The organism is Neisseria sp. HMSC066H01 (genome assembly GCF_001837375.1).
Taxonomy (GTDB): domain Bacteria; phylum Pseudomonadota; class Gammaproteobacteria; order Burkholderiales; family Neisseriaceae; genus Neisseria.
In genome coordinates this window covers 160,201-216,296 of sequence record NZ_KV832193.1, presented here as the reverse complement: position 1 = coordinate 216,296, position 56,096 = coordinate 160,201, and the positions used below count along the sequence as shown (strand labels likewise).

At 50.4% G+C, this 56,096-nt stretch carries 54 protein-coding genes (1 of these 54 running past the window's edge); 12 read left to right on the top strand and 42 right to left on the bottom strand.

The features are described 5' to 3' along the window. The 7 genes from HMPREF2551_RS03450 to HMPREF2551_RS03420 form a co-directional block, all read right to left on the bottom strand. On the bottom strand, window positions 1–134 hold the 5' end (the start) of the coding sequence (locus HMPREF2551_RS03450; protein ID WP_049332949.1) for a FecCD family ABC transporter permease. 913 nt of this gene lie to the left of the window's left edge; 134 of the gene's 1,047 nt are visible here — the first part of the coding sequence; the start codon lies at window positions 132–134; its stop codon lies beyond the left edge, outside the window. 117 nt (window positions 135–251) lie between these two features. Then, window positions 252–1,367, bottom strand: a complete 1,116-nt coding sequence (locus HMPREF2551_RS03445; RefSeq protein ID WP_070837165.1) for an ABC transporter substrate-binding protein — start codon at window positions 1,365–1,367, stop codon at window positions 252–254. Between the two features lie 508 nt (window positions 1,368–1,875). Continuing rightward, on the bottom strand, window positions 1,876–3,639 hold the full coding sequence (ptsP, locus tag HMPREF2551_RS03440; RefSeq protein ID WP_070837163.1) for a phosphoenolpyruvate--protein phosphotransferase: 1,764 nt from the start codon (window positions 3,637–3,639) through the stop codon (window positions 1,876–1,878). Beyond that, a complete protein-coding gene (locus HMPREF2551_RS03435; RefSeq protein WP_070747536.1) occupies window positions 3,639–3,908 on the bottom strand; it encodes an HPr family phosphocarrier protein in 270 nt (89 codons plus the stop codon). Before HMPREF2551_RS03435 ends, ptsP begins: the two co-directional genes overlap by 1 nt. A 49-nt stretch (window positions 3,909–3,957) precedes the next feature. Then, on the bottom strand, window positions 3,958–4,386 hold the full coding sequence (locus HMPREF2551_RS03430; RefSeq protein ID WP_070632247.1) for a PTS sugar transporter subunit IIA: 429 nt from the start codon (window positions 4,384–4,386) through the stop codon (window positions 3,958–3,960). A gap of 58 nt (window positions 4,387–4,444) precedes the next feature. Next, window positions 4,445–5,008 carry a hypoxanthine-guanine phosphoribosyltransferase gene (locus HMPREF2551_RS03425; protein WP_070837161.1) on the bottom strand — a complete coding sequence of 188 codons (564 nt, stop codon included), beginning with the start codon at window positions 5,006–5,008 and terminating at the stop codon, window positions 4,445–4,447. Between the two features lie 108 nt (window positions 5,009–5,116). Further along, entirely contained in the window at window positions 5,117–6,646 is a 1,530-nt protein-coding gene (locus HMPREF2551_RS03420) for an ABC transporter permease (protein WP_070837158.1), read from the bottom strand. A gap of 232 nt (window positions 6,647–6,878) precedes the next feature. Here HMPREF2551_RS03420 and HMPREF2551_RS03415 point away from each other — a divergent pair, with 232 nt between their 5' ends. Continuing rightward, a complete protein-coding gene (locus HMPREF2551_RS03415; RefSeq protein ID WP_083323103.1) occupies window positions 6,879–7,409 on the top strand; it encodes a cytochrome b in 531 nt (176 codons plus the stop codon). Between the two features lie 158 nt (window positions 7,410–7,567). Beyond that, the gene (gene pdxA / locus HMPREF2551_RS03410) at window positions 7,568–8,572 is read left to right on the top strand and encodes a 4-hydroxythreonine-4-phosphate dehydrogenase PdxA (protein ID WP_070837157.1); all 1,005 of its coding nucleotides are present in this window, start codon (window positions 7,568–7,570) and stop codon (window positions 8,570–8,572) included. A 190-nt stretch (window positions 8,573–8,762) separates the two neighbouring features. Here the strand turns inward: pdxA and HMPREF2551_RS03405 are convergent, their stop codons facing one another. From HMPREF2551_RS03405 to HMPREF2551_RS03345, 13 genes are all read right to left on the bottom strand, one after another. After that, window positions 8,763–9,758, bottom strand: a complete 996-nt coding sequence (locus tag HMPREF2551_RS03405; RefSeq protein ID WP_070837155.1) for a S49 family peptidase — start codon at window positions 9,756–9,758, stop codon at window positions 8,763–8,765. Between the two features lie 54 nt (window positions 9,759–9,812). Continuing rightward, a complete protein-coding gene (locus HMPREF2551_RS03400; RefSeq protein WP_049349307.1) occupies window positions 9,813–10,835 on the bottom strand; it encodes a lysozyme inhibitor LprI family protein in 1,023 nt (340 codons plus the stop codon). A gap of 105 nt (window positions 10,836–10,940) precedes the next feature. Further along, window positions 10,941–12,155 carry a sodium/glutamate symporter gene (gene gltS / locus HMPREF2551_RS03395; RefSeq protein WP_070837153.1) on the bottom strand — a complete coding sequence of 405 codons (1,215 nt, stop codon included), beginning with the start codon at window positions 12,153–12,155 and terminating at the stop codon, window positions 10,941–10,943. Between the two features lie 217 nt (window positions 12,156–12,372). Beyond that, window positions 12,373–13,779 carry an SEL1-like repeat protein gene (locus HMPREF2551_RS03390; RefSeq protein ID WP_070837331.1) on the bottom strand — a complete coding sequence of 469 codons (1,407 nt, stop codon included), beginning with the start codon at window positions 13,777–13,779 and terminating at the stop codon, window positions 12,373–12,375. A gap of 360 nt (window positions 13,780–14,139) precedes the next feature. Then, a complete protein-coding gene (locus HMPREF2551_RS03385) occupies window positions 14,140–15,399 on the bottom strand; it encodes a capsule biosynthesis protein (RefSeq protein WP_070837150.1) in 1,260 nt (419 codons plus the stop codon). Window positions 15,400–15,535: 136 nt separating this feature from the next. Beyond that, window positions 15,536–17,650, bottom strand: a complete 2,115-nt coding sequence (locus tag HMPREF2551_RS03380; protein WP_070837148.1) for a capsular polysaccharide biosynthesis protein — start codon at window positions 17,648–17,650, stop codon at window positions 15,536–15,538. Window positions 17,651–17,675: 25 nt separating this feature from the next. Then, window positions 17,676–18,215, bottom strand: a complete 540-nt coding sequence (rfbC, locus tag HMPREF2551_RS03375) for a dTDP-4-dehydrorhamnose 3,5-epimerase (RefSeq protein WP_070837329.1) — start codon at window positions 18,213–18,215, stop codon at window positions 17,676–17,678. Between the two features lie 53 nt (window positions 18,216–18,268). Continuing rightward, entirely contained in the window at window positions 18,269–19,135 is an 867-nt protein-coding gene (rfbA, locus tag HMPREF2551_RS03370; RefSeq protein ID WP_070837146.1) for a glucose-1-phosphate thymidylyltransferase RfbA, read from the bottom strand. Window positions 19,136–19,208: 73 nt separating this feature from the next. Further along, entirely contained in the window at window positions 19,209–20,276 is a 1,068-nt protein-coding gene (gene rffG / locus HMPREF2551_RS03365) for a dTDP-glucose 4,6-dehydratase (protein ID WP_070837144.1), read from the bottom strand. A gap of 115 nt (window positions 20,277–20,391) precedes the next feature. Continuing rightward, on the bottom strand, window positions 20,392–21,408 hold the full coding sequence (gene galE / locus HMPREF2551_RS03360; protein WP_070837142.1) for a UDP-glucose 4-epimerase GalE: 1,017 nt from the start codon (window positions 21,406–21,408) through the stop codon (window positions 20,392–20,394). 285 nt (window positions 21,409–21,693) lie between these two features. Next, window positions 21,694–24,012 (bottom strand): capsular polysaccharide synthesis protein, encoded by a 2,319-nt coding sequence (locus HMPREF2551_RS10220; protein WP_143128511.1) that lies wholly within the window; start codon window positions 24,010–24,012, stop codon window positions 21,694–21,696. 27 nt (window positions 24,013–24,039) lie between these two features. Next, window positions 24,040–27,738, bottom strand: a complete 3,699-nt coding sequence (locus tag HMPREF2551_RS03350) for a CDP-glycerol glycerophosphotransferase family protein (RefSeq protein ID WP_070837140.1) — start codon at window positions 27,736–27,738, stop codon at window positions 24,040–24,042. Between the two features lie 18 nt (window positions 27,739–27,756). Further along, window positions 27,757–28,860, bottom strand: coding sequence for a stealth family protein (locus HMPREF2551_RS03345; RefSeq protein WP_070837138.1), 1,104 nt, complete (start codon window positions 28,858–28,860; stop codon window positions 27,757–27,759). A gap of 118 nt (window positions 28,861–28,978) precedes the next feature. Between HMPREF2551_RS03345 and HMPREF2551_RS03340 the strand changes: the two genes are divergently transcribed. From HMPREF2551_RS03340 to HMPREF2551_RS03315, 6 genes are all read left to right on the top strand, one after another. Then, window positions 28,979–30,157 (top strand): polysaccharide biosynthesis/export family protein, encoded by a 1,179-nt coding sequence (locus HMPREF2551_RS03340; RefSeq protein WP_070837136.1) that lies wholly within the window; start codon window positions 28,979–28,981, stop codon window positions 30,155–30,157. Between the two features lie 11 nt (window positions 30,158–30,168). Further along, window positions 30,169–31,338, top strand: a complete 1,170-nt coding sequence (locus HMPREF2551_RS03335; protein ID WP_070837134.1) for a capsule biosynthesis protein — start codon at window positions 30,169–30,171, stop codon at window positions 31,336–31,338. Beyond that, the gene (locus HMPREF2551_RS03330; protein WP_070837132.1) at window positions 31,338–32,135 is read left to right on the top strand and encodes an ABC transporter permease; all 798 of its coding nucleotides are present in this window, start codon (window positions 31,338–31,340) and stop codon (window positions 32,133–32,135) included. The genes HMPREF2551_RS03335 and HMPREF2551_RS03330 overlap by 1 nt, the downstream gene beginning before the upstream one ends. Beyond that, window positions 32,132–32,782 carry an ABC transporter ATP-binding protein gene (locus HMPREF2551_RS03325; RefSeq protein WP_003747991.1) on the top strand — a complete coding sequence of 217 codons (651 nt, stop codon included), beginning with the start codon at window positions 32,132–32,134 and terminating at the stop codon, window positions 32,780–32,782. The genes HMPREF2551_RS03330 and HMPREF2551_RS03325 overlap by 4 nt, the downstream gene beginning before the upstream one ends. A 64-nt stretch (window positions 32,783–32,846) precedes the next feature. Then, window positions 32,847–35,120 (top strand): Tex family protein, encoded by a 2,274-nt coding sequence (locus HMPREF2551_RS03320; RefSeq protein ID WP_070837130.1) that lies wholly within the window; start codon window positions 32,847–32,849, stop codon window positions 35,118–35,120. 200 nt (window positions 35,121–35,320) lie between these two features. Then, complete coding sequence (locus tag HMPREF2551_RS03315; protein ID WP_049329464.1) at window positions 35,321–35,662, top strand: hypothetical protein; 342 nt, start codon at window positions 35,321–35,323, stop codon at window positions 35,660–35,662. 57 nt (window positions 35,663–35,719) lie between these two features. On the opposite strand, the gene HMPREF2551_RS03310 is transcribed toward HMPREF2551_RS03315, so the two are convergent. Then, a complete protein-coding gene (locus HMPREF2551_RS03310; RefSeq protein ID WP_070837128.1) occupies window positions 35,720–36,610 on the bottom strand; it encodes a LysR family transcriptional regulator in 891 nt (296 codons plus the stop codon). A gap of 129 nt (window positions 36,611–36,739) precedes the next feature. Here HMPREF2551_RS03310 and HMPREF2551_RS03305 point away from each other — a divergent pair, with 129 nt between their 5' ends. Together HMPREF2551_RS03305 and HMPREF2551_RS03300 are read left to right on the top strand one after the other, a co-directional pair. Next, on the top strand, window positions 36,740–37,135 hold the full coding sequence (locus HMPREF2551_RS03305; protein WP_036492177.1) for a DoxX family protein: 396 nt from the start codon (window positions 36,740–36,742) through the stop codon (window positions 37,133–37,135). A gap of 15 nt (window positions 37,136–37,150) precedes the next feature. After that, complete coding sequence (locus HMPREF2551_RS03300; RefSeq protein WP_070837125.1) at window positions 37,151–37,756, top strand: nitroreductase family protein; 606 nt, start codon at window positions 37,151–37,153, stop codon at window positions 37,754–37,756. Window positions 37,757–37,868: 112 nt separating this feature from the next. On the opposite strand, the gene cysS is transcribed toward HMPREF2551_RS03300, so the two are convergent. The 15 genes from cysS to HMPREF2551_RS03225 form a co-directional block, all read right to left on the bottom strand. Further along, window positions 37,869–39,290 (bottom strand): cysteine--tRNA ligase, encoded by a 1,422-nt coding sequence (gene cysS, locus HMPREF2551_RS03295; protein ID WP_070837123.1) that lies wholly within the window; start codon window positions 39,288–39,290, stop codon window positions 37,869–37,871. Between the two features lie 143 nt (window positions 39,291–39,433). Continuing rightward, window positions 39,434–40,702, bottom strand: a complete 1,269-nt coding sequence (locus tag HMPREF2551_RS03290; RefSeq protein ID WP_070837121.1) for a Tle-like phospholipase domain-containing protein — start codon at window positions 40,700–40,702, stop codon at window positions 39,434–39,436. A gap of 2 nt (window positions 40,703–40,704) precedes the next feature. Continuing rightward, entirely contained in the window at window positions 40,705–41,379 is a 675-nt protein-coding gene (locus HMPREF2551_RS03285) for a hypothetical protein (protein WP_052014861.1), read from the bottom strand. A gap of 80 nt (window positions 41,380–41,459) precedes the next feature. Continuing rightward, window positions 41,460–42,614 carry a GTPase ObgE gene (gene obgE / locus HMPREF2551_RS03280; RefSeq protein ID WP_070837119.1) on the bottom strand — a complete coding sequence of 385 codons (1,155 nt, stop codon included), beginning with the start codon at window positions 42,612–42,614 and terminating at the stop codon, window positions 41,460–41,462. 143 nt (window positions 42,615–42,757) lie between these two features. Beyond that, window positions 42,758–43,246: a peroxiredoxin family protein gene (locus HMPREF2551_RS03275; RefSeq protein WP_004519060.1), complete on the bottom strand. Its 489-nt coding sequence runs from the start codon at window positions 43,244–43,246 to the stop codon at window positions 42,758–42,760. Further along, the gene (locus tag HMPREF2551_RS03270) at window positions 43,243–43,626 is read right to left on the bottom strand and encodes an acyl-CoA thioesterase (RefSeq protein ID WP_070837117.1); all 384 of its coding nucleotides are present in this window, start codon (window positions 43,624–43,626) and stop codon (window positions 43,243–43,245) included. Before HMPREF2551_RS03270 ends, HMPREF2551_RS03275 begins: the two co-directional genes overlap by 4 nt. Then, entirely contained in the window at window positions 43,626–43,988 is a 363-nt protein-coding gene (locus HMPREF2551_RS03265) for a hypothetical protein (protein ID WP_003681812.1), read from the bottom strand. Before HMPREF2551_RS03265 ends, HMPREF2551_RS03270 begins: the two co-directional genes overlap by 1 nt. A gap of 114 nt (window positions 43,989–44,102) precedes the next feature. Next, complete coding sequence (locus HMPREF2551_RS03260) at window positions 44,103–44,927, bottom strand: MlaA family lipoprotein (protein WP_070837115.1); 825 nt, start codon at window positions 44,925–44,927, stop codon at window positions 44,103–44,105. Further along, window positions 44,924–45,202 carry an STAS domain-containing protein gene (locus tag HMPREF2551_RS03255; protein WP_036493932.1) on the bottom strand — a complete coding sequence of 93 codons (279 nt, stop codon included), beginning with the start codon at window positions 45,200–45,202 and terminating at the stop codon, window positions 44,924–44,926. The genes HMPREF2551_RS03260 and HMPREF2551_RS03255 overlap by 4 nt, the downstream gene beginning before the upstream one ends. A gap of 63 nt (window positions 45,203–45,265) precedes the next feature. Beyond that, window positions 45,266–45,856: an MlaC/ttg2D family ABC transporter substrate-binding protein gene (locus HMPREF2551_RS03250; protein ID WP_036492158.1), complete on the bottom strand. Its 591-nt coding sequence runs from the start codon at window positions 45,854–45,856 to the stop codon at window positions 45,266–45,268. Between the two features lie 32 nt (window positions 45,857–45,888). After that, window positions 45,889–46,383, bottom strand: a complete 495-nt coding sequence (gene mlaD, locus HMPREF2551_RS03245; protein ID WP_070837113.1) for an outer membrane lipid asymmetry maintenance protein MlaD — start codon at window positions 46,381–46,383, stop codon at window positions 45,889–45,891. A 49-nt stretch (window positions 46,384–46,432) separates the two neighbouring features. Then, complete coding sequence (mlaE, locus tag HMPREF2551_RS03240; protein WP_070606268.1) at window positions 46,433–47,209, bottom strand: lipid asymmetry maintenance ABC transporter permease subunit MlaE; 777 nt, start codon at window positions 47,207–47,209, stop codon at window positions 46,433–46,435. A gap of 65 nt (window positions 47,210–47,274) precedes the next feature. After that, the gene (locus HMPREF2551_RS03235) at window positions 47,275–48,075 is read right to left on the bottom strand and encodes an ABC transporter ATP-binding protein (protein ID WP_070837111.1); all 801 of its coding nucleotides are present in this window, start codon (window positions 48,073–48,075) and stop codon (window positions 47,275–47,277) included. Window positions 48,076–48,305: 230 nt separating this feature from the next. Continuing rightward, a complete protein-coding gene (locus HMPREF2551_RS03230; protein ID WP_283122405.1) occupies window positions 48,306–49,184 on the bottom strand; it encodes a hypothetical protein in 879 nt (292 codons plus the stop codon). Between the two features lie 138 nt (window positions 49,185–49,322). Then, a complete protein-coding gene (locus HMPREF2551_RS03225; RefSeq protein ID WP_070837107.1) occupies window positions 49,323–50,981 on the bottom strand; it encodes an ArnT family glycosyltransferase in 1,659 nt (552 codons plus the stop codon). On the opposite strand from HMPREF2551_RS03225, the gene HMPREF2551_RS03220 reads away from it, so the two are divergent. Then, window positions 50,980–51,216, top strand: a complete 237-nt coding sequence (locus HMPREF2551_RS03220; RefSeq protein ID WP_070837105.1) for a hypothetical protein — start codon at window positions 50,980–50,982, stop codon at window positions 51,214–51,216. The two genes, HMPREF2551_RS03225 and HMPREF2551_RS03220, sit on opposite strands and share 2 nt — an antisense overlap. On the opposite strand, the gene rpmE is transcribed toward HMPREF2551_RS03220, so the two are convergent. Further along, window positions 51,206–51,421, bottom strand: a complete 216-nt coding sequence (gene rpmE / locus HMPREF2551_RS03215; RefSeq protein WP_003681847.1) for a 50S ribosomal protein L31 — start codon at window positions 51,419–51,421, stop codon at window positions 51,206–51,208. The genes HMPREF2551_RS03220 and rpmE overlap by 11 nt on opposite strands. 281 nt (window positions 51,422–51,702) lie before the next feature. Here rpmE and HMPREF2551_RS03210 point away from each other — a divergent pair, with 281 nt between their 5' ends. Continuing rightward, the gene (locus HMPREF2551_RS03210) at window positions 51,703–52,236 is read left to right on the top strand and encodes an acyltransferase (protein ID WP_036492142.1); all 534 of its coding nucleotides are present in this window, start codon (window positions 51,703–51,705) and stop codon (window positions 52,234–52,236) included. A gap of 64 nt (window positions 52,237–52,300) precedes the next feature. On the opposite strand, the gene HMPREF2551_RS03205 is transcribed toward HMPREF2551_RS03210, so the two are convergent. The 5 genes from HMPREF2551_RS03205 to HMPREF2551_RS03185 form a co-directional block, all read right to left on the bottom strand. Then, window positions 52,301–52,756 (bottom strand): four-helix bundle copper-binding protein, encoded by a 456-nt coding sequence (locus HMPREF2551_RS03205; RefSeq protein WP_070837103.1) that lies wholly within the window; start codon window positions 52,754–52,756, stop codon window positions 52,301–52,303. 217 nt (window positions 52,757–52,973) lie between these two features. Continuing rightward, the gene (locus HMPREF2551_RS03200) at window positions 52,974–53,828 is read right to left on the bottom strand and encodes an amino acid ABC transporter substrate-binding protein (RefSeq protein WP_070837101.1); all 855 of its coding nucleotides are present in this window, start codon (window positions 53,826–53,828) and stop codon (window positions 52,974–52,976) included. 75 nt (window positions 53,829–53,903) lie between these two features. Next, the gene (locus tag HMPREF2551_RS03195; protein ID WP_070606252.1) at window positions 53,904–54,635 is read right to left on the bottom strand and encodes an amino acid ABC transporter ATP-binding protein; all 732 of its coding nucleotides are present in this window, start codon (window positions 54,633–54,635) and stop codon (window positions 53,904–53,906) included. Window position 54,636: 1 nt separating this feature from the next. After that, window positions 54,637–55,305, bottom strand: coding sequence for an amino acid ABC transporter permease (locus HMPREF2551_RS03190; protein ID WP_070837099.1), 669 nt, complete (start codon window positions 55,303–55,305; stop codon window positions 54,637–54,639). Beyond that, window positions 55,295–55,954: an amino acid ABC transporter permease gene (locus HMPREF2551_RS03185; RefSeq protein ID WP_049323587.1), complete on the bottom strand. Its 660-nt coding sequence runs from the start codon at window positions 55,952–55,954 to the stop codon at window positions 55,295–55,297. Before HMPREF2551_RS03185 ends, HMPREF2551_RS03190 begins: the two co-directional genes overlap by 11 nt. Between the last annotated feature and the right edge of the window lie 142 nt (window positions 55,955–56,096).

Sequence of the window (56,096 nt, the reverse complement as noted above, 5' to 3'; positions counted from 1 at the left end):
ATCGCAGGGCCGGTGGCGATGTCGAATAGGAAACTGACCGCCGCGATGACTAAAAACATCAACACAATCAACCAACGCTTGCCTTCCAACTTGCGCTGGTTTTTCACAATCTCGGCGACAACCGAATCATTCATGTTTCAAACCTTTAAAAAAGAGTGTTGTGAAAGGGGAGAAACAGGTTTGCCTTTTTCTTCCGCAAAAATTTCAGACGGCCTTCCGATTTTAAAGGCCGTCTGAAAATCTAAATTACCTTATTGTCCTTTCGGATAGAGGTAGAACGTACCATTTGGTACGACGGGCAGGTTTTGACGGTAGAAGTCCATATAGGTCTTCTCAGGGTTGAAATCCTTAAACAACTGCGGATAAATCGCTTTGGCCATAAACTGAATCGATGCGCTGTCGGACAGCGTGCGCGAGTTAGCGTGGTAGGCGGCGTAGAGGCGGTTGTTTTTAATCGCAGGCAGGTTGGCCCAGCCAGCGCGTTTGGCAAAGCCTGCCAAGCGTTTTTCCGCTTCGGCTTTTGGAATGCCCCAGCCCATCACCATGGCGGCAGGGTTTTTCTTCAATTCGGTTTCGCGGCCGGTAATCACGATCACGTCGGGTTTGGCGGCGAGGACTTTTTCAGGATTGATCGGGCCGTAGAATTCGACCGAAGAAGCGGCGATATTGTTGCCGCCGACCAGTGTCGCCATCGAACCCCACATGCTCTTGCCGAAGGTAACGCTGTGTTCGGCAGGGCCTTTGTTGCCGAACTCGATATAGACTTTAGGCTTGGGCAGGTTGGCTTTTTTCACGCGCGCTTGGATGGTGTCGGCAACGCGTTTGTAGTCTGCCGCCAGTTTGTCGGCTTTTTGCTGCTGGCCGGTCAATGTACCGATGAGCTTGGTCGATTGAACGTGTTTGGCCACTGTTTGCGCGTTGTAGTCCAACACGACGATGGGGATGCCGGCTTTGTTGATGCGGTCGAGATCGGAACCCAAAGCTTTGTATTGCCATTCGGCCAAAACCAGCAAATCGGGTTTCAGCGCCAATACTTTCTCAATCGAGAAAGTGCCGACTTCCACTTCGCCCACGTCGGTCAGTTGATTCAGTTTAGGTACGGCTTTGCTGAATGCCGCCCAGCTTGGCGGCGCCCAGTCGGCCCAAACTGCTTTGGAGAAACCGACAACGTTGTCCAGCGCGGTTTTACCGCCGATGGCCATGTAGTCTTGGTAATAGAAGCCCAAAACCACGCGTTTGGCAGGCAGGTCGACGGTTACCTTACGGCCGATGGTATCGGTCAGCTGAACCGGTTTGGCAAAAGCGGATACGGAGCCGACTGATAAAGCTGCAGCGGCAATCAAAGCAGAAAGTTGCGTAAATCTCATGAACTATCCCTTTAAAATATGATGATAACTATTATCTTTTATAAATTTACAAGGTATTGAATCTTTTTTCAAGTGAAACATGAGAATAGACATATTTTAGAGTAAAAAGTTGCATCATTAAAACAAAGGGATAATGTTTGGGTATACTGAAGACCTAGTGAAAAGGAATGATATGGGTGCCTAAAGCCATAGTGGGCAGTAGCTGGAAGGGATAGGCAAAGGGTCATTTATTGCAAAGAAAATAAAAGATATACGGTTGAATACAGCAGGCCGTCTGAAACCTTGTAATCGGGGTTCAGACGGCCTTTGGTGTAGGCATAAAAGCGTTTATTTCACTTGCGCCATCTATTTTTCAGACGGCCTGTAAGCAGTATTGGGGAAAAGTGAAAAAGATTGGGTTTTGAAATAGCGAAATAGGGAAGAAGGGGGCTTGAGGGAGAATCGGGTGTAAACCCAAAATGCGGACGAATAAAAAGGGCGTGTATCGAAACACGTCCTTGCCGGAGGTTCAGACGGCCTGTGATTCCGCCTGTTCGCTTTGGTTGAGGATTTTAATCAGTTTTTCGGCTTTTTCCGGGTCTTCGCAGCGCAGGATTTTGGCGGCATCGTTTTCGAGATGGCCGGTGTGGCTGTGCAGGATGATGTTTTTAACCGAAAGCAGGTTGTTGGGGTTCATGGAGAAGCGGCGCAAGCCCATGCCGAGCAACAGTCGGGTGAAGACGGTGTCGCTGGCCATTTCGCCGCAGATGGATACGCCTTTTTCCATGCGGTTTGCGGTGCGGATGATGTGTTGCAGCGTTTTGAGGACGGCAGGGTGGCCGGGTTGGTAGAGATGGCTGACACTGTCGTCGCCGCGGTCGACCGATAGGAGGTATTGAATCAGGTCGTTGGTGCCGATGGAAACGAAGTCGACGAGCTTGAGGATGCTGCCGACGGTCATGGCGGCGGACGGGATTTCAATCATGCAGCCGATGCTGACCGGGCCGAAGGTTTCGCCGCGTTCGGTCAGCTGGCGTTGGGCCGTGTCCAGATGGATAAGGCATTGGCGCACTTCGGAAATGGATGTAATCATCGGCCACATCATGCGTACGGGGCCGTGGGCGGCGGCGCGGAGGATGGCGCGCATTTGGGTGCGGAACATGACCGGCTCGGCGAGGCACAGGCGGATGCCGGTCAGGCCGAGTGCGGGGTTGAGGCTGCCGTTGGGCGTGCTGTTTTGGCCGAACCAGCGCGGATTTTTATCGACGCCCAAATCGACGGTGCGGATGGTGATGTTTTTGCCTTTGAGTTTTTTGACGATGCCGGCATAGACTTCGTATTGTTCGTCTTCGGTCGGCATGTTGTCGCGGTTGAGGTAGAGGAATTCGCTGCGGAACAGGCCGACGCCGTCTGCGCCGAAGTTGTGCAGGGCTTTGATGTCTTCGGCGGATTCGATGTTGGCGAGCAACTCAATGTTGATGCCGTCGGCCGTGGTGGCGGCGGTTTTTTTGATTTTGTTGAGTTCGCGCTTGTGGCTGCGGTATTCGCGGGCGAGGCGGCGGTATTCGTTGAGGACGACTTCGTCGGGATCGATGATGAGGACGCCGTTGATGCCGTCGACGATGACGATTTCGTTTTCGGTAATGAGTTTGCGGGCGTTGTGCAGGCCGATGACGGACGGGATGTCGAGGCTGCGGCCTAAGATGGCGGTGTGGCTGGTCGGGCCGCCGGCATCGGTTACGAAGGCGGTAATGTGCTGCTCTTTGAACAATACGGTATCGGCAGGCGAGAGGTCGTGCGCGATGAGGACGGTGTCGTCAAACAGGTTGCCGGCGAGGTTGATCTCGTTGCTTTGACCGACAAGGTTGTTGTGGATACGGCGGACGACTTGAAGCATGTCCTGTTTGCGTTCGCGCAGGTAGTCGTCGTCGATGCTGTCGAACTGGGCGGCAAGCTTGTCGCTTTGCAGTTTCAATGCCCATTCGGCGTTGATTTTCTGCTCGCGCAAAATGTCGATGGGTTCGCGCGAGAGGGTAACGTCGGTCAGCAGCATCAGGTGCAGGGAGATGAACGCGCCCAATTCGGTCGGGGCGTTTTCGGGAATCGCGCCGCGCAGTTGTTCCAGTTCTTTGCGCGTGGCTTTGATGGCGTTGTCGAAACGGGCAACTTCGGCATCAAGTTTGTCGGGATCGATGTCGTATTGGGGGACTTCCGTTGTGCCGCGCGTAATGAGGTGGGCGTGGCCGATGGCAATGCCTTTTCCCGCGGCTACACCGTGTAGGACGATGCTCATTATTCGCCCTCGCCGAAGTAGTCGTTGATGAGGTCGGTCAACGCCTGCATGGCGGCGGCTTCGTCTGTGCCTTCTGTTTCCAGCTCAATCACGGTGCCTTTGGCGGCGGCCAGCATCATCAGGCCCATGATGCTTTTGCCGTTGACGCGGTTGCCGTTTTTGGTGACCCAGACTTCGCTTTGGAATTGGGAGGCGGTTTGGGTGAATTTGCTGGAAGCGCGCGCGTGCAGGCCGAGTTTGTTGATGATTTCGATTTCTTGTTTGAGCATGGATGTCCCCTAAATGTAATGTTCGTAAAGTGAATGTTTTCAGACGGCCTTAGCCGTGTTCTTTGCACACCAGGTCTTCAGGTGCGGATGTAATGGCGAAAATACCCCGGATGGCGGCTTCTTTGACGGTTTCGGTGAAGTCGGAGAGGTTTTCGGCTTGTGATGAGTATTGGATGGCTTTAATCATCATCGGGGCATTGAGGCCGGTCAGAATGGCGGATTTGTTTTCGCGCACCAGCCGGCGTGCTGCGTTGCACGGGGTGGCGCCGAAGATGTCGGTCATGATCAGCACGCCGCGGTTGTCGGGAAATTCCTGCAATGCGGCGATGGCGTTGTTGATGATGTCGTTTTGATCTTCGTTAGGCTGTACGCCGAGGATGTGGAGATTTTCGGGGAAGCCGTTGGGAAAGAAATGGTCGGCCAAACCGCGATAGGCTTCACCTATGGTTTCATGTGTAATGATTAACAAACCTATCATGATGTGTTCCTAACATGGGAGTTGAGGTCGTCTGAAGATTTTTCAGACGGCCTTTGTTTTATTTATTGTTTAAGGCGTAGATTTCGCCGAGGTTGCGCCAACAGCCGGCGGCGTCCATACCGTAACCGAAGACGTAGCGGTTGGGTACGTCCAAACCGACATAATCGGCTTTGGTCGGTTTTTCTTTGTCGATCAGTTTGTTGGCAAATACGGCCGCACGGCAGCTTGCTGCGCCCATTTCCAACAGTTTTTCCTGAATGGCGGCCATGGTGTGACCTTCGTCCAGAATGTCGTCCAAAACGACTACATGACGGCCTTTGATTTGCTCGGGGTCGGGCATGCGTTTCCAGTTGAACGCACCGCCTGCGAGTTTGTCGCCGTAGCGGGAAACGTGGACGTAGTCAAAGTCCAAAGGAAAGCGCAACAGCGGCAGCAGCTGTCCTGTAAACACCACTGCGCCACCCATTACAGGCAGGAGCAGGGGGTATTTGTCGCCCAAGTCGCAGGTGAGGTCGTCGGCAACTTTTTGCAAGGCCGCGTGGCATTGTTCTTGATCAAACAGCAAGTCGGCATTGTCCAGCATGGCTTGGGTTTCAAGGCGTTTGGTTTCTAAGTCGGTCATGATAGGTCGTGTTGGGTACGGTTAAAAACAAATTATATAGCGGATTCAATCAATTTTCGATACAGGCCGCAATGGCGCATGGGAAGGGAGGATTGAGGCTGAACGCGTTCAGACGGCCTTTTGCCCTTCCGCTTCGTCCACCAGCAAAAATGCCGCCAAAGCCAAAGCGGTCAATACCGCCGTCAACACCATCGCCCGTCCGTAATTGTCTGCACCGGCGCGTCCGAGATAATCGTAAATCAAAGTGGTCAGCGTCTGCCATTCGGGGCGCGACAGGAACAATGTGGCCGCAAATTCGCCGATACACGTTGCCGAAGCCAAAGTCAGGCCGCGCCGCAAAGCCGGTTTCAATAAAGGCGCGGTTACATAACAGGCCGTCTGAAAACCGTTTGCGCCCATGGTGCGCGCCGCCGCCGCATAATCTTTGGGCAAACCGTCCCACGCGGCCAATACGTCTTTGGCCACAAACGGATACGCCAACAGCGCGTAAGTCGCCGTCAGCAGCCACAGCGAAGCCGTCCACTGCGGATAGAGCAGCAATACGCCGAACGCGATGCACACGGGCGACACCATAAACGGTAAAAACATCAGCGCGCGCAGCCACGCCATTTGCCGTGCCGCCGCCGCATACAGCACGCCCAAAACCGTCGCCGCCGCCACGGCTGCCGCAGAGAAACGGATCGTGTTCCACGCAGCCGCCCACGTTTGCGCTTCCAGCAAAACCGCCCACGAAGAGCCTGCCGCTGCCGCCTTGAGCCATACCGCCGCCAAAGGCAGCAGGCAACACAGCACCAACATGGCCAATACCGTTGCCGTCAGCCATTTTTCCCAAGCCCGTACCGGTGCGCGCGGAGGCAAAGGCGAGACCGACTTATCCACAGCCACGCGCCTGCTCCAATACGCATACAAACCGCCTGCCGCCGCCGTAACCGCCAGTACCAGCCATACCAACACCGACGCACGCGCCATGTCCAACTCATACGCCACCAACCGGTAGATTTCCACTTCCACCGTTGCAAAACGTTCGCCGCCGAGCAGCAAGGCCAGCCCGAAGCCTGAAAAACAATATAAAAACACCAGGCACACGCCGCCGGCAACCCACGCGCGCACCACCGGCCATTCGACCCAGACAAACCGCCGCCACGCGTCCGCGCCCAAAGATTGTGCCGATAGCAACCGCGCCTGCGGCACACGCACAAATCCCTGATACGCCGAGCGCACCAAAACCGGCAGGTTGAAAAACACGTTGCCGTAAATCAGCAGCCACGGCGTGTCCTGCCAACCTGCCGCCAGCATGCCGTGTGCGCCAAACAAGGCCAGCACGCCCATGCCCGCCACCAAAGTCGGCATCACGAAAGGCAGCATCAGCAGGCGCAAAACCATACGCCGTCCGGCAAAGTCCATCCGCGCCAGCACCCACGCCGCAGGCACGCCCAAAGCCGTGACCAAGACGCAAGTCAAAACTGCCTGCGCCACCGTCCAGCCCAAGCGCAGGCGCATATAGTCATCAGTCACCACTTCCGCCCAAGCGCCCTCGCCGTCGTAAAACGCCAGCGACAGCAAAGGCGCGGCCACCATGACCGCCAAGAAACCCAAAGGCAGAAGCAACAGCGCAAACCGCCGAATCCAAACCTGCATCGATGCGTACCCGAGAATAAAAACGCCTATTTTAGCCCGAGTTCGGTATAGAAGGTGGTATTCCTACCCTTGTTTTCAGACGGCCTGTGCAGCCTTGCGGATAAAACCGCCGTTTCTTTAATTTTTTCAAACATTTACGAAATCTCTTCAAAAAGGCAACATAATTGGTTGGGCATTTTTGATACAATCCGCCGCTTCAAAAAATCAAATAAATCAAAAACAAGGAAACATTATGACCACTACACGTCCCCAAACCTACGATACCGTCTCGCGCGCGTTGCACTGGCTGACCGTACTCGGTTTCATCGGCATCCTGACCACCATCGCCATCTGGACCATTTATGACGGCGAAGAATGGGTCGGCGCACTCTTCGGCGTGCACAAATCCATCGGTTTCATCACGCTGCTGGTGATTATCGTGCGCATTGTTTGGGCCTTGCTCAATGCATCCAAACGTCCTGCCGCCGACAGCTTTGCCGCCAAAGCCGGCCACCTTGCCCTTTACGTCCTCATGCTTGCCGTTCCCGTTATCGGCATGATCCGCCAATACGGTAGCGGCCGCGGCCCGTTGAAAGTATTCGGTGTCGAAGTGATGCAGGGTTCGCCTGAAAAAATCGAATGGATGGCCAACCTCGGCAATATGGCGCACGGCAAACTCGGCTGGCTGCTCTTCGCGCTGGTCGCCGGCCACATCGCCATGGTCGTCGTCCACCGCATTCAAGGCCACGACGTTTTGTACCGCATGATCGGCCGCCGTTCTTAATTTGAAACGGTAAACAGACAAGGCCGTCTGAAAACAGTTTGACCAAGCAAAAACTGTTGTTTTCAGACGGCCTTTTTGTATTTGTGTTAATCTGCAAAAGTAGGGCAGGCATTTTGCCTGACGTTGTCTAAATACTGTAAACCATACCGAGAAACACCATGACTGCTCCCATTCTCGCCATCACTTCCGGCGAACCGGCCGGCATCGGTCCCGACATCTGCCTTGATTTGGCTTTCGCCGACCTTCCTTGCCGCCCCGTTGTTTTGTGCGATAAAAACCTGTTGGTGCAAAGGGCCGGACAGCTCGGCAAATCCGTCGTCCTGCGCGATTTTCAAGCCCAAGCGGCCGATCCGTTGCCCAAGGGCGAACTCGAAGTCCTGCATATTCCCTTAGATGCCGAGTGTCGGGCGGGCGAACTCAATCCTGCCAATGCCGCGTATGTCCTCCGGCTGCTGGATACGGCGTATCAAGGCATTTCAGACGGCCTGTTTGCCGGTATGGTGACCGCGCCGCTACATAAAGGCATCATCAACGATGCCCACGCAGGCAACGGCTTTTTCAGCGGACATACCGAATACCTCGCCGAAAAAAGCCATACCGAACAAGTCGTCATGATGTTGACCGGCGGCGGCCTGCGTGTGGCGTTGGTGACCACCCATCTGCCGCTGAAAGACATTTCCGCCGCCATCACGAAGCCTTTAATCGAGTCGGTTGTTCGCATTCTTGAACACGACCTGCGCCATAAGTTCGGCATAGCCAAACCGGTCATCCTTGTTACCGGCCTCAATCCCCACGCCGGCGAAGGCGGCCATTTGGGACACGAAGAAATCGACACCATTATTCCGGCACTTCATGCCCTGCAGGCCGAAGGCATAGACGCACGCGGCCCTTATCCGGCCGATACCGTGTTCCAACCCTTCCTGCTCAAAGATGCTGATGTCGTCCTTGCCATGTATCACGACCAAGGGCTGCCGGTACTCAAATACGCCGGTTTCGGCGAAGGCGTGAACATCACCCTCGGCCTGCCCTTTATCCGCACTTCCGTCGATCATGGCACGGCCTTGAACTTGGCAGGCACGGACAAAGCCGATTCCGGCAGCCTGATGACCGCCGTCCGCGCCGCGCTGGACATGGCACACAATATGCAGAAGCAGGCCGTCTGAAGCGTGGAGGTTTAATCGTTCGCAGGCGTAATGTGTTCCTGTAACAGCATCATCAGGGAGCATCTGCCTGCCGATTTGATGAAGCCGATGGATGTTTGGACAATAATCAGCGTTTTATTTTAAAAACGATATAAAAAGGCCGTCTGAAGACCCATGTTTTGGGCTTCAGACGGCCTTTTGGTTTTTTGGTTTACCAAATTTCAGATAAAGTTTCTTTGACCTTGGCCTTCACTTCCGCACCGAAGCGGCGGCTGAGCATTTTGCTGAAATCGTCTTGCGGCGTGTAGTTGACCAGCTCGGGGGCTTTGACGACATCGCGGGCGACGCTGTAAATGCTGCCGAAGTCGTCAATCAGGCCGACCTGTTTGGCTTCTTTGCCGGTATAGATGCGGCCGCTGAAAACGTCGGGATACTGTTTGTCTTTCAACCTTGCGCCACGGCCGAGTTTGACGGCTTTGATGAATTCTTGGTGGATATCGCCCAACATGGTTTCCCAAATTTGGGTTTGAGCCGGCGTTTCAGGCGTGAAAGGGTCGCCCATGCCTTTGTTGCTGCCGGCGGTTTTCAGACGGCGTTTGACACCGGCTTTGTCCATCAGGCCGGTAAAGTCGAAACCGCCGCCGATCACACCGATGCTGCCGACGATGCTGGAAGGGTCGGCATAAATTTTGTCGGCTGCGGCGGCAATGTAATAGCAGCCGGAAGCGCACATGTCTTCGGCAACGAGGTAAACGGGGATGTCTTTGTGTTCGGCTTTGAGGCGGCGGACTTCGTTAAAGGCTATGCTGGACACGACAGGCGAACCACCGGGGCTGTTGGCGCGGATGATGATGGCTTTGGCGTTGCCGTTTTCGTAGGCGGCTTCCATGCTGTCGCGCAGGATTTGGACTTGGTCGTCGATGTCGTTGCCGATTTCGCCGGTCAGGTCGATAACGGCGGTGTGTTCGCTGCGGGCTTGGACCGACGTGGTTTTCCCTTCTTCTTCCGCAAGGCCAAAAATCAGGCTGAGGAAGATGAGGACGGCGACGCCGCGCCAGATGTTGCGCCAAATGCGGGCGCGGCGTTGTTCTTGGTAGGCGGCGAGGAGGACTTCGCGCAGGGTGTTGCGCTCCCAGTTGTCGATGGGGGTGGAGGCTGAAGAGGGTGTGTTTTGGGCATCGCCTTCACGGTGGATTCGGTATTGCATGATGTGATGTGCTTTCGTGCAGGCCGTCTGAATGTTCAGACGGCCTTATCGGTTTTAGTTGATGGAATAGCCGCGCAGGTATTGCGTGCGCTCGCGGGTCATGCGGGTTTCACACTGCAGGCGCAGGTATTCTGCTTGTGCGGCATTGTCTGCGGACGCGGCGGCTTGTTGGCAGTTGAGTTTTTTGCTTTGAATCCAGGCGCGTTGTTCGCCGAGGATTTGTTGTTTGACGTCGCTGTCCATGCCGCCCCAGAGGTCGTTGATCTCGCCGTCCGCCTGACGGTTTTGCGCGCGCGCGTTGTCAAGTTCGCTTTGGCTGAGGCCGGGCGGCTCGTTGCGTTGGGTTTCATGGTCGGGGCGCAGGACTTCGTAATCTGAATCGTCACCGTCATCGGTCAGGCCGGCAGCCTGGCTGGCGGCGTTGTTTTCAAGGATGTCTTGCGGATTGAGGGTGGGCGGTTCTTCCGTGTTTTGGTTTTGCAGCAGTTTGATGGCCTGCTCTTTGGACACGGGTTTGCCGTCTATCATGACGATGCTTTTCACGCCGTAGGGCAGCAGGGTGGCGGAAAGGGTTTGGGCGGTGGAACTCAGGGTATTGTCTTCGAAAACCGGTTTGCCGTCTTTGTCGGGGGTGTAGAGCAGGGTGGTGCTGAACGTGTTGTTTTCAAAGGTCAGGTTGCTGCCCATCAGTTTTTGTTCGAGCATGTCGGCCAACGGGGTGCTGCCGTAAATCAGCGGGCTGTTGTCTATGGCCGTTTTGAGGATGGTGTCGGGAATACGGATTTTGAGGTTGGCGCGGCAGATGGCTTTGCCGTCGTCTTCGGTTTCTTTGGGGTCTTCAAGCAGGGTTTCTAATTCGAGGCCGGCGGCGATGATTTTGTCGGCATCGACGAATTGGCGGTTGTCATTGCGGGCGAAGGAACGTGCTTGTTGTTTGAGGGTGTCTTCGATGGTGGTACGGATGTTTTGCAGTGTGGCCGGTTGGGCGCAATCAAGTGCGGCTTTGGGCTCTTCTTTGCTGCATGCGGCAAGCAGAATCGTGCTTAAAATCAATACGGAAGCGGTTTTTTTGTACATGTGTACTCCTGAAGGTGACGGCCTTTCAGACGGCCTGACGTGCCTATCATAGCAAAAGCACTTGCTGCAAGTAAATGCGGCAAGTGCTTTTCTATGTCGGACGTATCAGCCTTTGATGACGCTGACGAAGCCGGAGAGGATGGCAGCGTTGAGCAGGTCAACGAAGAATGCACCCACCATAGGCACAATCAGGAAGGCTTTGTGCGAAGGGCCGAAAGTTTGGGTAATGGACTGCATGTTGGCAACGGCAGTCGGGGTGGCGCCCAAACCGAAGCCGCAGTGGCCGGCTGCCAAGACGGCGGCGTCGTAGTCGCGGCCCATGAAGACGTAGGTAACGAAGGTTGCGTACAGAATCATCACGACGGTTTGTACGGCCAGGATGATGGTTACCGGGCCTGCCAGACCGGTCAATTCCCACAGTTTCAGGTTTAGAAGAGCCATGGCGAGGAAGAGCGACAGGGAGGCGTTACCGAATACGTCGATGGCGCGGTCGAACATATTGACTTTGAAGGCTGCGGTCAGGACGTTGCGGATGACCACGCCGGCAAACAGACACCATACGAATTTAGGCAGGTCGAAGAAGGCTTTGTCGTAGCCGTCGACGATTTCGGCAAAAGCCAAACATGCGGCAAACATCGCGAGTGTTTCGACAGCGGAGTCAGCCGTAATCAGACGGGTACGTTGCGCTTTTTCGAAGACGTCGTCGGTTTGATCGTTGTCAACTGGTTTTTTGTTTGTTTCCAGAGGTTTGCGACCCATTTTGTTGATCAGGCGACGGGCAACGGGACCGCCGATCAGGCCGCCGAATACCAGGCCGAATGTCGCAGAAGCCATACCTAAGCCGGTTGCGCCGGTCAGGCCGAATTTGCTTTCAAAGTCAGGACCCCATGCGCCGGCTGTACCGTGACCGCCGGTCAGGGTAATCGAACCGGTAATCAGGCCGATCAGCGGATCCAGACCCAATGCGCTTGCCAAGCCGACACCGACGAAGTTTTGGACGATGATGAATGCACCCACCACGGCGGTAAAGATGACCAAAGGCAGGCCGCCCGCTTTCAAACGGGAGAAGTCCGCGCTCAAACCGATGGATGTAAAGAAGATGAGCATGAACGCATCTTGCAGCGGTTTTTCAAATTTGAAGCTGACGCCGTAGGCTTCGTGCAGGGCGAACAGGACGATAGCGGCAACCAGACCGCCGGCGACCGGCTCAGGAATATTGAAGTCTCGTAAGAATTTGATTTTTTGAACCAGAAATTTACCAACCAGCAACACGAGCGTGGCGGCAATCAGTGTGTAATAACTGTTGAATTCCCATTCCATGTTGTTTCACCTCCTAGAAATGTTTTTCCGAGTATCCGTTTTTGTTCCGGATGTAGTGTGTTTCAACGCTTGGCGTTATCCGCCGAGTGTCATGGTATTGATGCGCGGACAAGGTGTTTTCAGAAAGAAATGAAAACAATGACGTGCCCGTGAAAAATAACTGGCAAATATTAGGGGAATAGTTAAAGATTGTCAAAAAATGCGAGTGTAAATCTTTTCAGACGGCCTTTTGTCCGATGGCATGGTGCGCTTCGCGGCGCCATTGTTCCAAGAGGGATGTTAATAACCCGGCCGAGGTATGCCCGTTGCCGATGGCGGCCTGCAGCCAGTAGCAGGCAGTCGGAACATGGCAGCTTACACCTTGCCCGTGATAGTAAAAACAGGCGAGGTGGTATTGGGCGGAAGGGTGGTTTTGTTCGGCAGCGATGGCGTACCAGTGGGCGGCCGCACGAGGGTCTTGCGCCGTGCCGAGGCCGTAATGGTAGATGCGGCCCAAGGCTGCCGCCGCATTTTTATGATGAAACTCGGCCGCTTCCATGTAATTTTTGCGCGCGGCATTGTAGTCGGCAGGACGGCCGATGGCGCGGGCCTGTGCTTCCGCCAAACGGTATGCGGTCTCGGTTTGTTGCTGTTGCAGGGCGGCTGTTTTGATTTGTTCGTATTGTTGCGGATGGTACAGCGCGGCATCGCTGACGAGTTTTTGTGCGGCGGCGGCAGAACCCAGCGCGGCGGCACGGTGGTAGTAATCGTGTGCGACATGGTTGTCGGCTTTGATGCCGAGGCCGTAGCGGTAGAGGTCGCCCATGATTTTCAGGGCTTCGGGATGGTTTTTCTCGGCGGCGGCTTTGGCATAGCGTGCCGCTTGGAACGGGTCTCGTTCGGAAAGTTCGCCGGTCAGGGCGTATTGTGCCAGCTTGGCTTGCGCTTCCGCTTGCTCTTTATCGGCGGCACGACGATACCATTCCAAGGCTTCGGGTCGGCGTTGGGCGGCAAGAAGGTCGGCCAGCAGGGTTTGTGCGGCGATGTGGCCGGCTTGCGCGGCTTGTTCGAGGTATTGTTCGGCTTGTGCGTGGTCGGGGCTGATGCCTGTGCCGTAGAAGTAGATTTGACCGAGTTGCCAACAGGCGGCAGTCACGCCGAGTGCGGCCGCTTTTTCGTATTGTTCGACGGCTGTCGCAAAGTCGCCTTGGCGTTGATGATGGCGTGCCAGATGGTAATACGCAGGCGCGGCATATCGGGCGGCGGCAAGCTCTGCCCAGTAGAGCGATTGTGGATCGTTGCGTTGCGCGTGGTAACGCATGAGGATTAATTGGGCTTCAGGGTGTCCCTGCTCACCCAGCCAGGCATATTCGTTGAGGAGCTGTCCGGTCGGGGTGCCGTTGTGTTCGCGCTGTTGCAGCAGGGAGAAGAGCGCTTTGGGGTGGCGTTGGGCCGCGGCGGCTTCCAACCATGAAAGTGCCTGCTCCGGTTGGCCGTTTTGCAGCAGATGGTTGCCCAATACGAAAGCAGCTTCCGCATAACCTTGCTCTGCCGCCTGTTGCAACAGGGGCAAGGCTTGGGCGGTATGGGATTGTTCCAAAAGGGCGGCAGCTTGCCGGTAGAGGATTTCAGGAGCGGCGGTCATGGTTTGCGGGCGGATAAAGTGGAAGACGGGTGCTGCGGCATATAGGCGGCGATGCCGGTCGATGGCTTTGTGAAAAATAGGGTTCGGCACAGTTTTGCAGTTGCCTTACCGGCCTGCCTTTAAAGATGTTTGGCTTGTTGTATTATTTTCCTGGGGAAACATCTCTATTCAGTGCGTTACAAAGCTTTCGGCTTGAGTCGGCATGCGTTCATGACAGCTCGGTCATTATACTGTTTTTGTAATTTATTGTTAATGATAAATGCGGTTTTTTATGGTTTGTTTACATGACGGCGGCTGGGATGTTGATTGTTTCAGGCCGTCTGAAATGTTTTTCAGACGGCCTGAATTATTTTTGCTAAGTCAGGTTGTCGGAGTGGAAGAGTCGGAGGTTTTTTTGTTGGGGAAAAACACCTGACTGTAGAAGTTGCCGTTAATTTGGGTTACGTTGAGGTGGTACATACGGTAGGCATGGAACAGGTCGCTGTCAGGCGGCGTCGGATGATTCCAAAATTCTGCCAAGGTATTTTGGTCGGTTATGCCGGGAATGTCGTAATGGGCGCGGCCGAGGACTTTGACTGGCATGTTGTGGATCAAGCCGGACAGGCCGCTGGTGCTGTTGATGGTAACCATGCCGAGGCCGTGACGCAGGAAAACAGGCAGGGGGACATCATGGACGTAAGTGATACGGCCTTTGAGTTTGGGGTGTTTTTTGATAAAGCGTTTGATGTCGCGCGAATAGTCGATAAAGCCGCGGTCCATCGGATGATGCTTGATGATGAGGTTGGTATCGGCAGGCGCGTGTGCGGCAAATGAGGCCAAGACATGGAGCAGGAAGCTGCGGACGCTGGAAAAGTCGCAATGGATGCGGACTTGGCTGTCGTTGAATACCTGCAAGGGAACAATAAAAAATTTGCCGTATTTGCCCGCCTCCACGCGTTTGGCGATTTGGATGTCTTCAATATAGTAGTTCAAACGCTTGAGGATGGAGATTGACCACAGTTTGAGGTAATGGCCGGCATTGGATGCGCGGTGGTGGATGTAGTTCGGGTACTTGTTCGGATTGCGGAACAATTCGATATAGTAACGGACGGCATTTTTGGCCATGGGCGTAAACCCGCCGCGTACCGGTATCGGCGCTTTGTATTCTTGCTGGGCCAGCTTGGGGAATTGTTCCAGAAAAAAGTCGGCACGGCGCGGCAATGGGGAAAATGCGTTGACGCCGTCTTTTTCTAAGGTGATGTAGTAGGGGCGGAAATAGCCTTCTTCAAATGCCCAGAAACTGGCTTGGTTTTCGTTTGTAATTCGTTTGGCCAGGAGATGGTAGGGACGTGTGTCACCAAAGCAGACAACGGCTTGGATGTGATGTTGAACGATGTATTTTTGCAAAAATTCAGGAAAGGCATCGTAGCTGTCGTTAAAAGCAACGGTATGCGCTTGAGTGGGCAGATAAAAATAGTCGTCGCCTGCATTAAAGTTGAATTTATGCACGGTTTTGCCGTTTGCGGTCAGCCAGTCGGCGAGGCGCTGAAAAAAATCGCCGACAGGGCCTTGAAGCAGCAGGATGTTTTCTGCGCTTTCAAGCAAGTCTTGCAGGTTGTTTTGGAGGACGGGCTGTTTCATGTCGCAATGTGATTTTGTTTTTTGTGTAATAGTTTTGGGTTGAACTTTTAAGCATACGCCAAGCGTATTAACGATGCAAAAGCAATGATGGCGCAATTGAAACCGGTTTATGACACATTGTTAATTTTGATGGCATTTATTTAAAAGATCGATATAGTTGTTTGATTTTACCTAATTTTTTGGCAAAGTACCCACGATGTAATCCGTTGTTGTTTTTTTGCATATTTTTTTGTCGTATCAAGATTTGGGCAGCGGTTTCCGCATTAATGGCCTGATGGGTTTCGGGGTGGATGTAGTCGGGATAGTGGATGAGCGTGCCGGCGATCAGTTGCCAAAGTTCAAGTCTGCGGCTGCGGCGCGGAATGGGGAGCAGATCTTGGGTAAGCCCCCAGCCTGCGTAAAAAGGCAGGCCGTAGCAGCTGACTTTTTTGCCGCGCAACAGGGCTTCAAAACCGGTCAGCGAAGTCATGGTGTGAACTTCGTCTGCGTGTTGGAGACAAGTCAGGATGTCGGCTTGTTCGGCAGTTTGGTCAGCATATCGTGCCGTATCTTCAGGGGAGATATGGCCGATGCGGTTACCGCTGACTACATCGGGATGCGGTTTGTAGATGATATAGGCGTCGGGGTTTCGTTCGCGTACGGTACGGAGCAAATCCAGATTGCGGTAGATTTTGGGCGAACCGTAGCGGATAGACGCATCATCTTCAACCTGACCGGGAACGAGGATTACGGTTTTGTCGGTTGATGGGGCGGTAAAGTCCGAGCTGCCAACGTTGTATTTGCTGATGTGGTTTTCGGTCAGCATTTTTTGCAGCTTCAAGGCCGTCTGAAAGTCTTGATCGTCGAAGTTTTGGTTTTGCAGGATGTGCTCAAGACGGGACGGGGTTTCGGCGTTGAAATAAATGCCCATATCGTCGGTAACGAGCGACAGCGGCGGGACTAAATTAGAACCGAGTCCGACCGAACGGATAAAGCCGTCTTCCATACGCAGCAGGGGGATGTGGTGTTGTTCGGCAAAACGGACGATGGCCTCTTTGCCGTTGCCCCAGGCAAGGATGCGTGCATCGTCGGACAGTTTGACCCCGGCCAGTTTTTGGGTGGAGGAGATAAATTTCAGACGACATGAGGGTACGTTAAAGAACGGTTTGGCAACCGCGCGTTTCCACAAAGACATGCCGACGCAATACAATTCGCCACGCAATTTGTCGTTTTTGCGTTTGACCGTCGCCAGATAGTCGATGACATCAAAGAGGCTGCCTGCTTCGCCGGTATTGGGGTTGAGGTAGCGGCTGTATTGCAGATAGGCCGCGGCGAAGAGTTGCAGCAAGTTGCGGGTGGCGCGGCGTTGGGTTTGGACAAGGCGGTTGATTTCAGGATGGCGGTCGTCGCTTACGCCCCATCCGGCATACCACGGCAGGCCGAAGGTGGTCAGCGGTTTGCCGCACAAAAGCGCCTCAAAACCCATTTGTGAGGTAACGCAATAAACTTTATCGACGTTTTGTAACAAAGAAATCGGATTGATGTCTTCTGCCAGAAGATGGACGCGGTGTTGCTGCGCCAGCCGGGTCAGATAGCCTTGTTTTTTGCCGCACAAAACATCGGGATGGGTTTTGACCCAGATATCGGCTTGCGAGTTTTCATTCAAGGCCGTCTGAAACATCAATTCAAACGTAGAGGCGTCTGCGCCGCCATATTGGATGGCCATATCGCCGAAGGTTTGGTCGATGATGAGGACGGTTTCGGGCTTGGATGGGGAATGCAAAGGATGATCGTCTGAAAGTTCGGGCGCGTGGTTGTATTTGGATAGATGATGTCGCAGGATGAAATCCATCGCCTGCCGCGCCTGAGTCAAGGTTTCAGACGGCATGGTATCGGCGGCGAGAATCAGTTGCTCCAAACGCGAAGGACGCGTGGTGTCGTAGTAGATGCCGATATCGTCATAGACGATGGAGTAGGGCGGATAACCGGCGACACCCAGTCCGACTGAACGTAAAAAGCCGTCTTCCAAGGCAATAAAGGGAAGCTGGTGTTCAGCGGCAAAAGCACGTGCTTTGTGTGTCGTTGGGCGCAAACCCCAGCCGAGGACAGCCTCCGCTCCTTTCCCATTTTTGCAGATATGAAATTCAGGCAATAGGGTGGAGAGATGGGGGATTTTGCGGATGCCGCGAGAGGGAATGTAGGCGTTTTTCACAATGCGTTTTCGTCGATTATTGTTATTAATGGATTGTAGGCCGTCTGAAAAGCGGAACATTCTTTCAGACGGCCTGAATTATTTTTTAAAACGTGACTGCTTCGGCCAATACTTTGCCTGCCAAGTCTTTAGGCGACAGGTTCGGCTCGCCTTGCAACGGCCAGTCGATGCCGACGGTTGGATCATTCCAAATCAGCGAATGTTCAGCTTTTGGGTTGTAATAATCCGTGCATTTATAGACGAACTCGGCTTCGTCGCTCAGTACATAGAAACCGTGAGCGAAACCTTCGGGTACCCACAGTTGGCGTTTGTTTTCTGCGGACAGAATCTCACCTACCCATTTGCCGAAAGTGGGGGAGTCTTTACGCATATCGACAGCCACATCGAATACTTCGCCGACAACCACGCGCACGAGTTTGCCTTGTGTGTTCTCAGTTTGATAGTGCAGGCCACGCAATACGCCTTTGCTGGATTTGGAATGGTTTTCCTGCACGAAGGTGCGTTCGCAGACTTGGGTCTTGAACCACTCGTTGCGGAAGGTTTCCATAAAAAAGCCACGTGCGTCGCCGAAGACTTGGGGCTCAAGCAGTTTTACGTCGGGAATGGCGGTATCAATGATGTTCATCGTTTTATCTTTCATCTAAAGGCCGTCTGAAAAGTTTCAGACGGCCTCAAACATTATTTTTTCAACAGGCGCAGCAAATATTGGCCGTATTGGTTTTTCGCCATCGGGCGAGCCAGCTCTTCCAGTTTTTCATCGGAAAGCCAACCGTTGCGCCAAGCGATTTCTTCCAGGCAGGCGATTTGCAGGTCTTGGATGTTTTGCACGGTTTGGACGAATGAAGCGGCTTCGTGCAGGCTCTCGTGGGTGCCGGTGTCCAGCCATGCGAAACCGCGTCCCAAAAGTTGCACCGACAATGAACCGTCTTCCAAATACATTTGGTTGAGGTCGGAAATTTCCAATTCGCCGCGGGCGGACGGTTTGATTTGTTTGGCGAACTCGACGACGCGTTGGTCGTAGAAGTACAAGCCGGTTACCGCCCAATCGGATTTGGGCTGTTGCGGTTTCTCTTCGATAGACAGAGCGTTGAAGTTTTCGTCAAATTCAACCACGCCGAAACGCTCGGGGTCTTTGACCTGATAACCGAATACGGTTGCGCCGTGGGTCTTGGCGGCAGCCTGTTTCAATGTTTGCGTAAACGATTGGCCGTAGAAAATATTGTCGCCCAAAACCAAGCAGACATTGTCGTTTCCGATAAATTCTTCGCCGATGATAAATGCCTGTGCCAAACCGTCCGGACTGGGTTGCACGGCATAGCTGATGGAAATGCTGAAATCGCCGCCGTCGCCAAGCAGGCGTTTGAAAGAGGCGTTGTCTTCGGGCGTGGTAATCACCAAAATATCGCGGATTCCTGCCAGCATCAATACGGACAGGGGATAGTAAATCATGGGCTTGTCGTACACGGGTAGCAGCTGTTTGGATACGCCGCGCGTGATGGGGTAGAGGCGTGTGCCGCTGCCGCCGGCGAGGATAATGCCTTTCATGGGTTTTCTCCTGAGTAGTGTGTGTTTGCGTGATTTTCAGACGGCCTAATATGGGAACAGGCCGTCTGAAAACTTATTTTCCAGTGCCTAAACGTTCCAGACGGTAGCTGCCGTTCAGTACATTTTGCCACCAGGTTTTGTTGTCCAAATACCATTGCACTGTTTTGCGGATGCCGGATTCGAACGTTTCCTGCGGTTTCCAGCCCAGCTCCCTGCCAATTTTGGCAGCGTCGATGGCGTAGCGCACGTCATGGCCGGGGCGGTCTTGTACGAAAGTAATCAAATCTTCATAACGCGCCACACCGGCCGGTTTTTCAGGAACAAGCTCTTCCAGCAGGGCGCAGATGGTTTTGACGACTTCGATATTGGCTTTTTCATTGTGGCCGCCGATATTGTAGGTTTCGCCGACAACACCCTCGGTAACAACCTGATACAGCGCGCGCGCGTGGTCTTCGACAAACAGCCAGTCGCGGATTTGCATTCCGTCGCCGTACACGGGCAGCGGTTTGCCGTCGAGCGCGTTCAGAATCATCAAAGGAATGAGTTTTTCCGGGAAATGGTAAGGGCCGTAGTTGTTGGAGCAGTTGGTTACGATGGTCGGCAAACCGTAAGTACGCAACCATGCGCGGACGAGGTGGTCGCTGGACGCTTTAGAAGCAGAGTAGGGGCTGGACGGCGCGTATGGCGTGGTTTCGGTGAACAAATCGTCTGTGCCGTGCAAATCGCCATAGACTTCATCAGTAGAAATATGGTGGAAGCGGAAGGCTTCGCGCTTTTCAGACGGCATTTGTTGCCAGTAGGCGCGGGCCGCTTCAAGCAGATTGAATGTGCCGACGATATTGGTTTGGATAAACTCGCCTGCCGAATCGATAGAGCGGTCGACATGGCTTTCCGCAGCCAAGTGCATCACGGCATCAGGCTGGTGTTGTGCGAATACGCGGTCGAGTTCGGCTCGGTCGCAAATATCCACTTGCTCAAAAGCGTAGCGAGAATTATCGGCTACCTCGGTCAAAGATTCCAAATTGCCGGCATAAGTCAGCTTATCGACATTGACGACAGAGTCTTGAGTGTTTTGGATAATATGACGGACAACGGCAGAACCGATAAAGCCCGCGCCGCCGGTAACAAGGATTTTTTTCATAAGTTTCAGAGGATAGTCAAAATAATATAAATGGATTATAGCAGACAGAAAGTGTGTTTTCAGATAAAGAGGCCGTCTGAAAACATCTCTTTCAGACGGCCTGTATCAGGTCAACTTAATCGTCGTAGCCATTTGGGTTGTTGCTGACCCAACGCCATGAGTCTTCCATCATCTGCGCCAAATCACGCTTGGTTTCCCAACCGGTCTGCGCTTTGGTGTAGGCAGGGTCGGCGTAGAAACAGGCTAAATCACCATCGCGACGTGGTTTGATTTGAAACGGAATGGTCAAACCGGATGCCGTCTCAAAGGCACGGATAATTTCCAAAACCGAATAAGCACGTCCCGAACCCAAATTAAACAGGTGTACGCCCGAAACATCACTTTTTGCCTGCATCGCCGCCACATGGCCTTCCGCCAAATCCATCACATGGATATAGTCGCGCATACCCGTACCATCGGGAGTAGGGTAGTCATCGCCGAAAACCGACAATTGCGGCAGCTTGCCTGAAGCCACTTGGCAGATATAAGGCAGCAGATTGTTTGGGATACCGTTTGGCTGCTCGCCGATCAAACCGCTTTCATGCGCACCGATAGGGTTGAAATAACGCAACAAAATTACACTCCAGCGCGGATCGGCCTTTTGGATATCCGTCAAAATGCGCTCCACCATAGACTTAGACGTGCCGTAAGGGCTGGTCGTATCCCCCGGTTGCATATCTTCCGTATAAGGTACTTTGCCCGGATCGCCGTAAACCGTAGCCGATGAGCTGAACACAATCTTAAATACGCCGGCAAGCGCCATTTCTTCAGCCAAAACCAAGCTGCCCGACACATTGTTGTCATAGTATTTCATTGGTTCGGCCACGCTTTCACCGACTGCCTTTAAGCCGGCAAAATGGATCACCGATTCGATTTCGTGTTCGGCAAAAATGCGCTGCAACACCGTGCGGTCGCGGATATCGCCTTGGTAAAACGGAATGTCTTTACCGGTAATTTGTTTCAGGCGTGGCAGAATATGGATGCTGGAATTGCACAAATTGTCGAGAATCACAACATCGTAGCCTGATGCAGTCAGGGAAACTGCGGTGTGCGAGCCGATAAAGCCCGTGCCGCCGGTAACGAGTATGCTCATAGCGTTTTCCTTATACAGAATTGTGGAACAGGCTGCCTGAAAGTGATCAAGACGGCCTATCTATATTTTAAAGTATAAATTATACGAATTGTTTCAGCTGGAAATTGTTGGGTTGCTTACACTCTTATGCAAAACAGCTTTTATCTTCTGTCTGAAAGGATTGTTTTAGGATTTCGGATTATCAAGAACTATGTTGTCATGCCATTCGTCATTTTTAACAATACCTAAAATCCTAAAATTGATCTTCAGGCAGAAAAGGAAAAGTGTAAACAACGCTAGGGTTTCTTATATATCCGGATAAGAAATTTCATCTTCTGCGTATGGATTATTGAGCAAAAGAGGGCGTTTCCAGAAAATATTTTCACGCACCACTTTTGCAGGCACACCAGCCAGTACACAGTTTTCAGGAAACTGTTTCTTGGCTAGAGAAAATGCCCCCAACACACAACCGCTACCAATATGTGCACCACCTAACACGGTTGCACCATAGGCTAGCCACACATGGTCACCGATAAAAATATCTTTGGAACGGTTGAGTCGTTTGCCGGTGTCTAAATCATAGATACCATGCGAATCATCGGTACGGATTTGGTTGTTGGTAGCCAGCATACAATCATTGCCGATATGGATATTGGTTTTTTCGGCACAAGTTACATAAACGAGATTGGTGCTAGTTACGCCATTACCAATTTTAATGTTGCAATCATGGCCAACACGAAATGTGCCGAAAATACCGGCTTTTTCTCCAATGCTGAAGGTTCCGTTATTGCCTTTAAATTCAATAAAAGTATTTTTTAAGGCTGAGTTGTTGTGTAGCACAACACGATTATTTTTACCGAAAAATTGGACTTGTACATTATGCAGGCCTGATGGTGCTTCGATAATGTTGTTGAATTCATCTTGATAATAACCGGTTACACTGATTTTTTCAGATTTAAACTTTTTAGGTACATAAAACACATCTACCGTGCCTAAATGAGCATTTTTCAAATCTTGTTTAATAATTAGCCGATTGCCTTGCTCAGAAAAATAAAAGTCCACTATTTCATGTTCAAAGTAAACCGGTTTTTGAGATTTAAGTACGAAAGTCGTATCGAAGCCGTTGATTTTGATTTTTAAGAATAGTTCGTAGCTTCCGGGAGGTATGTCCGAGATGTCTATGCCTTTGTAGCCCGGTGTGGCAAACCAACATTTGTCGTAGGAAATGCTCGGGTGAAAGGAGTAGGTTGCAGTTAAATCTGGGCGATGGACTTTTGCCAGGCTTTTCACAAATTCGCTAGATTGGCTTTTAATGATCAATTTGTAATCAATATCGCTGTATTCTTTGGCACTTTGGCCTGTAAGAATGCCGATGCCTTCTAAAATTAGTAAATTGTTTACAAGTTTGAACATTCTTAAATCAATCAGAGCATCTGTTCTAATATTGATTTTTTTATCATGTGTAATATCGTTTTTTATGCAATTATAAGAGTTTAAGATCTCTCTCCAAATATTCTCCCCATTGGCGTTTGAAAGAAGGCTACCTTTATTGCCATTGAAGGAAATCTTTCTAAAGTGGGATAAGTTCTTACATATTTCCGATGAAGTGTTACGGAAAATAATGTCTATATCAAAATTTGCTTGATTTTCACTGATATCGAATGCGAAGTCTACATTGTTTACGGAAAAGTCTAAAACCAATAAATTTTTAAAGTATTTTTTCTTATATGAAATCCCGTTGGCGTCTAATTTCGAAGTGATTTGTGCTTCTAAAATAGGCAAGGTGATATAGGATTTCCCTGTGTTATTATTTAAAACATATGATAGAAGTTTAACAATAGGCTCTGATTTCAAGAATAGTGTCTCTTTGTCATAAAGATTTTTGTAGGTAGTTGGCGACCAAGAGTTATGTAGAGAGATAACACCACAGGCAACTTTATCTAGAATATTTGGTTGGAAACCAAACTTTTCATCAAAGTAAAATTTCTTATAATCTGAAATCGGATCTTGCGAATTAGGGAATGCAACAGATTCTAAAATATTTCCACTTTGTGTGCGGTCGATGATATAAAAACTATCGCTGTATTCTGGTTTTTTAAATAGGGGATTAATAATACTATTGCCAAAATAGCTCCATGGATATTGTTTGGGTTTGTTGATTAAACGATCTTGAGCAGTTTTGCGCCATTCTGACAAAATAGGATTGCCAGGTTTGGCACAATATAAAACCGCAAGATGGATTGCGTTGGAGTCGGGTCGGCCAAAAGCAATTAATTTAGTATCAGATATTTTATTGAATACATCAAAAATATTGTCGGTCACAATGCAATCCAAATCTAAAAATAATCCACCAAACTTTTCCAGGACGGCTGCTGAAATGATGTCTGACTGCATAGCGAAAGAGATGGATTTCAGTTGTTCCATATCATAGGTATCGCCGATATATTGGTACAGATTACTGTGATTCAGAATGTGGATTTTGCAGTTGGGAATATTTTTAATCCATGATTCTTTGCATAACTCTAAATAAGCAGGAATGGGGTTGGGAGATTCCCAGAATGCAAAAATATTATTTTGAGAAAGGTCGACTGCTGAAAAAAAATGTTGCATGTTTTGTTGCTCCACGTGGATGCCATTAAAATCTATGTTTGTTTATTGGTTACGTTTTAAAATATTGAGCTGCTCGGTCAAGCATATTGTTAGCAATTCTTTATTATTGTTGATATAGGCCACTTCTGCAGCCAGTTTCCAATACTCAAAAGTATTGAGTTGCTTAATACCTTTAAATACCTGATTGGCTGCTTCGGTATTTTTCAGACGGCATAAAGCGGTTGTATAAAGATACACCGCTTCCGGTGAGGTTTGTGCAAAATCAGCCAATATTTTGGTGACAGACTCCCAATCTTGGTTTTGGGCAAGTTTTTCAGCTTCATACAAGGCCAAAGACGGATTCTCAGGATATTTTTGGCGCAGTTGAGCCAATAGATATCCTTCGCCGTCGGCGTTGCCGGTAGCGTACATTTTTTTCAGATAATCGACTGTTAAATCTTCAGGAATTAAGAGTAGGTTTTCTTCAAAGGCACGGTTAAGCTGGGTAAATAGTTTTTCAGAATCACCGCGTAATTTTGCCAGTCTTGCAATGGCAATGCGACAACTTGGGTCGTTTTTTGTGTGCTTTTCAAAAGCAACCAAATACTGATGCGCGCCTTGTAAGTTACTAAGTTTCATGCAGAGGTAAGAAGCCAACAGCTCGGGTTTTAGATAGCCTTTTTCGTGATCGTCCAAGCTATCAATATACATTCTCAGTAAAGCCAATGCTACAAAATAATTCTGCTCCGATAGCTTTTGTGCTACGGCTAACAAAGGTTGATATGAGTCGGGTAAGTCTGTACCTATCCGGGCAAACAGTTTTTCAGACGGCCTTTTTGCTTGGTGAAACGAGGCTGCAAGTAATGCGACAAGTAAATCATTTTGCGTTCCTATATGCTCATTTTCAGCAAAAAATTCCGCCCCTTTAACGGCATTACCGATATATAAGTCCATTTTCGCATACCAGTAACCTGCGGTATCGGGATAATCAGGTAACAGGTTTTGCAAAGTATCAAACTGTTTGCTCTCAAATAAAGCGTTCAGATAACGATGGCGATAATCAGCTGTTTCTTCCGCATTCAGACGGCCTGTATCAAGCAGGGTTTGGATACGGCTTGCAGCCAAGTCCCATACTTGATGATTCTCTGCTTGCTTAATCATATTGATTAAAATCGGCATATTGTCAGCGGTTTCGGCATGGTCAAGAGCAGTAATAGCTTGATACACACGTTCGCAGTTGCCACCTTCTTGGAAGGGGAAAGTATCGCGGATGCGAGCAAGATATTCGGGTTTGGCATGTCCTGATTTTAAAATGTTTTCTAATTCACCCAGCGTTTCATGCTGATTGATGGTAATAGGGCCAAATCCGTCAGTTTCGTAAGAGAAATAGCCTTTTTGATAGGTATGCGTACCTGAAAAGAAGGCTTCTTTATCAAATTGATAGTAAATAATTGCCTTATTCAGATAGGCCATGTCAAATGCTACTGATGAGTAGTCGGTAATCAATACGGCGCAACGTCCGAAAAGATACTGAATACTTTCAGTTTCACGCAGTCCACTCCAGATTTTTATATAGGTAGGGACATTCATTACTTCCAAATAGGGCTCGATATTTGGGTGTGGTGCAAAAATTACTTCGTAGCCGTAGGTTTCTGCCATTTCCTTCAGGCGCTGGTCGTGAAGCAGAGCCTGCCAGTAACGGGCATAGTCAGTTTCCATAAAAGCACTGTTGAGCGTACGAGTATTGCTACCTGTACCGATATTTTGACCGACAATGTTATTGCGCCAAGTTGGCATAATCAGGATCTTGCGACTGTCGGGCTTATTTTTTGATAGTAAGGAGTCGTAGCGTGGAAATCCAGTTAGTGCTACTTCTTTTTCGGTCAGCTTGTAGGTATTGAAGTCAGCCTTAATCGAGCGACTTTCTGGCTCAGTAGTGGTAATGAAACAGTGTAGGTTTTGTTTGCTATTTGTCCATGCAGAAAGATTGTCTTTGGTTACTCCGTGCTGAAGAAAGACAAATTTTTTGCTGTGTTCGTATAAATCCCCAAAATAATTGTTGATGTGTTTTTCCAAATGACTGGAAATGATTTTTTCAGCTTTACGCAAATGTCGTTCATATTCACTACCGCCGAATTCTACAAGTTTGAAGCCTTCTTGTTCGAGACGGTTCCAGTCTGGGGCAGTTTTGTTAAGTACGAAATAGCAAGTTTGTTCAGGGTGGTTCTGCATCATATAACGATAAAAATGCTCAGCGTTGTCGTCAGCTTTAGTTTCCCTATCCATTAAGAGCCAGCTGCCGTCTGAAAGGTATTTTTCGGACGGCGTAAATAAACCGATAAGTTCATTTAATGCGATACCGTGCATAAAGGTTTTACCTTTAATTGAAATTCGCATTGCTTTTTTGTTAAGTAGAATATTAATTTTGGCATTGTCTGCAACATCACCATAGGGAACCCACAAACGTTTTTCGTAAACAAATAATTGTTCATTTAGCTTATTGACCACGCTTTTTGCATAGACAGGAATAAGATCATGCCCATCGGCCTGCACAGAATATGGCTGGTCGAAATAGGTAAAATAGCTGATAAGGAACTGTTTGCGTTCACGATCAATGTTTTCAATATAGGCGATTTGGAATGGTGGCTCGCTCTGTTTGAACATTCCAAGCATACCAACTTTATGGAATAGCCATACTCCCGCTAAGCCAAATTCCATAATATTTTTTTGATCAATATAATTAAAAACCTGCTGCATTAGATCATAAAAGTGTGATTTTTGTTTAGTATCCAACAAATCTAGACGTTCAGGTCTATTAAGCAATTGTTGAATATACCAAGCCATATCATATAATGCAGTTTTTTGTATTGAGGAGGGTACATACCCTAAGCGGTTTTTATAGTTTTTAAGCATAGGCAAGAAGCCATACTCAAAAACATTAGAAAACTTTTCTACTTTTTGCCAAGAAGTATCTAAAGTGGATGTGCCACTTTCACGTTTGCGATAGAAATAGACGGCATCTCTGTCAAACACAGCTTTTGCGTCCTGCAAATCTAATAAATAGTCTGCAATAAATTTGCCATCTTCAAAGTTTGGCTTAACATTGTGGTTAAACACCAAATTCTGTTTTTTAATATGGCTGACTCTGAAAAAGGTTGAGGCAGCAGACATATTGATAAACTTATCGAGCTTAGCAACATCAATAACGTGGGTTTTGTTAAAACGGAATCTTAGAGGATGACTGTCTTTAATGATATTTTGATTTTCAAAGAAAAACTTCATGTTAGTAGCTACAGTTACCGCCGACGGATGTTGGCTAATTTGAGTATCTACTGATTTGAAGTAGTCAGGGTGAAGATAATCGTCAGGGTCAGTAAATACTACCCATTCAGTTTGTGTATGTTGCAAACCCAAATTACGTGCCGAGGCCTGGCCGCCATTTTCTTTGTAAAAATAATGGATATTTTTTGGAAACTTGGTTTGCCATCGTTTGATGATTTCTGCCGAATGGTCAGTTGATCCATCATCTACTAGAATGATTTGAATGTGTTTTTTGAAGTTCAAGCTTTGTTTGACGATACTGTCAAAGTATTCATCAAGGTATTTTTCGACGTTATAAACGGCTGAAACGATTGTAAATTGATTATTACCTTCGTATTTTAAGGGAAGGTATTTTTTGAGTTTCATTATGCGTTTGGCGTACATATCGCGGAAAAAGAGTTTAGGGTCTCGTAAGAGCTTCCGGAATTTTTTATTGTTCATTTTTTTGACCTTTTATTTTTATTTGGTTTTGAAGTAATTTTCCAGCATTTGAATCAGTTTGTCTTGGTAATTTTCAATCTGTTGCTGGCTGTGAAAATCGTTGGCACAAAAAGAGTGTGGCTGCCGCCCAATTTTTTTATTTTCTAAGAGCTTGATATATTGGGCAGGCGCTTTGTTGGAGCGGATATTAAAATAATAACATATTTCATTACCTACTGTAGATTTCCTGTTTAAAAACATCAGCCAAGGTACGAGGAAGGTGGCAAGGTTGAGATCGTGGTTAGAACGGAAACGGTTGGATAAAAAGGCTTCAATCTCAGTACGGTAGTGCTGCCAAGCAAATTGAAAGCTGCTTTTATGCAGTGGGATATAGGTGTGTACCAACGGACGGTCGATGTGGCAGTCGTAGTGCTGTTGTAATAGTGCGATACAGTTTTTTGAGGCGGAAAGAGTGGGTGTATCGGTTCCTCTTTCGGACATTTGTTTTAGGCTTTTGTCTGCAATAAAAAGTGAAGCAATGCCGTTGGCGTGAAAAAAATGTTCCTTCGGTAATGGTCGGGCAACAAATACATCATCGTTAAAATAGATGAAGTGTTCATTTAGATTGGGAATGTTGTGCAGGTGTGCTTCGATTACATGCGAATTGAAGGTGGGCAGGTATTGCGGGTCAATGATTTGACTGTGATCTATTATGCTGACGTTGGGATAGTCGGCAGGATTGAGCCAGTCGGGGCGTTGGTTGTCGGTAATGATGTAGATATGGTTGACCCACGGCAGGAAGGTACGCACGCTGTGAAGTGAATAGTAAAGTTCGTTGTGGTTGCTGAAACGGGCTTCGTCATTATTGTGGAGTGCGTTTTGTTCGGCAGTAGGGCTATGTTGGCGGCGGCGTTGCTGCCATTTGGGATCTTGGTTATTTACCCATGTGAAAACGACATCAACTTTAATAGGGGGAAGATTGATACTATTTTCAAGTTCGGCTAAATACAGGCTGTTGTCGATAATGACCGGTTCGTCAGACTCTGTTGTACGCTGTTCGGCATTGCGGACAGGGTATCTTTTATTGAGATAGTCGCGGAAGAATACACCTGGTTGTCGAATCAGTTTTTTAAGTTTCCTCATGACGGTATTCGCTGTAATGTGATGTTTTTGATGTTTATGTCAGATTTTCAGACGGCCTAATATTTCATCAGGTGTTATAATGACTGCGCTTAATTAAAAGTATAGTGAGATTTAATCAATGTTGAAAGCAGAATGTCTTACCCGCAGGGGCATGTTATTGTTGTGTGTCAGCCTGTTGGCCGCATGCTCTTCTCTTCCTAATTCCGGCCCAAGTACACGAAATGTTGTTGCTTTGGGGCAACAGCCGGCTACAGCCGAAGTGCCGGAGGTGGAATTGATTGATGTGAATGGCGCGGTGGCTCAGTCACTATATCAAGCGCAAGTTAATCAGTCATTTGCTCAGTTGGGCGATGGTACATCATCAATAGGGGCTATCAATATAGGCGATGTGCTGGACATTACGATTTGGGAAGCTCCTCCGGCTGTGTTGTTCGGCGGGGCTTTGTCGTCTACTGGTTCGGGTAATGCGCAGCAAACTAAGCTGCCGGAACAGATGGTCAGCTCTTCAGGTACGATTTCTGTGCCGTTTATCGGCGATGTGTCTGTCCTCGGTAAAACACCGGTTCAGGTGCAAAACATTATTAAAGGCCGTCTGAAAAAAATGGCGAACCAGCCGCAGGTAATGGTGCGCATGGTGCAAAATAATGCGGCGAATGTATCGGTTATCCGCGCGGGTAACAGTGTGCGTATGCCTTTGACGGCTGCGGGCGAGCGTGTGTTGGATGCGGTGGCTGCGGTGGGCGGTTCGACTGCGAATGTTCAGGATACGAACGTACAGCTGACACGCGGTAATGTTGTGAGAACGATTGCTTTGGAAGATTTGGTGGCACATCCGCGTCAAAACATTCTGTTGCGCCGCGGTGATGTGGTCACAATGATTACTAATCCGAGCACATTTACATCTATGGGTGCGGTCGGTCATACGCAGCAGATTGGTTTCTCTGTGAAGGGCTTGTCTTTGGCTGAGGCTGTGGGACGTATGGGCGGTTTGCAGGATTATCGTGCAGATGCGCGCGGTGTATTTGTATTCCGTTATGCGCCTTTATCCGAGCTGCCTCCTGAGAAACAATCCAAATGGGTTGAAAAGGGTTATGGCGATCGTGCAGAGATTCCTGTGGTCTACCGTTTGAACTTGGCGGATGCGAATTCTATGTTTTGGATGCAGCGTTTCCCTGTGAAGGATAAGGACGTGGTGTACGTATCGAATGCGCCGATGGCTGAAGTACGCAAGTTCTTGTCATTTGTGTTCTCGCCTGTGGTTAGCGGTGCGAACAGTATTAATAATTTAGTGAACTAATGGGGAAAATAATGTCTGAGCAAGTTTCTGCAAATGTGGATGTGAAACCGGAACAACCGGCTCCCGAAAAGAAAAAGGCCAAAAAGTCTTGGTTGCGTAAGATTAATCCGTTGCTTTGGGTGACGGTTATCGTGCCGACTTTGTGTTCCGGTGTGTATTTCGGACTATTTGCTTCTGATCAGTTCACATCCCAGTCCAGCTTTGTGGTGCGTTCTCCTAAGAGCCAATCGTCTTTGAACGGCCTGGGCGCTATTTTGCAGGGGTCTGGTTTTTCTCGTTCTCAAGACGATATTTATACCGTGCAGGAATATATGCAGTCGCGTTCGGCTTTGGATGCGTTGCGTAAGAAAATGCCCGTTCGTGATTTTTATGAAAAAGAAGGCGACATTTTCAGCCGTTTTAATGGTTTTGGCCTGCGTGGCGAGGATGAGGCCTTTTATCAATACTACCGCGATAAGGTATCCATCCATTTTGACTCTGTCTCAGGCATTTCCAATTTGAGCGTTACATCGTTCAATGCCGGTGAATCTCAAAAGATCAATGATGCTTTGCTCAAACAGGGTGAGGTATTGATTAACCAGCTGAACGAGCGTGCGCGTCAAGATACGATTCGTTATGCTCAGGAAGTGGTCAATTCTGCTGAAGAGAAAGTTAAAGAAGCTTCTGCCCAATTGACAAAATTCCGTGTGTCCAACGGTATTTTCGACTTGAAGGCGCAATCCGATGTGCAAATGGGTTTGGTGTCTAAATTGCAGGACGAGTTGATTGTCATTCAAACCCAGCTTGACCAGGTAAAAGCCGTTACGCCTGAAAATCCGCAAATTCCGGGTCTGATTGCGCGTGAGAAGAGCTTACGTAAAGAAATCTCGCAACAAATGAAAGCGATTTCCGGTGGTGGCGAGGGTTCGTTGTCCAATCAGGCGGCGGAATATCAACGCGTGTATTTGGAAAACGAATTGGCCGAGAAACAATTGGCTGCGGCGATGACTTCTTTGGAAAGTGCGAAAGCGGAAGCGGATCGTCAGCAGCTGTATTTGGAAGTGATTTCCCAACCGAACAAACCTGACTTGGCGCATGAGCCAAACCGTCTTTACAACATCGTGGCAACGTTTGTCATCGGTTTGATTGTCTATGGCATTGCCGTGTTGCTGTCTGCAAGTATCCGTGAGCATAAAAACTGATGAAAGAGTTACATAAAACATCGTTTTGGGAGTCGCTGCTTATCCAAAAAAGGGTAATCGGCGCACTCTTAATGCGTGAAATTATTACTCGCTACGGTCGTAATAACATTGGTTTTTTGTGGTTGTTTGTCGAACCTTTGCTGCTGACTTTGGTTATGGTGTTGATGTGGAAATTTTTCCGCATGCACAACGTGTCAGCTTTGAATATCGTGGCATTCACACTGACAGGCTATCCGATGATGATGATGTGGCGTAATGCTTCTAATCGTGCTATCGGTTCGATTGCGGCCAACACAAGCCTGCTGTATCACCGAAATGTACGCGTTTTAGATACCATTTTTGCGCGTATGTTGTTAGAGATTGCCGGTGCTACGATTGCGCAGGTCGTGATTATGTTCGCATTGGTCGTCATCGGCTGGATTGATGTACCGGCAGATATTTTCTATATGTTGTTGGCTTGGCTGCTGATGGCAATGTTTGCCGTTGGATTGGGATTGGTCATCTGTTCGGTGGCGTTTCACTTTGAGCCGTTTGGCAAGGTTTGGAGTACCATCAGTTTTGTGATGATGCCTTTGTCCGGCGTGTTTTTCTTCGTGCATAACCTGCCTCAGCAGTTGCAACACTATGTACTGATGCTTCCGATGGTGCATGGTACAGAAATGTTCCGTGCCGGATATTTTGGTAACAGCGTTACGACTTACGAAAATCCTTGGTATATTTTGTTGTGTAATTTAGTTTTGCTGCTGCTTGGTTTGGCGATGGTGGCGAGATTCAGCAAAGGGGTTGAGCCGCAATGATTTCAGTTGAACACGTTTCCAAACGCTATCTGACCCGCCAAGGTTGGCGGACAGTCTTGCACGATATCAACTTCAAAATGGAAAAGGGCGAGAAAATCGGTATTCTCGGCCGCAACGGTGCAGGTAAATCGACGCTTATTCGTTTGATCAGTGGCGTTGAGCCGCCGACCACGGGCGAAATCAAGCGGACGATGAGTATTTCTTGGCCTTTGGCATTTTCCGGTGCGTTTCAAGGCAGTCTGACCGGTATGGACAATTTGCGTTTCATCTGCCGGATTTACAACGTCGACATCGATTATGTGAAAAACTTTACCGAAGAGTTTTCCGAGCTGGGTCAATATCTTTACGAGCCGGTTAAGCGTTATTCTTCGGGTATGAAGGCGCGTTTGGCATTTGCTTTGTCGTTGGCGGTAGAATTTGACTGCTATCTGATTGACGAAGTGATTGCGGTTGGCGACTCACGCTTTGCCGATAAATGTAAGTACGAGTTGTTTGAAAAGCGCAAAGACCGTTCCATCATTTTGGTGTCGCACAGCCACAGCGCCATGAAGCAATATTGCGATAATGCGATGGTGCTGGAAAAAGGGCATATGTACCAGTTTGAAGACATGGACAAAGCCTACGAATATTATAATTCGCTGCCTTAAAGCGATTGTTTTTTAAATCAGGCCGTCTGAAATTTCAGACGGCCTGTCCGTTGGAATTCTATTGATGAACATTACTCAGATTCTTTCCCAAGAACTTTCGGCTACGGCCGTGCAAATTAATGCCGCTATTGAGCTTTTAGACGACGGTGCGACCGTGCCGTTTATCGCGCGTTACCGTAAAGAAGCTACAGGCGGGCTGGATGATACGCAGCTGCGCCAGCTTGCCGAGCGGCTGCAATACCTGCGCGAGTTGGAAGATCGCAAAGCCGTTGTTTTAAAAAGTATTGAAGAGCAAGGCAAACTTTCAGACGACCTCAAAGCGCAAATCGAGGCCGCCGACAACAAAACCGCGCTGGAAGATCTGTATCTGCCCTACAAGCCCAAACGCCGCACCAAAGCGCAAATCGCGCGCGAACACGGTTTGCAGCTGCTGGCGGACGTGTTGCTTGCCGAGCAGCCGCAGGACGTGGAAGCCGCCGCGCAAGGCTACCTGAACGAAAACGTCCCCGACACCAAAGCCGCGCTGGACGGCGCGCGCGCGATTTTGATGGAGCAGTTTGCCGAAGACGCGGAACTTATCGGCACGCTGCGCGACAAGCTGTGGAACGAAGCCGAAATTCACGCGCAAGTCGTTGAAGGTAAAGAAACCGAAGGCGAAAAATTCAGCGATTATTTCGACCACCGCGAACCTATTCGCACCATGCCCAGCCACCGCGCGCTGGCGGTTTTGCGCGGCCGCAACGAAGGCATTTTGAACATCGCGCTCAAATACCAGCCCGACGACACGCCGATTACCCAGCAAAGCGAATACGAGCAACTCATCGCCCGCCGTTTCAAGGTTTCAGACGGCCACAAATGGCTGCGCGATACCGTGCGCCTGACTTGGCGTGCGAAAATCTTTTTGTCGCTGGAACTCGAAGCCTTGGGCCGTCTGAAAGAAGCCGCCGACACCGATGCGATTACCGTGTTCGCCCGCAATCTCAAAGACTTACTGCTCGCCGCGCCCGCCGGACGGCTGACGACTTTGGGTCTCGACCCCGGCTACAAGAACGGCGTGAAATGCGCCGTGGTGGACGACACGGGCAAGCTGCTGGATACCGTTATCGTTTATTTGCATCAAGAAAACAATATGTTGGCAACGCTGTCGCGCCTGATTAAACAACACGGCGTGAAGCTCATCGCCATCGGCAACGGCACCGCCAGCCGCGAAACCGACAAAATTGCGGGCGAACTGGTGCGTGAAATGTCGAAAATGGGGCTGCACAAAATCGTCGTTTCCGAAGCCGGCGCGTCGATTTATTCCGCGTCCGAACTGGCGGCGCGCGAGTTCCCCGACTTAGACGTTTCCCTGCGCGGCGCGGTGTCCATTGCCCGTAGGCTGCAAGACCCACTCGCCGAGTTGGTCAAAATCGACCCCAAATCCATCGGCGTGGGGCAGTATCAGCACGACGTGAACCAAAGCCAGCTCGCCAAATCGCTGGACGCAGTGGTCGAAGACTGCGTGAACGCCGTCGGCGTGGACGTGAACACCGCCTCTGCCCCGCTCTTGGCGCGGATTTCCGGTTTGAATCAAACCCTTGCCCAAAACATCGTCGCCTACCGCGATGAAAACGGCGCGTTCGACAGCCGCAAAAAATTGCTGAAAGTACCGCGTTTGGGCGAAAAAACCTTCGAGCAGGCGGCAGGCTTTTTGCGGATTAACGGCGGCAAAGAGCCGCTGGACGCGAGCGCGGTGCACCCCGAAGCCTATCCCGTCGTCGCCAAAATGCTGGCGCAACAAGGTATTACCGCCGCCGAACTCATCGGCAACCGCGAGCGCGTGAAGCAAATCAAAGCGTCCGACTTCACTGACGAACGCTTCGGCCTGCCGACCATTCTGGACATCCTGTCTGAGCTGGAAAAACCCGGCCGCGACCCGCGCGGCGAGTTTCAGACGGCCTCATTCGCCGAAGGCATCCACGAAATCAGCGACTTGCAAGTCGGCATGATACTCGAAGGCGTAGTTTCCAACGTTGCCAACTTCGGCGCGTTCGTGGACATCGGCGTCCATCAGGACGGTTTGGTGCACATCTCCGCCCTGTCCAACAAGTTCGTCCAAGACCCGCGCGAAGTGGTGAAAGCCGGCGACGTGGTGAAAGTGAAAGTGCTGGAAGTCGATGCTGCGCGTAAACGCATCGCGCTGACTATGCGACTGGATGACGAACCGGGCGGCGCAACCAAAGGCAACAGGCCGTCTGAAACCCGATATCAGGAACGCCGTGACCGCAAACCCCAACGCAACGACCGCGCCCCAACCAATTCGGCGATGGCAGATGCGTTTGCGAAGTTGAAGCGGTAAGGTAGAGAACCAATTGAAGGTCGTCTGAGAAATGATGTTCAGACGGCCTTTATCGTATGGGGCGAATTAGATAATTGATGGAGTGGATATAGTGATGCGTCTATTGAATATTACCGATACATTTTGTAGTAGGCACATGCAAACAAGCGTATAGTTCCAAATATTACAAACCCATCATCACAACCTTAGGAGTTCAAACCATGAAACCTGTTTTGTTTGCCGCGCTGATTTCCTGTTTCTCCGTTGCGGCCTATGCGGCCTGTACCGACAGCCAGCAGCAGTGCGTGATTTATAAAAACGGTAATGTTGCGACAGAAGGCGGCTGTACAGTCAATAAGTGTCAGAATGCTGATGCGCAAGTGTTGAAATGGAAGCTGAAAAACGGCAAAGGCGTAACCGTGGAAATCGGTAAAAACGGTAAGGTTTTGGTGAACAAGAAACCGGGTGCGAAAGCGAACAACAGCAATGCGTCAGGCATGGGTTTGACATGCTATGCCGCCGATGCGGACAAACGCGAACAGTTCTGCTCGACCAATTATTGATTGGATTGTTGCTTTGATTAAAGGCCGTCTGAAAAGTGTTTCAGACGGCCTTGATGTTTATCCTTCCGATATTTTTTCATTGAAAAAGTCGATAAAGCTGCGCACTTTCGCGCTGAGAAAGGCCCTGTCGACATAGGTGGCGTTCAGTTGGTCTGTCCAGATGGTGTAATCGGGCAGGAGTTGGACCAATGTACCGTCCTTCAATTCCTGCTGGACCGCCCAAAGGGGCTGATAGCCTATGCCTGCGCCTGCTTTAATCAGCTCGCGTATCATCAGCGTGTTGTCGCTGCGGATAACGGGGGAGAGATGGAGAATGGCTTTTTCTCCGGTGTGGCGGTGGGTAATTTCCCAGTTTTGTTGACTGGTATAGGAAGGCAGGATGGCTTGGTGCTGCATGACGGCTTCGGGTGTATCGGGTGTGCCGTGCCGGGCAAGATAGTCGGGTGCGGCAAGCAGGACGAACTCAATTTTGGCCAGCGGTTTGACGATCAGCGAAGGGGAGGGGGTTTTGGAAACGCGTAAGGCGAGGTCGAAACCTTCGGCGATGAGGTCGATATGGCGGTTGTCGAGGACGAGGTCGAGCGTGACTTTGGGATAACGCTGGCGGTATTCTGCCAACCATGCGCTCATATTGCCACCTGCAAACCACAAGGGCATGGTAACGCGCAACATACCTTGCGGCGTGTCGGCACCGCCTGCCGCTTTTTGGGCGGCGGTGTCCAAGGTATCCAGCGCGTAGCTGCATTGGCGGTAGTATGCTTCGCCTGCTTCGGTCAGATGAAGGTTGCGGCTGTTGCGGTGTAAGAGCTTGGCTTGAATGGTGTTTTCCAGATGGCTGACGTGTTTGCTGGCCATGGCGGTGGAGATATTGAGCTGATCGGCAGCACGGGTAAAACTGCCGCTTTGAACAACTTGGCGGAAAACTTTTAGGCTGAATAGGGTGTCCATGATTTCTTATTAGGAAACGTTGTATCAATAATTCGAGTATATATCTCTTACTGGGAATTATCTATACTGCACTTATTGAAATTGCTCCCTACCTCTTTCAGGTAGCCATTTAAGATAAGGATTATTAAGATGTCAGCCCTCAAATCATTCCAACCTGTTGTATTGTCTGTCTTGCGCATTGTGACGGCGTATCTGTTTTTGCTGCATGGCACGGCCAAGTTTTTCAGTTTTCCGATGTCCATGGGCGGCGCGCCCGAAGGCTTGATGCTGGTGGCCGGTATTTTGGAAATTGTCGGCGGTATCTTATTGATATTGGGCCTGTTTACGCGTCCGGCCGCGTTTGTTTTGTCCGGTCAGATGGCGGTCGCCTACTTTATGGCGCACGCGTCTTCTGGTAATGTTTTGTTTCCATTGGCCAACCAGGGTGAATCTGCCGTTTTGTTCTGCTTCGTGTTTTTGTACCTGGCAGTAGCCGGTGGCGGAGCGTGGGCTTTGGATAACGTTTTTGGCAAAGATAAAGATTAATTTAAGGAAAAGATCATGACTTATTCTGTTTTGCAACAAGCTGCTGAAACCCGTCGTTCTATTTATGCATTGAACAACACCCTACCTTTGTCCAATGAGGAAGTAAGCAAAATCATCGAACACGCCGTTTTGCATACGCCGTCTTCTTTTAATTCGCAATCTGCCCGAGTGGTCGTATTATTTGGCGAAGAACATGCCAAAGTGTGGCATTTTGTCGAAGAAGCTTTGCGTGCAATTGTCCCTGCCGAGCAGTTTGAAGCCACTGCCCAAAAACTGAACTTGTTTAAAGCAGGTGCGGCGACAGTTTTATTCTTTGAAGATCAAGATGTTGTCAAAGGCTTGCAAGAGCAGTTCCCATCTTATGCGGCCAACTTCCCAATCTGGGCGGATCAGGCAAATGCCATGGTTCAATATGCCGTGTGGACAACATTGGCGGCTGCCGGTATCGGCGCCAATCTGCAACACTACAATCCGCTGCCTGATGCGGCCATCGCCAAAGAATGGAACCTGCCGGAAAGCTGGTTATTGCGTGCGCAAATGGTGATTGGTGGTATCGCGGCTCCTGCCGGCGAAAAAGCCTTCCAACCAATCGAAGGCCGTCTGAAAGTATTCGGCGCATAAATGAAATGATGTTTTCAACAAAGGGCGCGATGTTTGCGCCCTTTTTGAAATAGCAAAATTAAAAAGGCCGTCTGAAAACAGTTTCAGACGGCCTTTTATCTATGCCATGAAATCAACCGCGGCGCCAAGTTGTACCGCCGGCATTGTCTTCCAGAATGATTTTGTGTTCGTTCAGAAGGTCGCGGATACGGTCGGATTCCGCCCAGTTTTTATCCGCGCGTGCCTGTTTGCGGCGGGCGATTAAGTCTTCGATTTCTTCATTGGAGAGGCCGTCTGAAACCGCGCCGCCTTGCAGGAACTCGGTCGGATCGCGTTGCAACAGGCCGATGATGCCGCCCAAGGCTTTCAGGCAGCCGGCGAGGTGTGCATCATTGGTTTTGTTCACTTCGCCTGCCAGCTCGAATAGTACGGCAACGGCTTCGACCGTGCCGAAATCGTCGTTCATGGCGGCGTAGAAGCGGCGGGTGTAGTCGTTGGCGTTTTCAGATAAATCAAACTCAGCCGCTGGCGTGTTTTTCAAGGTGGTGTACAGGCGTGTCAGCGCGCCTTTTGCGTCGTCTAAATGCGCGTCGGAGTAGTTCAGCGGGCTGCGGTAGTGGGCGCGCAGGATAAAGAAACGCACGACTTCCGGATCGTATTGTTTCAACACTTCGCGGATGGTGAAGAAGTTGCCCAACGATTTGGACATTTTTTCTCCGTCCACACGGATGAAGCCGTTGTGCAGCCAGTATTTGACGTGGCTGGCGATACTTTTACCGTGATGGGTTTGCGCATGGTCATGGCCGCAGGTATGGCCGCTTGCGCCGACGCTTTGAGCGATTTCGTTTTCATGGTGCGGGAACTGCAAATCCGCGCCGCCGCCGTGGATGTCGAAAGTATCGCCGAACAGGTTTTCACTCATAGCAGAGCATTCAATATGCCAACCCGGACGGCCGTTGCCCCACGGGCTTTCCCATGCCGGTTCGCCTGCTTTGGCGGCTTTCCACAACACAAAATCAAGCGGATCACGTTTGAAACCGTCCACTTCCACACGCTCGCCTGCGCGCAGGTCGTCCAACGATTTGCCCGACAATTGACCGTAAGCGGTAAACTCACGCACGGCGTAGTAAACGTCGCCGTTTGCGGCAGGGTATGCCTTGCCGTTTTGAATCAGGGTTTCAATCATGGCAATCATCTGCGGAATGTTTTCTGTCGCCTTCGGCTCGATGTCGGGACGCAATACGCCCAGAGCATCGGCATCTTCGTGCATAGCCTGAATGAAACGCGCAGTCAGTTCGCCGATGGTTTCGCCGTTCTCAGCCGCGCGTGCGATGATTTTGTCGTCGATGTCGGTAATGTTACGCACATAAGTGAGCGGATAACCGCACTCGCGCAACCAGCGGGCAATCATGTCGAATACAACCATCACACGGGCATGGCCTAAGTGGCAATAGTCGTAAACGGTCATGCCGCAAACGTACATACGCACGTTTTTAGGATCGATGGGGGAGAAGGGTTCTTTTTGACGGGTAAGGGTGTTGTAGATGGTGGTCATGGGAGAGTTTTATTAATTAAATAATTTATTTTTAGGCTTTCTATAGAACTAAAATTTTAACCTCTTCCTTGGTCATTTGATTTTTGAGGTTTTTAGGAAAAAGATAAATTAAAGTTCTAAAGGAAGTTTAGTAGAAAATTAAATTAGCCGAATGATCGAGAAAAGACTCTCTGTTGCTCTTCATGCTGGAACGCTTGACTCTTCTCAGCTACTAATTCTTGTTGTCTATCTTGGTTTAGCGCTACATTTTGACGGATTTTTTCGTCAAAAAGAGCAACCTGCTCAGGATGTTCTGCAAGTACCCTTTGAGCATATGAACCATCAGTATCATTGATAAGTCCTCGCAGCATACCTTTGACTTCGTCATATTTGGATTGTGGGATTTGTGCTGCAGTGGAGGAGGTTGCAACAAGACGATTTGTATTGTCATTCTCTTTTAGTGGAAAATTACTATCGGTTATAAGTTGGGCAAGTTGGCTTTCAGTGGTATTGACGTTTGCTGAGAGATTCAAGGCTTTTTTTCCCCAGTTAAATGCATCTTTCCCCCAATTAATCGCATCTTTCCCCCAATCAAGCGCTTCTTTGCCCCATCTAATTCCATCGTTTATTCTATCTTTAATAAATCTAATATTTCTTCCTATTGTTTGTACGTCTGCTTCAAATTCTGTACGGAATTCTTTAATTAGATTTATATGCTCAGAGGCAAAAGAATGGCTTTGAGCTGATAGTCCGCCGTTTTTGAAATTGTCAAGTCCATGACTTGCTGCGGCACCTAAGATTGCAAGTGACCATGTGCGATTTAGAGATATATTAAAGCGTCCGAAACCGTGAAGATATAATGCCTCTTTTTCACCCTCGTGCAGATAATATTTAACGTTGCCTAAATGCGGACTTGCAGAGCTAACAGGATCGATACCACGGACATGATTTGTGATTAATTTGGCATTGGATTGTTTACCAGGTTGTTTCTCATTCAGCTTGGCTGCACCATAGGCATTGAATGTTTCAGTTTGTTGCCCATAATTGTAGCCACACAATTGTGCTAGAGCTCCGCCGAGAGAGTGTCCTGACTGGTGAATTACGGCTCCTAGATAACGCGTTTGAGTTAATGATATAGCTATTTCTGTCAATTTCTTGGCATCGGGATATTGATTGTTTCCTTGATTGACTGCCATGCCTAAATCGGTCAGTATATCTGTGGCTTTTGCATTTTTTTCGGGCCATGTACCTCTATGAGTAACAACTAGTTCATTGGTGTCTTTTCTGTACAGGACATAGCCGTCGTAGCCAGATTTAGTATGGAGAGATTTGACAACTTCATATTCTACATTATCAATTCCTCGAATATGTTGACCTTCTTTTAGATTTTTATAAGCTAAATCAGCAGTTGCAAGATAATTTTGCGTTTTCATATTTAGGCTCTCCGTATTTCAAGTTCAATACTAAATGCATCTTTTAAATCAATGCCTCTTTGTTGCGCTTGTTCTGCTGTAACTCCACTGGAAACAAGACCAGTTTCACTATCTAACCAAGTAGCAATTGGATAATCTGCTTTTTGGTGATAGTAGATTAAGTTTACTGTTGTACCTTTTTCTGCCATATTTTTCCATACGGTATCGTCAATATATGCTGAAAAAAGGGTACTTTTTTTATTGTTATCAGCTTTGAATTCTAGAGAAACACCATAATTTTCCCACAAACACACTCCCTGACCAAAATAGTCTTCATTCAAAGGCCTATCGGTATAAAATTCCCCTTGATAAACTGTATCGCTGATTTTTTTTAAGGTAAATTCAGGTTGGTAAACTGCATACGCGGTTGCGCCAGCTGCACGGTTGGTGGTAATCATACAATTCTTTGCATCATAGTTTTCTACCAGTCTGGAAATTTCAAATTTTCCTGGTGCATTTTTAAACGTAACCGTCAATTCGTATTTTTGATGCTTTTTCGGATTCTCGGTTACAACAGGGTCACTTTCTGCTTTGGGTAGTCCGTGAAAGTCATAAGCTGAATCAAACATTTTTCCATCCTCCAAGTTGCAGGCTGATAGCAGAATTGCTGAGCCTATTAGGGTTAATACTTTTCTCATGCTAAAATTCTTTCCTAATTTCATAATTTTGTTAAATATATCTTTCCGATAGAATAAACGAAATGTAGGCCGCTACAGAGTTATTCAGTCTTCAGAATATCTGTATTTGTTTTAGGCTGCTGCTCGGCAATCTCAACATTTGCCGCTGCCTGTTCCGCTTCTGCTTTTTCGGCTTCGATGCGTTTTTTCTCGGTCAGGTATTGGTTGATTTGGTGTACCAATTCCTGCGTGCCTTGGTGGGTCAGGGCGCTGATTTGGAAGAGGCGCGGGGTTTCCATGTCGAATTGGAAGCGGTCGTCTGGTTTCGGATAGTCCCAGCCGATGGCTTCGAGGAAGGCGGTGGTGCGTTCTTGGGCTTCTTCTTCATCGAGCATGTCGAGTTTGTTCAGCACCAGCCAGCGCGGTTTGTCGTAGAGCTCTTCGTCGTATTTGCGTAATTCGTTGATGATGGCGAGTGCTTCTTCGGCGGGGTTGACGGTTTCGTCGAAGGGTGCCAAATCGACGACGTGCAGCAACAGGCCGGTGCGCGATAGGTGTTTGAGGAAGCGGTGGCCGAGGCCTGCGCCTTCTGCTGCGCCTTCAATCAGGCCGGGGATGTCGGCCATGACGAAGCTGTGGTTTTCGTCGATGCGCACGACGCCTAAATTCGGATGCAGGGTGGTGAAGGGGTAGTTGGCGATTTTGGGGCGTGCGGCGGATACGGCGGTAATTAGGGTGGATTTACCGGCGTTGGGCATACCTAACAAGCCGACATCGGCGAGGACTTTGAGTTCGAGTTGCAGGGAACGGGTTTCGCCTTCTTCGCCGGGGGTGGATTGTTTGGGCGCGCGGTTGACGGAGGATTTGAAGTGGATGTTGCCCAAGCCGCCTTTGCCGCCTTTGGCGAGGCAGACGCGCTGGCCGTGGTAGGTGAGGTCGGCGACGATTTCGTCGGTGTCGAGGTCGCGGATAAGGGTGCCGACGGGCATTTTGAGGACGATGTCGTCCGCACCTGCGCCGTAGCGGTCGGAGCCGTGGCCTTTTTCGCCGTTTTTGGCTTGGTAGCGTTTGACGAAGCGGTATTCGACGAGGGTGTTGGTGTTTTCGTCGGCTTCTGCCCATACGCTGCCGCCTTTGCCGCCGTCGCCGCCGTCAGGACCGCCGCGCGGTACGAATTTTTCGCGGCGGAAACTGGTTGCGCCATTACCGCCTTTGCCTGCGGCGACTTCGATTTTTGCTTCGTCGATAAATTTCATGGTGTTCTCTTATGGGTATTCGGTTGTTTCAGACGGCCTTTGTTAATAGAGGAGCTTGGTGTCTGAACGGATAAAATGTTGCTTATTATAAAGGATATTTCGGTTTTAGGCCGTCTGAAATGTGGTTTCAGACGGCCTTGGATTTATTGGGCGAGGGCTTGGTCAATTTCTTGGTAGAGTTGGGTGAAATTGGGTTCGCCAACGTAGGTTTTGAGGATGTTGCCGTTTTTGTCGATCAGGACGGAAGTCGGGTAAACCTGTGTGCCAAAGGCTTTTGCGGCAGTTTTGTCGGCATCGTACATGACGGTGAAAGGAAGGCCGTATTCTTTGACGTACTGATGGACGCTTTCAATGGGGTCGATGGGTTGGGCAATGCCGAGGACTTGGAAGTTTTTGCCTTGATAATCTTGGGCGGTTTTGATGATTTTAGGCATTTCGCTCACGCAGCCGGGGCAGGAGGGAAACCAGAAGTTAATGAGGGTAACTTTGTCTTTTAAATCAGCGTTGGTAATGGTTTTGCCTTGCAGGTCGGGCAGGGCGAAATCAGGGGCGGCTTTGTTGCTGGGGATAAGGACGAAGGCAAGAAGCGCGCCAATCGTGGCAACGACAAGGAGTGTGAGTATTTTTTTCATGATTCGAGGTTTTGAATGGCGTGTGCTAAGGTTTGGGGAACGCTGATGCTGCGGCCGCTTTCGCTGCTGACGGGCATAAGGGTCACTTCGGCTTCGATGGCGGCTTTGCCGTTGGGCAGGGTCGCGGTTTGGCTGAGGATGATGTGGCGTGTGCCGATGTCTTTCAGACGGCCTGTAAAGGTTAAAACATCGCCTTCAAGCGACGGACGGCGATAGCGGATGTCAACGCGTGCAACAACGAGCATGATGCCTTCGAGTTCGGACAGAAGCTCATGCTCTTGAAAAAACGTCCAGCGCGCTTCTTCGAGAAATTCGAGATAGCGCGCATTATTGACGTGGCCGTAGCCGTCGAGGTGGTAGTTACGGACGGTCAGTTTCATCAGTTGAGATTGATGGGTTGGAACTCTTCGCGTGCGATGGGTTCGTGTTCGAGGTCGGTAATCACGGTGGAGAGTTGGATGTCGAACCATTCGTTGAAAATGTCGGCGTCCAAATCCGGCCATTCGCTTTCGTCTTCGCACCAGTCGGCCAATTCAGCAGCAAAAATGTCTTCAAAGCGCGCTTCGATTTCATCCCATACTTCGTCGGCAGTTTCGCACGGGCGAACGAGGTAGGAGTTGGCATCGGCTTGGATATCTTCAAGCGTCAGGCCATCAAGGTGATTGCCGGGCAGGGATTTCAGCCAGTTCCAAAAAGGATCGAGGGGGATAAGCAGGAAGACGCTGCGGTTGACTTCGTACATGGTGTTTTCCTTGGTTTCTGTATAGTTGAATGATATAGCAAAGGTGGGGGACTGGCTATCTTTTGGGGGATAAAGGCCGTCTGAATTTCAGACGGCCTTTATTTTTGGGAACAATCAGGGATTTTCTGATGGTGTTTGATACAGGGTTTGGGGATTGGCTGTATCGGGGATTTCTGCCGGAGCGGATTGGGGTGCTACCGGTTCGGAAGTGGTGTTGCTGTCCACCAAGTCATCGATGTCGATGTTGTCGTCTTCGTTTTGAGGGAGCGTGCCGCCGGTTTGTTGGGTGCGGACTTTCATGTAAAGGTCGCGTGTGTAGCTGTATTTGTCGATGGCTGCACCTTCGAGGCTGTCGGTCAGGTCGAGCAGTTCTTCACGGGTGTTGATGGCTTGCTGGCCGGTTGTGCCCCAGCGTCCTGCTCTGGTGTGGAAGACGGCATTTTTAACCGGATAGACGGTGGTGACGGCGTTGCCGACGGTATCGCGTACGGTAGACGGGCCGAGTAGGGGGACAACGAAGTAGTTGCTGTTTTTCCAGCCCCATGAGGCGAAGGTATCGCCGAGGGTGTTTTTATTGCTGGGCACACCGCCTGCACCGGCTACGTCGATTAAACCGCCAAGGCCGAAGGTGGTGTTGATGCCGACGCGGACGAGGTCTTCGCTGGCGCGTTTGACGTCAAGGCGCAGTACATTGCTGCCGAAGCTGACGACATCGCGCAGGTTGTTGAAGAAGTTGCTCACGCCGGTACGCACCGGTTTGGGCGTTATTTTGCGATAACCGCGTGCGACAGGGGAAAGGACGTATTTGTCTGCTTTGTCGTTGAACTTGGAAACGGTACGGTTGTAGCCTTCGTAAGGGTCGGCTGGATTGCGTTCGGCAAGTGCGGGAGCGGAGGCTATGCTGATGAGGAGGCAGAGTGAAGCGGTGGTTTTTTTCATGATTGCAACCAGTCTTTGATTTCGTAAAGTTCGGCCAGTGCGCGGACGGAATCGGGAATGTTTTGAATGGTCGGTTTTTTGTCTGTCCGGCGCAGAGCGTTGAGCAGCAGGGAAACGCAGGCTGAATCTGCTTTGCCTACTTGGCTGAAGTCTATGCTGTCTGTTTCTTTCAGACGGCATTGTTGTTCGTAGCGCGCAAAGGCGGAGGCAGTCAGGGTTTTGACGGTAACGTCGCCGCTGATGTAGAGCGTGCCGTTGCGGATTTCTGTTTGCATGGTGTCTTTATGATGTAAGGCACCATGCCGTCTGAACATCAGGCGGCATGGTGCGGGGGTGGATTATTTACCGCCGTTTTTGGCTTTCAAGTCGGCAATCAGGCCGTCGATGCCTTTGGCTTTGATGGTTTCGCCGAATTGGTTGCGGTATACGGTAACCAAGCTTGCGCCTTCTACTGCGACATTGTATGCGCGGTATTTGTTGCCGCTTTGGTAAGTGGTGAAGTCCATGTTGACCGGTTTTTGGCCGGAAACGTTGATTTCGGCGCGGACAACGATTTCTTTACCGCCTTTGTTTACAACAGGGTTGTCTTTGATGTTGACCTTGGCGTTTTTGAATTTCAGCATGGTGCCGGAGTAGGTGCGGATCAGCAGGGTTTGGAACTCTTTGGTCAACGCTTGTTTTTGTGCGTCAGTTGCAGTACGCCATGGGTTGCCGACGGCCAAAGCGGTCATGCGTTGGAAGTCGAAGTAAGGGATGGCGTAGGCTTCAGCTTTTTGGCGTGCGGTGTTGGCATCGCCGCTGTTGAGGATTTTCAGCACTTGAACGGAGTTTTCACGGACTTGGTTGACTGCGTCGGCAGGAGAGGCAAATGCCATGCTGATGCTCAATACGCCGATGCTCAATGCGCTGATGAAGGAAGTTTTTTTCATGGGAGTGTCCTGAATATTGGGTTGATATGTGTTTATTGTTCGTTTTGACCGGCAGATTTACTGTCTGCGTTTTTTTCGGCAAAGCTGGTCATGAATTTGCCGATAAGGTTTTCCAAAACCATGGCGGAGCTGGTGACGGTAATGGTGTCGCCTGCCGCCAAAGAATCAGTATCGCCGCCTTGTTGCAGGCCGATGTATTGTTCGCCCAACAGGCCTGAAGTCAGGATTTGTGCGGAAACGTCGCTGCTGAACTGATATTGGCTGTCCAGATTGAGGGCGACTTTTGCCTGATAGGATTTAGGATCGAGCTGAATGGAGGCAACACGGCCCACCAGTACGCCTGCGGATTTGACCGGAGCGTTGGTTTTCAAGCCGCCGATGTCGCTGAAATCGGCATAGACGGTGTAGGTTTGTGATGATTTGCCGAACGATTGACCGCCGGCGGCGCGGAAGGCGAGAAAGCCGATAGCGGCCGCGCCCAGTAAGACAAACAGTCCTACCCAAAATTCCAAAGCATTTTTTTTCATGTGCTATTGTCCTTGTTTCATTCTTTTTAAGTGTCGTTTCAGACGGCCTTTAGTCGGTAAACATCCACGCGGTCAACATAAAGTCGACGGCAAGGATGGTCAGGGCGGAAGACACTACGGTGCGTGTACTGGCGCGCAAAATACCTTCGGAAGTTGGTACGCAGTGGAAGCCCTGATGTACGGCGATTAACGTAACGGCTACGCCGAAAGCGGCGGATTTGATTAAGCCGTTGAGTACGTCATAATGAAAGGTAATGTTGTTTTGCATTTGCGACCAGAAAATACCGCCGTCCAAACCCAGCCATTCGACGCCGACCAAATACGCGCCGTAAATACCGGCAACATTGAAAATCGAAGCCAGCAAAGGCATGGAAAACACGCCTGCCCAAAAGCGCGGTGCAACCACGCGTGCCACGGGGTCGACCGCCATCACGTTCATTGCTTCAAGCTGCTCGGTGGTTTTCATCAAGCCGATTTCGCTGGTCATGGCACCACCCGCGCTGCTGGCAAACAGAATAGCCGCCAATACGGGACCCAATTCGCGCAACAGGGAAGCGGCAACCATATAGCCCAAAATATCGGCGGATTTGAATTTTGCCAGCTGCGTATAGCCTTGCAAGCCCAATACCATGCCGACAAACAGGCCGGACACGGCAACAATCAGGACAGACAACACGCCTGCAAAGTAAACCTGGCGGATGCTCAGGCGCGGGCGGGCAAATGCCGTACCTGATTTGGCCAGGATATGCAGGAAAAACAGCGTAATACTGCCCAGCGATTGGATGAAGCCGAGGGTTTTTGCCCCGACAGAACGGATAAAATTCATAGGTTTCAGTTGATTGGTTAAATGGTTTTCAGACGGCCTTGTTTAAGTTTCAGGCCGTCTGAACATCAGCCCAGCAAGTCTTGTTTTAAAGTCGTTTGCGCCGGATAGCGGTATGCGACAGGGCCGTCTGCCAAGCCGCCGACAAACTGGCGTACCCAAGGCGAATCGAGTTCGCGCATTTCTTCGGGCGAGCCGGAGAACATGATTTCGCCGTGTGCCAAGAAAATGACTTGATCGACAATTTCCAATGATCTTTCAATATCATGCGTTACCATCACGCTGGTTGAGCGCAGGGCTTTGTTGGCACGGCTGATGAGGTGGGCGATGACGCCCAGCGAAATCGGGTCGAGGCCGGTGAAAGGTTCGTCATACAACATGATTTCAGGGTCGAGCGCAATTGTACGCGCGAGGGCGACGCGGCGCGACATACCGCCGGAAAGCTCCGAAGGCATCAGGTTTTCAACACCGCGCAAACCGACTGCATTCAGTTTCAACACCACCAAGTCGCGGATGACTGCTTCGGGCAAATCCGTCAGCTCGCGCATGGGGAAGGCGATGTTGTCGAAGACGGATAAGTCGGTGAACAATGCGCCGTGTTGGAACAAAACGCCCATGCGGCGGCGGTGTTCGTACAGCTCCTGCGCCGAAAATGCGGCCAAATCGCGCCCTTCAATCAGCACTTTGCCCGATTGTGGGTGAGTTTGACCCGTAATCAGGCGCATCAGCGTGGTTTTACCGCTGCCCGAACCACCCATTACGGCGGCGAAATTGCCTTGTGGAATGCTGAAGTTGATGTTGTTCAGAATAGGACGGTCGCCATATGCGAAGGCAACGTCTTTCATTTCGATGAAGGGTGTGGAACTCATGCAGGAGGGGAGTGTCGGAAAATGTATTTTAATTACGGGTATTGTAAAGGGTATTGGATATTCGGGCAATTTTCAGACGACCTGCGTTTAGGAATAACGGGTAAAAACGTGTGAAAGAACGCAGAAGCGTTGGTGCTACGGTCGTTTGTTGTATGTTGTGTCAAACATACAGACAGTTGTGTAGGTAAGTAAAAAGGCGGGTAAATATGCCCGCCTTGTTTTTAATATTTCTACAAACCTTCTACCTTGATGTCTTTGGCATTAGCATGAATGAAGGCTTGAGTCGCTTTCATCGTGGCTTGGATGCGCGGATCGTTCCAGCGCACGATTTGGTTGTTTTCATCGCGCTTGTCCGACCAGATAATCACGCCGTCGGTGTATTTTTTGCTGATTTCAAGCATTTTGCGCCAGCGGACGGGGTCGATGAACTGTTTGAAATAAGGGCTGTTGGTGGCCGAATAATATTGCGGCCAGATGTAGCCGATGATTTTTTTATTGGGAAAGCGTTGATGGATGTCGTCAACGGCGGTTTTGACGTCTTTTTCCCATTGCACCAAATCGGGGGAAGTGATGTAGAACACAGGATTGGCATAGTCGCTGATGGCGGCGGTGGGCGCACGGCGTTTGCTGACTTGCCGCCATTTGGCCAAGATGGCTTCGTTGTCAACGTTGGGGCGGTAGTGGCGGATGCCGTGCAGGTGTTCGGAAGGCATGCCGTAGTTGCTGATGACGGCGCGCGGGTTTTCTTCTCTGAAGATTTGGTACATCCGGGCGAAGTCGGTTCTCAATTCGTCGGGTGTCAGCAGCTGGCCGTCTTTTTCGGCAAACCAGCTTTCGATGTCGGTGGAAATGATGCGGTAGCCTTCGCGGCGCGATTGTTTGGCCAATTCGCGGATACGCGCTTCGTTGAGTACGCCGTGTTTGCGTTTGCCTGTCGGATCGGGTTTGACCAGCTCGCTTTCGTAAACCAAGAACACTTTAGAGAGTTTGTCGGCGGTCAGGTCGGGTTTGCCAACGTAGTCCATGCGGTCGTAGATGATGAAATCTTTGGCATGGGCGGAGAGGGCGGTCAATAAGAGGACGAGGGGCAAAAGGCGGTTGGGTTTCATGTTTTTAGGCAGATAAGGGAAAAGGGCCATTGTACGGGAAGCGGTGTTAAAGTAAGTCAAAGGCCGTCTGAAAGGATAAAAGTTCTTTCAGACGGCCTTTGTTGAACGGAGAATTTCCGGTTTTGAGGCTGGTGTGATTTACTGCGCCGCAGTTTTTTCCAGCAATAGGAAAGTCTCGGCTTTGTTGCGCGGTCTTGCGCCTTGCCACAAGGTTTGCCAGCCCGAAGGTGCGCCGATGTTGGCGGCTTGGCGGATGAGGCGGTAGCGGCAGGACGGGTTGTCGGTTGTGGTTTTAATATGGCTGTATTGTGTCCACGCAATGCGTGTGCGCTGGTCTTGGCCGTCGATGTTGATACATTCGAGGCCGTCTGAAAGCTGCTGTTTCAATTCGGCAGAAAGCGCGGCTTCCATTTGGTGTACCACCGGCGCATGGCTTTTTGCAGCGTTGAGCCACGGTAAAAACAGGGTCATCAGCAAAGCCCAGGCCAAGGTAACGCCGGCCGCCCAGTTGGTGACAGCTTGACGGCCGCGGATGTTTTTACGCGTAATCGCCCAAAGCCATAACGGGGTAAACAGCAGGGCGACGGCCATCGGAATCGGGTCGATGTCGGGGATGTAATACGGGCTGAAATAGGCGGAGCGTTCGGCCAGTTTGGCAGGCCAGCCGTAGTTCATGGCGAAGAAGCCCAGCCACAGGAACACGGCAATCAAACCGAATGCCATGATGCCGAACCAGTTGATAAATGCCGCCGCGCCGCGACGCAGGCCGTCCAGTTGTGCCGCGCCGAGCAGAGCGAGTGGCGGCAGCAGCCAAACGAGGTTGTCTTGCAGGCGTTGCGGATTGATGGCGAGTAGGGCTGTCATGATAACCAGCCACGACAGGCTCAGAATGCCCCAGTTTTTATCGTGGATACGCGTGCGGCTGAGCGTCCATGCCGCCAGCGGCCAAGCAGGCAGAGCAAACCACAGCAGGTTTTTCAGATAATAAGGCAGGTTGAAGGCCGTCTGAATTTGATGGAAGCCGCCGAATACGCCTAAAGAATAATGGTTGAACCATATATCAAACCATTCGGGATGGGTTCTGGATAAAACCAGCGGATACAGAATCAGCAGGGGCAGGGAAACGACAATGGCGCCAATCAGAGTCAGCAGATAGCGTTTGCTTTGCCAAGTGGAATGGAACGACAGGGCAAGTGCCAAAAACATCATGGCCGCGGTCAGCAGATAGCCTGAGGAAAGGGAGAGTAAAACCCAGCCGCTGCACAACAGCAAAATGGCAATAATGACGCGGCGGCGTGCCAGTGAAAAGCCGCACAGAATCAATCCAAATGCGGCAAAAGCAGCCGACATGAGGTTGAGGAAGTGGGCGATGGGCAGCAAACCGATGCTGCCGATAAGGATTAAGACAACGCTGCGGCCGTGGTGTCTGCCGAGAAAGTTGAAACCGGCAAAACCGCAGGCGGTCAGTCCGACGGCGGTAAATACCACGCCGGCAAAACGTGCGGCATCATAGGCATCGGCCGCCCAAGGCGAAAACAGGGTTTGGAATGCGGTTGCCGCCCACAAAAAAGCCGGGGAGATAGTAAAGTCGGGTTGGCCGAAGATTTGCGCAACCAGCAGGCTGCCGCCGTTTTTCATGGATTCGGAGGCGGTAAAGAGAGAGGGTTCGGCAGGGTTCCACAAGTCATGCGAGAACACGCCCGGCCACAGCCAGGCAAAGGCCATCAGCAGCAGGAGCCATGGTTTTTCATGGGTTTTTTGGGGGCGGCGCGGATCGGGCGGTGTGTAAGTCAGCATGGAAGGTCAAAAAACGGTTGGTTTGAATGGCAATGGTACAGGGTTTGACGGGTTTGCGCGATATGCCGGACCGGGGCGCTTTGTAAAAATCATGTTTACCGCTGGTTTTTTCGGGTATTTGAAAGGATGTTTATCCGATATGGCGAGGCCGTCTGAAAGAAAGGTTTCAGACGGCCTGAATGCAAAAAAGACTGCACGAAGCAGTCTTTTTGACAAAGCGGCAATTAGCGTTTGAACAGGTTGCCGAATTTGTTGTTGAATTTGTCCACGCGACCGGTAGTGTCGACGATTTTTTGGGTACCGGTGTAGAAAGGGTGGCACAGAGAGCAAACCTCAACGTTGAAGCTGTCTTTTTCCATTGCGGATTTGGTCACGAATTTGTTGCCGCAAGAGCAGGTAACGTTGATTTCGTGGTAGTTCGGGTGAATACCTTGTTTCATTTGATTTCCTTTCGATTAAGCGGGCACAGGGGTTTTGCCTGTACTTCAGTTAAGCGTGGGATTTTCGCTATTTTTGGCTGTTTCGTCAAGCGGATATTTTGCATAGCGGGCAGTTTCGCAACAGGCGAGAACAGTTTAGAATAGAGTTTCAAACTAAATATTGTGTAATCGGGCTGTAATTCAACTGAAAAGAGGATGTAAAACCTCTTCTAGATGTGAAACTTTAAGAAAAATAATAGTCTGATTAATATTTACGCTTTTACGAACAGGAGACGGAATCCATGCAAAAAAGGATATTGACGCGTATTTTGCGTGTCTGGGGAGGAATGTTGCCTCCGTCTTATTGCAAACCCTTCGGCCGGATTGCGCAAAAATTCCGCGCCGCTTTGGCTGCGTGCATTTCCCCAAACATCGGCAAAAACGTCAATATCGAAAAAGGCGGATATGTTTTTCCGGATACGGTAATCGGCGACAATTCGGGTATCGGAGTCAATTGCGAAATCTGCCATGGCCTGACCCTCGGCAAGAACGTGATGATGGGGCCGGAATGCCTGTTTTATTCGACCAACCACAAATTCAACCCTGAAACCCGCCGCTTTGAAGGCTATACGGACATCCGCCCGATTGTGATTGAAGACGATGTTTGGATCGGCCGGCGTGCGATTATCATGGGCGGCGTTACCATCGGCAAGGGCGCGGTAATCGGCGCAGGTTCGGTGGTTACCAAAGATGTGCCGCCTTATTGCGTGGCCGCGGGCAATCCTGCGGTTGTGAAGAAAAAGCTGTTGGATGAGCAAGAGCTTGCAGCTGAATAGCGTGAACGAAACCATAAACAAAAGGCCGTCTGAAAGATTTCAGACGGCCTTTTTTCAATAGTGCTTAAGCGGCAATTTTTTCGCATTCTTTAATGCAAGCCAAGCAAGATTCGTAGCAGGCTTTGCATTCAGCGTGGTGGCTGGCGTGTTCTTTGCAGGCGGCAGCACATTGTTTGCAGGCTTCGATGCACACTTTTGCCAAAGACGGGGTCAGGCGTGAATTTTGGGCAGCGAGGTTTTGCAATGTGCCGCACAGTGCCAACATTTGGTTAGCGCCGGCTGCGCAGTCTTTCATGGAGGTATCGCCTTCGCTCAACAGGGCGATGCAGTGTGCCAGACAGATTTGACCGGCTTCAACGCAATGTGCGGCCGCTTTGCGCGCAGCTTCGTAGGCGCGCGGTGCAGAATGCGCGTGACCAGCATGGTGTGCATGGCCTGCATGGTCGTGAGCACGGGCGAAAGAAGCGGCGGCGGTGAGGGAAACAGCAGCAGCGCTGCCGATAAATTGACGACGGTTCATAAGATAGAGTCCTTTTTGCTTTGTAGAAATATCGGACGAATTATTTCATCCATTATTAAAAGGTTATCATGTTATTCGTTTTTAAACAACAGGCCGTCTGAAGATATCGATAATACGTTCAGATGGCCTGTTGTTAGGTATGATATTTGTTTAAATCAATCACAAATCGGATGGCTGAAATACGGCCAAGTGACTTTTTGCCGAGAAAATAGTCGGTTTATTCCGCCAACAATTCTTCCGGTTTGACTTTCTCGCCATACACGGGCAAGAGGGTTTTTTCATAGGCGGCTTTCAGACGACCGTCTTTTTTCATGGCGGCGATTTCGCCGTTGACCCAGTTCAGGAGGTCGGTGTTGCCTTTTTGAACAGCCGGGGCGATGAATTCGGCAGGGCCGAGGTTGCCGATGGCGACTTCAAAATTCGGGTTTTCTTTTGCCCATGCCCACAGCAGGGCGTTGTCGTGGGCGAGTGCTACGCCGCGGCCGTCTTTCAGTGCGTCGAAGGTTTCGGTATTTTGGTCGAATTTCAGCAGTTTGACTTCAGGATGGTTTTTGGTGAAGAAGGCGTCGGCGGTGGTGCCTTTGTTGACCAGAAGGGTTTGGTCTTTCAATTGCGCAACGTCAGTAATCGGTTTGTCTTTGGGGGAAACTACGCCCAAGGCCACTTTCATGTAAGGATCGGCGAAATCGACGGCTTCGGCGCGTTCGGGTGTTTTGGTGAAGTTGGCGAGGATGAGGTCGACTTTGCCGGAACGGACGTATTCGACGCGGTTTGCGGCCTCGGTCAGGACGAATTCGACTTTGTCAGGGCTGCCGAGCAGGTCTTTGGCCAGGTCTTTGGCGATTTCAACGTCAAAGCCTTGGTTTTTACCGTTGGCGTCAACATAGCCGAACGGAGGCTTGTCGCCGAATACGCCGATACGGATGACGCCTTTTTCTTTGATGGAGGCAACGGTTGCCGCGCCGCTACTTTGTGAAGATTGGGCATCGCCGGAGCCGCCCCCGCAAGCAGTCAGGCCGACGGCGATGGCGGCGGAGGCGAGGAGGGCTTTGAATTTGGCATTCAATTGCATGAGTGTTTCCTTTTCAAATGTTTGGTTGAAAGTGGAGGCCGTCTGAAAAAGGGTTCGGACGGCCTGAAAATAAAATCAGTAGTCCATGCCTGCCAAGAATTGGCGGGCGCGTTCGCTTTTGGGGGCGGAGAAGAAGGTTTCGGGGTCGGACGATTCGACGATGCCGCCTTTGTCCATGAAGACGATGCGGTCGGCAACTTTGCGGGCAAACCCCATTTCATGGGTTACGATGAGCATGCTCATGCCTTCATGGGCGAGTTCTAAAACCACTTCCAAGACTTCGCGCACCATTTCGGGGTCGAGTGCGGCGGTGATTTCGTCCAGCAGGATGACTTCCGGATTCAGGCACAGGGCGCGGACAATGGCGATGCGTTGTTTCTGGCCACCGGAGAGTTCGCGCGGATAGGCATTTTTGCGGTCGAGCAGGCCGACGCGTTCCAACAGTTTGTCGGCTTGTGCCTCTGCTTCGGCACGGTTGCGGTTTTGTACTTTCACCGGGCCTAAGAGGATGTTTTCGATGACGGTCATGTGGGCAAACAGTTCATAGCTTTGAAAGACCATGCCGACTTTTTGCCGGGCAGTTTGCCAGGAAACGTCTTTGCCGAATTCGCCGACACCGTCCATCACGATGCTGCCGCCTTGGTGCGGCTCCAAACCGTTTACGCAGCGCAGGAGGGTGGATTTGCCGCAGCCGGACGGGCCCAGCAGTACGATGACTTCGCCTTTTTCCAAGTCCAAGTCTAAGGATTGAATGGCGGTTACGTTGCCGTATTGTTTGTGCAGGTTGCGGATGCTCAGTAAAGCCATGTCAGTGTTCCCATTTTTGTTCAAGTTTTGCCGCCAGCAGCGACAGCGGCCAGCAACAGAAGAAATACAGCATAAAAATCAGGCCGTAAACCCAAAATGAAGCATTGGGTTGCGTCAGCAGCGAGTTTTCGATGATTTGCTGGCCGACTTTGACGACTTCGATGACGCCGATAAGGGAGGCGAGCGAGCTGGTTTTGATCATGCGCGTAAACAGATTGACGGCGCCGGGCAATACGCGGCGGATGCTTTGCGGCAGCTCGATGTAGCGGAATACCTGCCCGCGGCTCAAGCCGAGTGCCAGGCCTGATTCGACTTGGTGTTTTTCAATCGATTCCAATGCGCCGCGGACTAAATCGCCCATTTCGGCGATGCCCCACATGGTAAATACCCAGACGCAGACCCAAAATCCGTCGATGTGGATGCCTGTCCAGACGGATAGGCCGAAATACAGGCCGAACAGCCACACCAAAATCGGTACGATTCGGATGGTTTCGAGATAAAACCGTCCGATAAAGCGGATGAGCCGGTTGTGCGAACGCAAAACCAAGCCGAACAGCGTACCCAATACGCAGGAGGCGGCAACGGAGACCAGGGAAATCTGCGCCGTCAGCAACAAGCCTTCGCCCAAGCGTGCCGCATTTTGTCCTTCAAACAGCCAGTCAAACACCATATTTTGCACTCCGTACGCGGTTTTCTGCCCAGCGCGCCAGAAGCGAAACGGGCAGAAGGATGATCAGGTAGCTGGCAAACAGCAGGAACAAGGCTTCGTTGGTTTTGTAGTCCATGCCGATGATGTCTTTGGTAACGAACAGCAATTCCGCAATGCCGACCGCGCTGACGATAGATGTTTCTTTCATCAAAAACAATACGTTTGCGCTGATGGCGGGAACGGCGACCGCCCATGCCTGAGGCAATTCGACATAGCGGAACACTTGAAAGCGGCTCAAACCGATGGCCTTGCCCGCTTCGATCTGCCCTTTGGGGACGGCCAGAATACCGGCACGGATGGCTTCCGCCATGTAGCTTGCGCCCAAGAAAACCAGTGCGATTACGCCGCAGGTAAAACCGTCCCATTTAATGCCCATTTTCGGCAGGCCGTAATACAGGAAAAACAATTGGATCAGCAGGGGCGTATTGCGCGACAGCTCGATATAGGCGCGTGCCAATGCGTAGAAGGGGCGGATGCGGTATGCCGTAACCACGGCAACGGGCAGGCCGAACAGCAACGACAAAACGACGCCATATACCGACAATTCCAGCGTCAGCTTTGCCGCATCGACGAATTTGGGGATGGCATCGATCAGATAAGACCAGTTCATCAGAGTCAGACAATCAGCATGATAAAGGCAGTATTTTAACGGGTTTGTAAGGGAGTGTTAAATAATGGATAGGAATATCGATTGTGGATAAAACACAAAAAATGGAATAAGGCAAAGGCCGTCTGAAACGTTTCAGACGGCC

What these genes read in the sequence shown, in the direction of transcription:
- HMPREF2551_RS03265 (WP_003681812.1), bottom strand. Translation starts at nt 43,988, where the DNA reads ATGTACGAAGTCAACCGCAGCGTCTTCCTGCTTATCCCCCTCGATCCT.
- pdxA (WP_070837157.1), top strand. Translation starts at nt 7,568, where the DNA reads ATGACTGCTCCCATTCTCGCCATCACTTCCGGCGAACCGGCCGGCATC.
- rffG (WP_070837144.1), bottom strand. Translation starts at nt 20,276, where the DNA reads ATGAAAAAAATCCTTGTTACCGGCGGCGCGGGCTTTATCGGTTCTGCC.
- HMPREF2551_RS03435 (WP_070747536.1), bottom strand. Translation starts at nt 3,908, where the DNA reads ATGCTCAAACAAGAAATCGAAATCATCAACAAACTCGGCCTGCACGCG.
- HMPREF2551_RS03320 (WP_070837130.1), top strand. Translation starts at nt 32,847, where the DNA reads ATGAACATTACTCAGATTCTTTCCCAAGAACTTTCGGCTACGGCCGTG.
- HMPREF2551_RS03445 (WP_070837165.1), bottom strand. Translation starts at nt 1,367, where the DNA reads ATGAGATTTACGCAACTTTCTGCTTTGATTGCCGCTGCAGCTTTATCA.
- HMPREF2551_RS03400 (WP_049349307.1), bottom strand. Translation starts at nt 10,835, where the DNA reads ATGTACAAAAAAACCGCTTCCGTATTGATTTTAAGCACGATTCTGCTT.
- HMPREF2551_RS03230 (WP_283122405.1), bottom strand. Translation starts at nt 49,184, where the DNA reads ATGAAACCCAACCGCCTTTTGCCCCTCGTCCTCTTATTGACCGCCCTC.
- HMPREF2551_RS03340 (WP_070837136.1), top strand. Translation starts at nt 28,979, where the DNA reads ATGTTGAAAGCAGAATGTCTTACCCGCAGGGGCATGTTATTGTTGTGT.
- HMPREF2551_RS03300 (WP_070837125.1), top strand. Translation starts at nt 37,151, where the DNA reads ATGACTTATTCTGTTTTGCAACAAGCTGCTGAAACCCGTCGTTCTATT.
- mlaE (WP_070606268.1), bottom strand. Translation starts at nt 47,209, where the DNA reads ATGAATTTTATCCGTTCTGTCGGGGCAAAAACCCTCGGCTTCATCCAA.
- HMPREF2551_RS03250 (WP_036492158.1), bottom strand. Translation starts at nt 45,856, where the DNA reads ATGAAAAAAACTTCCTTCATCAGCGCATTGAGCATCGGCGTATTGAGC.
- HMPREF2551_RS03220 (WP_070837105.1), top strand. Translation starts at nt 50,980, where the DNA reads ATGGAAGGTCAAAAAACGGTTGGTTTGAATGGCAATGGTACAGGGTTT.
- HMPREF2551_RS03310 (WP_070837128.1), bottom strand. Translation starts at nt 36,610, where the DNA reads ATGGACACCCTATTCAGCCTAAAAGTTTTCCGCCAAGTTGTTCAAAGC.
- HMPREF2551_RS03235 (WP_070837111.1), bottom strand. Translation starts at nt 48,075, where the DNA reads ATGAGTTCCACACCCTTCATCGAAATGAAAGACGTTGCCTTCGCATAT.
- HMPREF2551_RS03380 (WP_070837148.1), bottom strand. Translation starts at nt 17,650, where the DNA reads ATGTTCCGCTTTTCAGACGGCCTACAATCCATTAATAACAATAATCGA.
- HMPREF2551_RS03190 (WP_070837099.1), bottom strand. Translation starts at nt 55,305, where the DNA reads ATGGTGTTTGACTGGCTGTTTGAAGGACAAAATGCGGCACGCTTGGGC.
- HMPREF2551_RS03390 (WP_070837331.1), bottom strand. Translation starts at nt 13,779, where the DNA reads ATGACCGCCGCTCCTGAAATCCTCTACCGGCAAGCTGCCGCCCTTTTG.
- rpmE (WP_003681847.1), bottom strand. Translation starts at nt 51,421, where the DNA reads ATGAAACAAGGTATTCACCCGAACTACCACGAAATCAACGTTACCTGC.
- HMPREF2551_RS03270 (WP_070837117.1), bottom strand. Translation starts at nt 43,626, where the DNA reads ATGAAACTGACCGTCCGTAACTACCACCTCGACGGCTACGGCCACGTC.
- HMPREF2551_RS03275 (WP_004519060.1), bottom strand. Translation starts at nt 43,246, where the DNA reads ATGAAAAAAATACTCACACTCCTTGTCGTTGCCACGATTGGCGCGCTT.
- HMPREF2551_RS03285 (WP_052014861.1), bottom strand. Translation starts at nt 41,379, where the DNA reads ATGAGAAAAGTATTAACCCTAATAGGCTCAGCAATTCTGCTATCAGCC.
- galE (WP_070837142.1), bottom strand. Translation starts at nt 21,408, where the DNA reads ATGAGCATACTCGTTACCGGCGGCACGGGCTTTATCGGCTCGCACACC.
- HMPREF2551_RS03325 (WP_003747991.1), top strand. Translation starts at nt 32,132, where the DNA reads ATGATTTCAGTTGAACACGTTTCCAAACGCTATCTGACCCGCCAAGGT.
- HMPREF2551_RS03205 (WP_070837103.1), bottom strand. Translation starts at nt 52,756, where the DNA reads ATGAACCGTCGTCAATTTATCGGCAGCGCTGCTGCTGTTTCCCTCACC.
- HMPREF2551_RS03345 (WP_070837138.1), bottom strand. Translation starts at nt 28,860, where the DNA reads ATGAGGAAACTTAAAAAACTGATTCGACAACCAGGTGTATTCTTCCGC.
- HMPREF2551_RS03200 (WP_070837101.1), bottom strand. Translation starts at nt 53,828, where the DNA reads ATGCAATTGAATGCCAAATTCAAAGCCCTCCTCGCCTCCGCCGCCATC.
- HMPREF2551_RS03185 (WP_049323587.1), bottom strand. Translation starts at nt 55,954, where the DNA reads ATGAACTGGTCTTATCTGATCGATGCCATCCCCAAATTCGTCGATGCG.
- rfbA (WP_070837146.1), bottom strand. Translation starts at nt 19,135, where the DNA reads ATGAAAGGCATTATCCTCGCCGGCGGCAGCGGCACACGCCTCTACCCC.
- HMPREF2551_RS03305 (WP_036492177.1), top strand. Translation starts at nt 36,740, where the DNA reads ATGTCAGCCCTCAAATCATTCCAACCTGTTGTATTGTCTGTCTTGCGC.
- HMPREF2551_RS03330 (WP_070837132.1), top strand. Translation starts at nt 31,338, where the DNA reads ATGAAAGAGTTACATAAAACATCGTTTTGGGAGTCGCTGCTTATCCAA.
- HMPREF2551_RS03210 (WP_036492142.1), top strand. Translation starts at nt 51,703, where the DNA reads ATGCAAAAAAGGATATTGACGCGTATTTTGCGTGTCTGGGGAGGAATG.
- cysS (WP_070837123.1), bottom strand. Translation starts at nt 39,290, where the DNA reads ATGACCACCATCTACAACACCCTTACCCGTCAAAAAGAACCCTTCTCC.
- HMPREF2551_RS03335 (WP_070837134.1), top strand. Translation starts at nt 30,169, where the DNA reads ATGTCTGAGCAAGTTTCTGCAAATGTGGATGTGAAACCGGAACAACCG.
- HMPREF2551_RS03315 (WP_049329464.1), top strand. Translation starts at nt 35,321, where the DNA reads ATGAAACCTGTTTTGTTTGCCGCGCTGATTTCCTGTTTCTCCGTTGCG.
- HMPREF2551_RS03385 (WP_070837150.1), bottom strand. Translation starts at nt 15,399, where the DNA reads ATGAAACAGCCCGTCCTCCAAAACAACCTGCAAGACTTGCTTGAAAGC.
- HMPREF2551_RS03415 (WP_083323103.1), top strand. Translation starts at nt 6,879, where the DNA reads ATGACCACTACACGTCCCCAAACCTACGATACCGTCTCGCGCGCGTTG.
- HMPREF2551_RS03420 (WP_070837158.1), bottom strand. Translation starts at nt 6,646, where the DNA reads ATGCAGGTTTGGATTCGGCGGTTTGCGCTGTTGCTTCTGCCTTTGGGT.
- HMPREF2551_RS03255 (WP_036493932.1), bottom strand. Translation starts at nt 45,202, where the DNA reads ATGCAAACAGAAATCCGCAACGGCACGCTCTACATCAGCGGCGACGTT.
- HMPREF2551_RS03425 (WP_070837161.1), bottom strand. Translation starts at nt 5,008, where the DNA reads ATGACCGACTTAGAAACCAAACGCCTTGAAACCCAAGCCATGCTGGAC.
- HMPREF2551_RS03260 (WP_070837115.1), bottom strand. Translation starts at nt 44,927, where the DNA reads ATGAAAAAAACCACCGCTTCACTCTGCCTCCTCATCAGCATAGCCTCC.
- HMPREF2551_RS03290 (WP_070837121.1), bottom strand. Translation starts at nt 40,702, where the DNA reads ATGAAAACGCAAAATTATCTTGCAACTGCTGATTTAGCTTATAAAAAT.
- ptsP (WP_070837163.1), bottom strand. Translation starts at nt 3,639, where the DNA reads ATGAGCATCGTCCTACACGGTGTAGCCGCGGGAAAAGGCATTGCCATC.
- rfbC (WP_070837329.1), bottom strand. Translation starts at nt 18,215, where the DNA reads ATGAACATCATTGATACCGCCATTCCCGACGTAAAACTGCTTGAGCCC.
- HMPREF2551_RS03350 (WP_070837140.1), bottom strand. Translation starts at nt 27,738, where the DNA reads ATGAACAATAAAAAATTCCGGAAGCTCTTACGAGACCCTAAACTCTTT.
- HMPREF2551_RS03430 (WP_070632247.1), bottom strand. Translation starts at nt 4,386, where the DNA reads ATGATAGGTTTGTTAATCATTACACATGAAACCATAGGTGAAGCCTAT.
- mlaD (WP_070837113.1), bottom strand. Translation starts at nt 46,383, where the DNA reads ATGAAAAAAAATGCTTTGGAATTTTGGGTAGGACTGTTTGTCTTACTG.
- gltS (WP_070837153.1), bottom strand. Translation starts at nt 12,155, where the DNA reads ATGGAATGGGAATTCAACAGTTATTACACACTGATTGCCGCCACGCTC.
- HMPREF2551_RS03225 (WP_070837107.1), bottom strand. Translation starts at nt 50,981, where the DNA reads ATGCTGACTTACACACCGCCCGATCCGCGCCGCCCCCAAAAAACCCAT.
- HMPREF2551_RS03195 (WP_070606252.1), bottom strand. Translation starts at nt 54,635, where the DNA reads ATGGCTTTACTGAGCATCCGCAACCTGCACAAACAATACGGCAACGTA.
- obgE (WP_070837119.1), bottom strand. Translation starts at nt 42,614, where the DNA reads ATGAAATTTATCGACGAAGCAAAAATCGAAGTCGCCGCAGGCAAAGGC.
- HMPREF2551_RS03405 (WP_070837155.1), bottom strand. Translation starts at nt 9,758, where the DNA reads ATGCAATACCGAATCCACCGTGAAGGCGATGCCCAAAACACACCCTCT.